The sequence below is a fragment of the Paenibacillus sp. FSL R10-2782 genome, assembly GCF_038592985.1.
GTDB lineage: Bacteria > Bacillota > Bacilli > Paenibacillales > Paenibacillaceae > Paenibacillus > Paenibacillus terrae_C.
Genome location: NZ_CP151951.1, coordinates 1,671,637 through 1,729,307 on the forward strand (window position 1 = coordinate 1,671,637; position 57,671 = coordinate 1,729,307).

Here is a 57,671-nt window from a genome sequence, read left to right on the forward strand (position 1 = left end):
ACCGGGGCGACCATGACCTATGAGGATTGGCTTCCGATTGCGAAAGTTGTAGAAAAGCATGATTTGATCGTCATTTCTGATGAAATTTATGCAGAATTGAACTATGGTGAGAAGCATGTCAGCTTCGCGGCTATGCCAGGCATGATGGATCGTACCATTCTCGTCAGCGGTTTCTCCAAAGCCTTCGCCATGACCGGCTGGCGTATTGGATATACATGCGGGCACCCTGATTTAATTGCCGCTATGCTTAAAATCCACCAGTATACCGTAATGTGTGCGCCTTCGATGGGTCAGGTTGCGGCTCTTGAGGGTCTACGCAATGGTTTGGGCGAGAAGGATCGCATGGTGGAGGCTTACAATCAGCGTCGCCGTCTGATGGTCGAGGGGTTCCGGGAAATTGGTCTGGAATGTCACGAACCGAGAGGGGCTTTTTATGTTTTTCCAAGTATTCAGAGCACAGGGCTGAGCTCGGATGAGTTTGCGCAGCGCCTTTTGGCAGAGGCCAAGGTTGCGGCTGTGCCGGGGAACGTATTCGGTTTGGGAGGCGAAGGCTACCTTCGTTGCTCATATGCGACCTCTGTGTCTCAACTGACGGAAGCATTGGATCGGATCGGTCAATTTGTAGAAAAAGTAAAAAAAGAAGGTTGAAATTTTTTTATGGGTAATTCATAGAAAAAAGTATTTTATTTCTAAATTTATATGCTATAATATAAAATTGAAAGCAGGAAGTTCAATTTTTCAATTGCAGGAGGAGTGCTCATGTCATATGTTGGATATCATTCATCGGGTTCAATAGGATACGACATTTCCCTGGAAAATGAAATTTTGTTCCTGCGCAATGAGATGATGCGGACGTTTCAGGAAGAGAAGTCCTTCACCTCTGATCTTGTCATTGAGATCAGTTGCAAGCTCGATTTGAAAATTAACGAATACATGAAGCTGTACGGTACAGAATGCAAGGTGTAACCGTGTGAAGCCAAGCCGTACGTATAGAGAAGGCCGCAGGGCCTTCTTTTTTTGCGTTCACAACTTATGATATATTAGTGGCATGGAAGAGGGGGCGTACATATGAGAGCAGGGCTGAAAAGGCTTTCGCCATGGATCATCGGAGTGCTGGCACTCGTGCTGTTGGCGGGATGCGGGGGAAAGGACAAGGACAGTTTCTCCATTTTTATCATGGATAAGCAAGGGGATGCTTCAATTATTCGTGATGAGCTGGCGCAAAAGCTTAAGGATAAACTGGGCGAAAAGGCTCCAACCATCGAGATTGCAGTTAGCCCATTGTATAACCAGCAGAAACTGGTCGTTGAATATGCGGCTGGGGAAAACGATCTGTTTATTTTGCCGGAAGAGGATATGAAGGTGTATGGACAGAATGGTTCAAATTTGCCTTTAGACGATGCTTTTGACAAGAAAACGTATGCTCGGGGTGTGTTCGAGGGCGGCGTATTTAAGGAAAAGGAGCAGGGGGAAAAAGGAACCGATATAATCAAGGAAACTCATTTGTTCGGGATTCCGGTGGAGCAGATGAAGATGTTCAAGGATTTAAAATATAACTCTACAACATTATTTGCTACCGTGCCACCGCGTACGAGTAATAAGGAAGAAGCCATCAAGGTGTTAAAAGCATTGACGGAATGATAGAGGGGATGAGATACCATGGGAATTTATACAAGAACAGGTGATGAGGGACAAACCTCGGTGATCGGTGGTCGGGTGTCCAAGGATGATGACCGTGTGGAGGCATATGGTACGATTGACGAACTGAACAGCTTTGTAGGACAAGCAATCAGCTTTGCCGAAGGAGAAAAGTTTGCGGATATTCGGGATCAATTGGAGGAAGTACAGCAGGAACTGTTTGATTGCGGTTCGGATTTGGCATTTGTCAAAATCAACGAAAGTAAATACAAGGTGAAGGATGAGCTGGCAGAGCGGCTTGAAGGCTGGATTGACGCATGTCAGGAGGAAAATCCGAAGGTGGAGCGTTTTATTATTCCGGGGGGCAGCACGTTGTCCTCAGCGCTTCATGTTTGCCGTACGGTTTGCCGCCGAGCGGAACGTCGTGCTGTCACACTGGGGAAGCATACCGAAATCAATCCTGCGGTACGTCGGTATTTGAATCGTCTGTCCGATTATTTCTTCGTCGTGGCCCGCACCGCGAATGTACGTCAAGGGGTGCCGGATGTCGAATATGTGCGCAGCAAAAAAGTGTTTCGCAAATAAGGAGGCAACCGGGAATTTGTGATGAGTTTGTACTATGAACCTATCGTGTATACGATCCCTCCTGAGGAGGAGGGAATGCTGTTGAAGACCATTTTGCAAAAACGTATGAATGTTTCACGCAAGCTGATATCCAAACTTAAGCTGACGGAACAAGGTATTATGCTGAACGGAACACGAGTGTATATCAGTGTAAAGGTACAGTCCGGGGATCGGGTGGAAATTCGTATGGAGCGCGAGCGTTCCGATGATATTTTGCCTGAACCGATTCCTTTTGACATTTTGTTTGAGGATGAGCATTTATTGGTTGTCAACAAGGCGGCGGGTATGATTGTCCATCCGACTCACGGCCATTACACGGGAACACTGGCTAATGGGGTTGTGCATTATTGGGAGGCCAAAGGTGAGCTGTTCCGGTTTCGCCCCGTTCATCGTCTGGATCAGGAGACGACTGGCGTTCTTGTGGTGGCTAAAAATCCATATGTACACCAGCATATTTCCGAGCAAATGATTATGGGAACGGTGGATAAGCGTTACACTGCCCTAGTGCACGGTTGCCCTGATCCACAGGAAGGCAGGGTGGATGGGCCGATTGACCGTAATCCGGATGATCCACATTTGCGCATGGTGACCCCTGATGGTTATCCGGCCCTTACACTGTATAAGCTGGAGGAAGCCTGGAATGAGGGGAGCCGCATCGGGATCAAGCTGGAATCCGGGCGTACGCACCAAATCCGGGTACACATGACTTCTATCGGATGTCCGTTGATTGGAGATAAAATGTACCGAAATACGCCTGCTGACGCTGCGCAACGTGAGCGTTATGATCAACTGGATGCCCAGATGCCCCGACAGGCATTGCATGCCTCAGAGCTGTCCTTGGTGCATCCTGTGACCGGAGAGCAGTTGACGTTTTGTGCTCCTTGGCCCGACGATATGGCCCAGTTACAGGAGCTGTTAAGAAATCAAAATGGAGGGTTAACATAACGATGAGCCAGTTGAAAGTATACCAGTACTCCAAATGCAGCACTTGCCGCAATGCAGTGAAATGGCTGCAAAGCAAGGGACATGAAACGGAATTGATTCCTATTTTTGAGCAAGCCCCCGGACCGGAGGAATTGACTGATTTAATCAGCAAAAGTGGACTGGAGCTGAAAAAGTTTTTCAATACGAGCGGTGAGGTATATAAGGAGCTAAAGCTGAAGGACAAGCTGGCAGACATGAGCCGTGAAGAGCAAATCTCGCTTTTATCCTCGAATGGGAGATTGATCAAGCGCCCGATTGTAACAGACGGGAACAAAGTAACGGTAGGCTTCAAAGAGGAAACATTTGATGAAGCATGGGGCGCTCAATAACGTCCAATTCGGCTCCGCGATATGTTATACTGTTGGGGTTAAATAATAATATCATGAATGGGAGCAATACAATCTGTGACACAACGTAAAGAACAATCCATAATGCTGGTTGACGGCATGGCTCTGTTATTCCGCGCTTATTATGCAACTGCTGCAAACGGTTATATAAGGCGTACAAAGGCCGGGGTGCCAACGAACGCAATATATGGTTTTATTCGATATTTTTGGGATGCGGTACAAACATATAATCCAACGCATGTCGTATGCTGCTGGGATATGGGAGGAACGACGTTCCGCGGGGAGCATTTTGCTGCGTACAAGGGAAATCGCGCTGACGCGCCGGATGATTTGATTCCTCAATTTACATTGATCCGTGAAGTGACGGACAGCCTTGGCATCCCTAACATTGGAGCGACAGGCTTTGAAGCGGATGATTGCATCGGTACGCTGGCACGCCACTATACGCAGAATGAGGACATGGATGTAATGATTCTCTCCGGAGATCATGATTTACTCCAATTGGTGGATGAGCGGACACGGGTTATTATTATGAAAAAAGGTCACGGCAATTATATGGTGTATACCCCGGAAACGCTGCTGTCCGAAAAAGGACTCAAACCCCGCCAAGTTGTGGACCTCAAGGGCCTGATGGGGGATGCAAGCGACAATTACCCGGGAGTACGGGGAATTGGTGAAAAGACGGCACTCAAGCTGGTACAGGAATATGACTCCATTGAAGGTATTCTGGAGAATCTGGATCAATTGACGCCAGCAGTGCGCAAAAAGATCGAGAGTGATCTGGATATGCTGCATTTGTCACGTAAGCTGGCAGAAATTCACTGTGGTGTACCTGTAGTATGCGCACTGGACAGCTGTCTGTTGACGCTGGATCATGTGCAAATTGTAGACAAGTTTGAGGAGCTTGAAATGAAAAGCTTGTGTACGTTAATGGGTGTGGCAACTGGATCATAACGAAGCCAGCTTGGCTTCACAAGTACAACTCGGAGCTGGCATTACACATATGAGGATGCTGGCGCTTAGTGCGTTAGTGTCCTTTTTTATGCACAGTTATGTTAAGGGAGATATATATTCTTGTGAAGGATTATATACAATTGCGATCAGGGGATTGACCTTGGACACATTTCAGGCGAATATAGGGTAGAGAGAACCGGATCATGACTGAGAGGGGACAACAGCAGCTATGACAGTATTGGGAGCAATTGAGGCAGGCGGTACCAAATTTGTATGTGGAATTGGCAACGAACAGGGAGAGGTGCTGGAACGCGCGAGCTTTCCTACAGTCACGCCAGCAGAAACGATGGCGAATGTCGTTGCATTTTTTGAAGGGAAGGGTATAGAAGCGCTGGGCGTAGGGTCGTTTGGGCCGATTGATCCTATCGAAGGCAGTAATACATATGGCTATATTACAACAACGCCAAAGCCGCATTGGGGCAATTATAACCTGATCGGCAAGCTGAAAGAGCATTTTGATGTACCTATGGGATTTGACACGGATGTGAACGGCGCAGCACTGGGTGAATCCATCTGGGGGGCGGCCAAGGGACTGGACAGCTGTCTCTATATTACGATAGGTACAGGCATTGGAGCGGGTGCTCTGGTCGGTGGGAAGCTGATTCATGGATTATCCCATCCTGAAATGGGCCACATCCTGGTGCGTCGTCATCCAGAAGATACTTATGAAGGGACATGTCCTTATCACGGAGATTGTGTGGAAGGATTGGCAGCAGGTCCTGCGCTTGAAAAAAGATGGAAGGTCAAAGGACATGAGCTTTCTGTGGATCATCCGGCTTGGGAGATGGAAGTTTATTATCTGGCACAGGCTTTGATGAGCTATGTATTGATTCTTTCACCGCAAAAAATTATTATGGGCGGCGGAGTGATGAAGCAGGAGCAACTGTTCCCACTCGTTCGCGCCGAGCTTCAAAAACTGTTGAACGGATACGTACAGCATCCGAGTCTGACTACAGAAATTGATCAATATATCGTGGCCCCAGGCTTGGGAGACAATGCCGGATTGTGCGGTGCTCTTGCCTTGGCAAAGGAAAAGTTGAACAAATGATAATTTTGGGTTGACGGCGATCCGAGGTACGGTTATCATATAGGCAACAGTATAGTACGGCTCAAAAAGGGAAGCACCTTTCTTGCGAATACGCGGGATAGGTGCTTTTTTTGCGTTTGGCGTTGTACCGGACTGTAACCCAATTATAAGCATGGAGGAAAAAAGCATGGAAATCGTATTTTTAAACCGCTTGTCCAAACGGAATGAACAGGGCCATGAGGTATTTGCCCAGGTATGGATTGGACAACATGATGGGGTATGGAGTGCAGGGTGGAGCACACAACACAGCTTGGATGAAAGTACAGATGATCTTTGGTATGAGGGCAGCTTATGGCAGGAGCTGCTGCATGTATACCGCCATGAGCTGGCGCTGAAGATGGCAGAGGGCTACAGGCCCTTAATCCATGGTGTTTTCCATGAACAGGAAGGGTCAGGGGCAGCAGGGCGTGGACAAACATTACAAAAGCTGTATTGCTATAGTGATTTGTTTCCACGTGATGATGTGTATGAGCAATTGACGATGTGGAGGCGGCAAAAGGCTGCTGCTGAGCGGAAGGCACCTTATTTTATTGCCACCAATCGTCTGCTTCGGTTGATTAGCGTCTATCTTCCCCATACCGAGGAGGAGTTGCTGGAGCTACCAGGGATGGGGCAAGGTAAAATATCTCAATATGGGCCAGAACTGCTGGCTATTACGACACAAAATGACCGGACTACGCCATTTCCGCTAAATTGGGTAACAGAGACGCTGGATGAGGAAGTTTTCTTATCATGGCTGTACAAGCAAAAAGAGACCCAGTATAAGCAGGAACTGAATAAATTCAGTCTGACAAAAACCATTATTGAAAGTATTTCAGATGGTCTTACATTGGAGCATATTGGACAGAAGGTGGGGTTACATCGTAGAGAAATGATTGAAGCAGTGGAGCATTTGGATAGAGATGGAATCGATATGGAAAAGCTGATCCGTCAGGAATTGGTAAACGTATCTGAGGAAGAGCAGACGGCAATCTGGTCTGCGTATGAAGAATTGGGGGATACGTTGCTCAAGCCCGTCATGCTGCGGGTATATGGTGAGGAACAGGCCACGGAAACGGGGCTGGATCAAGTTTATGAGCGGCTGCGTCTGATTCGTATCCGTTTTCGTCATCAGGTGGCATCAGATCGGCATGCGGGATAACCTAGTGCAGATATAAAAAACTGCACCAAAAAAGCAGCAGCTATATCCTGTGAGGATACGCTGCTGCTGATTCTTTTCAAACCCAATCCTTCTTGCGGAAAATACAGAACATGCTGACACCCAGCGCCACCATAATACCAATGACGACAAAATAACCATAACGTGTATGAAGCTCAGGCATATTATCAAAGTTCATACCATAAATTCCGGTAATAACAGTCAACGGCATAAACACGGTTGTAATCGCTGTAAACACGCGCATGATTTCATTCGCACGGTTAGCGATACTGGATTGATAAGCTTCTCGAAGGTTACCCATTAAATCGCGGTAAGTTTCGAAAGTCTCCGAAATTTTCACGGCATTTTCATAAATGTCGCTAAAATATTTTTGTAATTGATCGTCGATCAGCCGTAAATCCCGTTTGTTCAACGTATTGATGACTTCTTTTTGTGGACCAAGCACTTTTTTCAGCCACAGAATCTCACTGCGTAAGCCAATAATTTCATTCAAATGCGATTTTTTCGTATGCATCAGAATGTCTTCTTCCAGCTTTTCAATGCGAACCTCAATCCGGTCACCAACCAGAAAATAGTTGTCAACGATCAAGTCGATCAACAGATACATAAAACGGTCAGGCTGGCTGACCTCCTGCTCCCACAGCATAGGCTTGAGGGTGCGCAGCTCATTGATTTTCTGCTTCGTCACCGTAATGATAAAATGGCGGCCCAGGAAAATGTTCAAAGCACGTAAAAATATTTCTTCATCATCAAAACGAATACTGTTTACAACGATAAAATAATGGCTCTCGTAAATTTCAATCTTCGGACGCTGCTCTTCTTCACTCAAACAGTCCTCTACCGCGAGATCATGCATGGAGAACAAAGGCTGGAGCACTGCCAGATCATCAACATCGGCATCAATCCAATAAAAGCCTTCTGCTGGCGGAGTAAGCGCCATTTCAATTTCTTCGACAGGGGTAAAAACCCCGTTGTTTACCAAACGGATTTTCATATATGTCACTCCTTATGCTCCGTCGTAACGGAAAATACATGTACCTAAAAGCATAAGGAATGGACTCAGTTAGCTGGAGCGGGTAAGCGGCATCCCCATCAAAAGCCAGAGGCTTTTGGAGCATGCAGAGCCTGGCGTCCCGTCTTTCGGCAAGCTGAAGTCATTCCTATGCTGTTGTTCAGGGATCGCCGCCTATTCGGACTCGGGTCGCCTTCCATTCCGGATTCACCTCACACATGTTCTTTTTTAGGTTGCCACAGTATCACAGAAAGCACTCTAAATCTGCACCACTGCTTTATATTTTCGCCTATAGCACTTGTATAGTATAACGCTCGGCCTACAGCCTTTCAAGCGCAAAATCATGGGCTAAATCAATAGGAGTGACAAGAGCTTCGGCGATGGGATAATGTATGATTTAACATATGGAAAAGTAAACCGAAATGTGAATGCAGGGGTGAAAAATTACAAGTCCCATCTTGACGAAGCCCATCGGATGCATTAAAGTGAACAACAAGAACTTTTTATGAACCCAAATTGAATATAGCGAAATCTTATCAAGAGCAGGTGGAGGGACTAGCCCGATGATACCCGGCAACCGGCGATTTTAATCGCACGGTGCTAATTCTTGCAGGACGCGCGCTTTTTACAAAGAGCGATGCCCTGACAGATGAGAGAGGCGCATATGGATACAAATATGACCTTTCTCGTAACCGAGGAAGGTCTTTTTATTATATGCCCGGCATCTCAACATGACGATTTTCGCAAAAACTTCACCGAACAAGGAGTGAGTTTACATGCCGATTAAAATTCCGGATACACTACCTGCCAAGGAAGTGCTGGAGGGCGAAAATATTTTCGTAATGGATGAAAGCCTGGCCTATCATCAGGATATTCGTCCGTTGCGCATCGCCATTTTGAATTTGATGCCTACCAAAGAGACAACGGAAACCCAACTGCTGCGCCTGGTCGGCAATACCCCGCTTCAAGTGGACGTTACGCTGGTGCACATGAAGTCGCATGTATCTAAAAATACATCGCAGGAATATTTGAACATGTTTTATAAAACCTTTGATGAGATCAGAAACAGCCGTTTTGACGGTATGGTTATTACGGGAGCACCCGTTGAACAGCTTGAGTTTGAAGATGTGAACTACTGGGAGGAAATCCGGCAAATTTTTGAATGGACGAAAACGAATGTAACTTCCACCATGCATATCTGTTGGGCCTCACAGGCGGGTCTGTACCATCATTTCGGCGTTCCTAAATACGGACTTGATTACAAATGTTTTGGCGTGTTTTCACATAGCGTTATTAAACCTAAAGTGAAGCTGCTACGCGGTTTTGATGAATTGTTTTATGCACCTCATTCCCGGCATACAGAGGTTCGGCGCGAAGATATCGAGCATATCCATGAACTGGAGCTTTTATCCGAATCTGAGGAAGCCGGAGTGTATCTGGTTGCTACGCGTGATGGCAAACAAATCTTTGTAACCGGACATTCCGAATACGATCCACTTTCCCTGAAATGGGAATATGATCGTGATGTCGCCAAAGGGATGGATATTGAAGTACCGAAAAATTATTTTCCCAACAATGACCCTGAGCGTACACCGCCCTCAACCTGGCGTGCGCATGCCAATTTATTATTTTCAAATTGGCTCAACTACTATGTATACCAAGAAACCCCTTTTGATATCGGGCCCCAGATTTAAAATGGGGCTTAACGTTTATCTCTACGCAGTACCACCTTGCAGCAGCGCAGCAGTATAGATATGATAATCCAATTTTGCAGCATATGTTATAGCACCTATTGTGGAAATGAACAGGAGGATTCATATGAGTGAGAAACAGTGGAAAATTGAAAGCAGATTGGCACAAATTGGTTCAATTGAAGAGCCGGTAACCGGAGCGGTGAATTTTCCGATTTATCAATCTACGGCGTTTCGCCATCCCCGTTTGGGTCAAAGCACAGGATTTGATTACATTCGGACGATCAATCCGACACGCAAGGTGCTGGAGGAGGCGTCCGCTACACTGGAATCCGGTGATGCAGGCTTTGCATGCAGTTCAGGTATGGCGGCGCTGCAAACGGTATTTGCCCTGTTTGGACAAGGAGATCATCTAATTGTATCGCTGGATCTGTATGGAGGCACGTATCGTTTGCTGGAACGTATTTTATCCAGATTCGGCGTGACAGCGAGCTATGTGGATACGAACGATCTTGAAGCCATCGAGCAGTCATGTCGACCAAATACCAAAGCGGTATTCATTGAAACGCCTACGAATCCATTAATGATGATTACGGATATTCGGGCTGTAGCCGAATGGGCGTCACAACGTCAGTTGCTTACCATTGTAGATAATACCCTGTTAACGCCGTATTTCCAGCGTCCTTTGGAGCTGGGTGCCGATATTGTGGTACATAGCGCAACCAAGTATCTGGGCGGACACAATGATGTGCTGGCAGGCTTGATCGTATCTAAGGGTAAGGAGCTATCAGCCGAGATTTCCTTCCTTCATAATTCCATTGGTGCTGTACTTTCTCCGAGTGATAGCTACCAGTTGATGAAGGGCATGAAAACATTGGCGCTGCGTATGGATCGGCATGAGCATAATGCGACGGTGCTGGCCAATTATCTGCTGACGCATCCGGCGGTGACTGAGGTGTTTTATCCGGGGCTTGAGGGTCATCCTGGTCGTGAAATTCAAAATAAACAATCCAGCGGCAACACAGGTATTTTTTCTTTTAAAGTAAAAGATGCCCGTTATGTGGAGCCATTGCTTCGAAACATTAAGCTTATTGCTTTTGCAGAAAGTCTGGGCGGTGTGGAATCGTTAATGACTTATCCTGCTGTGCAGACACATGCCGATATACCGGCTGAGATTCGGGATGCAGTGGGAGTAGATGATCGGTTGCTGCGCTTCTCCGTCGGCATTGAACATACGGATGATTTAATTGAAGATTTGCGTTCAGCGTTGGAGGCGGCACGTCAGGAAATCGAAGGAGGACAACAGCAATGATTGAGGACGTGCGGAAAATCGGGCAAGAGTCGGAAAAAGAACGGAGATTCGCTACCAAGCTGCTGCATTTTGGCTCTGAAATCGATAGTGTTACAGGTGCGTCGAGCGTACCGATTTATCAGGCGTCCACCTTTCACCATCACGATATTTTCAATCCTCCGCTGCATGACTACAGCCGTTCCGGCAACCCGACACGGCAAGCTTTGGAGGACTACATCGCCTTACTGGAAGGCGGGGCCAGAGGGTTTGCCTTTGCATCGGGCATGGCGGCCATCTCCAGTACGTTTATGCTGTTGTCCGCAGGGGACCATGTCATTGTTTCGGAGGATGTATATGGTGGGACCTACCGCCTGCTGACTTCGATTTTAAAACGGATGAACATTGAAACCACCTTCGTCGATATGACAGACATCAACCTTGTGAAAGAAGCATTGCAGGAAAATACGAAGGCAGTGTACATGGAGACGCCCTCCAATCCAACCCTCAAAATCACCGATGTGGCAGGGGTAACAGCTTGGGCACAGGATAAAGGACTGCTGACACTGCTGGATAACACCTTTATGACGCCATATTATCAACGTCCAATTGAGCAGGGTGTCGACATTGTGTTGCACAGCGCAACCAAATTTCTCGGCGGCCACAGTGATGTATTGGCAGGTCTTGCGGTAGCACGTACGGAGTCGTTGGGCAGACAAATCAAGCAGCTTCAAAATGGACTTGGAACCGTATTAGCCCCACAGGAGTCGTGGTTGCTTATGCGCGGGATGAAGACACTGGAAGCGCGTATGGCTCACAGTGAAAAGAGTGCAGCGAAGCTGGCCAATTGGCTGAACGAGCGAAGTGACATTGAGGCGGTATACTATCCGGGTCTGGAAAATCATCCGGGGCGTGCTGTACATGAGAGCCAATCCAGTGGATATGGTGCGGTGATCTCGTTTGATGTAGGTTCCGGTGAGCGTGCAAAAGAGGTACTCAATCGCATACAAATTCCGATTGTGGCGGTAAGTCTAGGAGCTGTGGAAAGTATCTTGTCGTATCCGGCGATGATGTCACATGCGGCAATGCCACACAGTGTACGTCTGGAGCGTGGAATCACGGACGGTCTGCTACGTTTCTCCGTAGGTCTGGAGGATATTGACGATCTGATCAATGATCTGAATGAGGCTCTTCGCTAAAACAAAAACACGGCATAATAAACATAAAACCTAAAAAAGCAGCAAGCTTCTGTGTAGTGGGAAGCTTGCTGCTTTGTGTAAGCGCGATATGGGGGAGGACAATATGAATGGTGTTGCACAACCCCATTTTCCCTTTCCATGGGACAATCTACCGTAGAATTATAGCTTGTTCGTCGCATCATTCCCTGGGTAGAAAGCAGAAAGAAACGGGAATAAGTATGGTTCCTTACCTAAAGTTATGTTAGTATTATCATTAGGTTTTACTATGCTATACAGCACAGACAAATACAAAGCCAGTCATGAACACATATAATACGACAGGGTTCGAACGCAGGTTTGTGAAATCATTCTCGTTCATAAGTCCTGTCTTTCATTTCGTCCCCCTGTGAAAGCGAAGGAGGATACACCATGAGTGTAATCGATCATATTTTAGATAAAGCCTTGCGCAGCGAACGCCTGAATTTAGAGGACACCGTTGCTTTGTTCGAGTCAGACGAGGTAGAAAAAATCGGTCATGCGGCGAATAAAGTGATGAACCGTATGCATCCTGATCCGATTAAAACTTTCGTCATCGGACGAAATATTAACTATACGAACGTCTGTGACGTATACTGCCGCTTTTGCGCCTTTTACCGTAGACCGGGCTCGGATGAAGGCTATGTCCTCCCCGATGAAGTGATTTTCCAGAAAATCAAGGAAACGCAGGATGTAGGCGGCACCGAGATTCTGATGCAAGGCGGAGTGAATCCTAACCTGCCGTTCAGTTACTATACCGATTTGCTCAAAGCGATCAAGGAGCGTTTTCCCGATATTACGATGCACTCCTTCTCGCCGGCTGAAATTCATAAGATGAAGGAAAAATCCGGCTTGTCCATGGAAGATACGATTCGAGCCATTCATGAAGCTGGATTGGATTCTCTGCCGGGGGGAGGCGGAGAAATTTTGGATGACCGCACACGCCGCAAAATCAGCCGTCTCAAAGGTTCTTGGCGTGATTGGATGGACGTGATGCAGACAGCCCACAAGGTGGGTATGAACACGACAGCTACGATGGTAATCGGCTTTGGCGAGTTGATGGAGGAGCGTGCGCTGCATTTACTGCGTGTTCGTGATGCCCAGGACGAATGCATTGCAAACAAATATGAATCCGAAGGCTTTCTGGCCTTTATTCCATGGACCTTCCAACCGGATAACACAAACCTGAAAAAGGAACGCCAGACGCCAGAGGAATATTTGAAGACTGTTGCAATCAGCCGACTTGTACTGGATAACATCAAGCATATTCAGTCTTCGTGGGTAACGATGGGACCGGAAATCGGTAAAAAATCATTGTACTACGGTTGCGACGACTTCGGTAGTACCATGATTGAGGAAAACGTCGTTTCCGCCGCAGGCGCAACGTACAAAGTTAACATCGAATCCATTTTACAGCTGATCCGCGAGACGGGTCATGTTCCGGCACAACGCAATACTCGCTATGATATTATTCGTACCTTTGACGGTGCCAGCAGTATTGAACATGACTTTATTATGCAAAATTAAGACAAACACGCCATAACTAAATTAACACATAATGGAGCATGTAACCTGTTATTTTCCGGTAGTAACATAAAGCTTGTCTATCATTAATCCAAATGGAAGGATTAATGATAGACAAGCTTTTTTGACGTTGGTTTCCATCATGTTTTGGCTGCTTAAAGTTTGAAGACACGCTCTAGTTGTCCTCTTTTTTCTAAATACTATCGTATTGAAAGGCAGCTATCGTCATGATAGTATATTAATTAATGGAGTGTTATAATCATACATTAATAAGTAATTTAAGCGATCTATATTTTGAATTCAAATACATATGAAGGTGAATCTTATGCTCAAAGTTAACCGAAACGACCAACGTCCCCTATGGCAGCAACTTCTAGACCAAGCGATTCATAATATTAGAACAGGAAAATGGCCACCAGGGGAATTGCTACTCCCATCTCGTGAGCTCGCTTTATTAGTGGGTGTCTCGCGCTCAACCATACAGATTGTTTATGAGGAATTATTCAGCCGTGGATACACCGTGACATCTCGGCGCGGTGGAACAAGGGTAAGTGAGTGGAGCTATATAACAGGCTCTTTTGAAGATGTTATGCCTCAAGGGCCAGTCACCCCTGAATTACCTGTATTAAACGCTGCAGTCAATCATCTACACGGCTGGCTTAGAGGCAAAGAAGAGCAAAATGTGGAGATTGATTTCTGTCCCCACGAACCTTATTTGGACCAACATTTTCAAAGAAAATGGAGACAATCATTTTTACAAGCCTCCGCAGAAATGGACTTGGCGAATTGGGCTTATGGTAACGCCTACGGTTTTGTATCACTGCGCGAACAGATACAACGGTATTTGTCACTTGAACGAGGAATCCATGTGCATATCGATCAAATTATGTTAACCTCAGGAGCGCAGCATAGCCTTGATTTGATCGCTCAAGCGCTATTAACTGAAGGAGACACGGTTTCTGTTGAAGATCCTGGTTTTCCTGCAGCTTGGATGACCATGAAATATAGGAGTATGAATGTTGTGCCCGTTCCTGTTGACGAGTACGGATTACAGGTAGATCACATTCATCCACAATCCAAGCTAACTTTTGTCACGCCTTCGCATCAGTGTGCAGTTGGAGTCATAATGTCGGAACCCCGGAGGCAACAATTGTTACGTAAGGCTACACAACATCAATTTTGGATTGTTGAGGACGATTATGATAGTGAATTTCGATATCGTGGGGACCCACTTCCTACGTTATTCAGCCATCAACCCCAAAACACGTTATATATGATGAGCTTTTCCAAAATGGTTGCTCCTGGAATCCGAATATCTGCGATTGTTGGGCCAAAAGGGGCAATCCAACAGCTTGCTCATGTCCATGCACTCACTTATCGTCATCTTCCAATTATGGAACAATTGACGCTTGCTCATTTTATTGAACACGGGCATTTCATGCGCCATATGAGAAGAGTCAGAAATGTATATCGGCGCAGACATGCAGCCATGACAAAGGCCCTAGCTGCTACTGGTCTAGACAAGCGTTTTAAACTCAGTGGGGTAGAAACAGGATTGCACATGCTTCTCGAAGCTGAGGAATCGTTTGACGAAGAAGCTGTGACTAACCAAGCGCTCAAAGAAGGAATACGTGTTTATCCCCTAAGCAATTATTGTCTAAATAGCGACCGAAAAGGATGGGTACTTGGTTTTGCTAAAGTAGATGAGGAGGCAATTGAGGTCGGTATTTATCGCCTTGCGGAGATGCTTTTATAAGACACCGTCTACGCCGAGAAGCATCATCAAAGCTTCATGAGATGGCGTAGCTACCACTTCTGCAGCAAAGGTGAATACTCGTTGCTTACCGCCAAGCAGCTTCTCATCCGTTTTACAACTTTATCCTTTGACAGCACATATACTTTGCGGGTGTGACCGTTAATCAGCCGAAGGTGGCATATACCACCTCCACAATATATCTGCCATACCTTTGTGACCTTATCTGTCTCTGCACTGATTTTCAGCCTTCTATTGTTTCTGCTCAGCTTGTTGAATTACATTCGTACTATATTGCTTTTTTCGAAATTGTCCATGTATCAAAAGATGTGCCGCCAAACCTGTAATAAGTCCCCAAAATGCACCTCCAACTCCAAGTAATGTAACATTTGCGGCTGTTGCCAAAAAAGTAATTAATGCTGTCTCACGTCCCTTGGGATCTGTTAATGCGTTGGCAAGGCTACCGCCAATTGTACCCAGGAGTGCCAATCCTGCTAAGGTGGCGATAAAGGTAGCAGGAAGAATCAGAAACAGAGCAGACAGCGTCACACCAAAAATGCCGACAACAATGTAAAAAATGCCACAGGCAATACCTGCAATGTAACGTTTTGTTGAATCCTCGTGCGCGTCTTTCCCTGTACAAATCGCCGCTGTAATTGCTGCTACATTAAAGGCGTGTGAGCCAAAAGGCGCTGTTAAGAGCGAGCCCAAACCCGTTACAGTCAAAATCGGATTCGCGCTCGTTTTAAATCCGTCATTTCGCAACACTAGCATTCCAGGCATATATTGTCCCGTCAAGGTAATAATAAACAACGGTAATGCAACACCCAATAAAGCATGAAACGAAAACTCCGGAACGACAAATACTGGCGATGCAATTGCCAATTTGATATTACTGAAATCTACTTTCCCCACACTAATCAAATAAATAAGTCCGATTGCCAAAATACCCACGATAGCGTAACGGGATGTAAACCTTCTTAATACTACATACGCAGAAAACAGGACAACTACAAGCAGAGGGTCAACTTTCGCGCCACCAAAGGCTGAAATGCCAAACTGCAGTAAAATACCTGCCAGCAGCCCTGAAGCAATGCCTGGAGGGATTAGCCGGACGAAACGTTCGAACATCCCCGATAACCCCAAAATAATAAATCCTAAAGCAGAGATAATATAGGCGCCAATCACTTCTGGATAGGGGGTTACAGCTAACGCCGAAACAAGAAAAGCTACGCCTGGTGTTGACCAAGCGGTAATAATCGGTTCACGGTATCGGTAACTTAGCCATATACCAGTTACACCCACACCAATAGAAATCGACCAAATCCATGAAGCGGTCATTTCAGAGCTTAGACCTGCTACTTTTGCTGCCTGAAATACGAGAATAAATGTACCCCCATAATTGACAATGACAGATATTAAAGCAGCTATAGTGGGTGAAATTAAATCGCGGCCGCGCAGTGAAGTTGATGTTGTGTTCATAAGCTCTCTCCTGCCTCTCTCCTAATCGTTCTGACGCGCGTTTTCGTTCCAGTAATACTCATATTTTACAACGTCTTTTACTTTATTCGTTTGCAGATGTCCGATAAAATGCCATTCCACCTGGTTGTACTGCTGCATAAGTGGTAATTTCCCCAAAAGCTCTTGAGCGTTGTTTTCACCAAATAAAGTTTCGCCCGCTTGAATGGCAATTTTTAATTTTTCAAGGGGTACGGTTTTTGTCGCTAATAACAATTTCACATCTTCTTTCTTGCGCCCTGAAGCCTGGCAAGCCAATTCCATCCGTTATCGTACGGATTCAAGATTTTCTTCGACTAAATGGCCCATGTTCGTTCTACCCTCTTTCTGCTTCTCACCCATGTATTTTGTTCAAGTATTTTAGCTTTTCCCATTTCTGATGCCTTCTTATCAAAATTTTTGGTTCTAACATCAGTAAAGAGCCACAGTCCTTATGATTAGGACCACGGCTTTTGGTCATTACTCAACCTGGCTGGTTTAACTTTCATCCCAAACCCTGTTTTATAGATGTAAGTAACCTCTATATTGTTTCAGGAATGGAGATCACGAAGAAAGACACATGCAAATTGGCAAAAATAAATGTTTTCGTTAGAGACCGCTATTAGACTGTTTTTGCTGGTCTATACATTTTTTCTTCTTCGATTGGATTTTCTTTCGCCGTTATATGATAGGGGTCAATGCGGTATACCTGAACTGGACCTCCGAATACAGCGGACCTGTATTTGTCAACGTGCTGTTTGGCCAATGGGCGGTTATAATAATCAGGCACATATTTTTGAATCATTTCCTGCAACATATGTGTAACCTCGTCCAGATCGACAATAGGCTCAGCCTTGCCGAAAATCATAACACTCATATATGCGGTGTCTGTCTTGGCTGGTACTGGATCAGTAATAGTTCCATATTCTTCGCAAACTGTAAAACAAACCTCTGGATTTGTACTCATCACCTGATTGCGTCTCCCGCCTGTAGCCCCATGAAAATAAAGCTTTCCGTTTGACCAAACGTAATTGAGCGGAATAACGTATGGCAACTTACCATCAACCATACCCAGATGTCCAATCCTCGCTTTATTCAAGAAAGAATCAATTTTGTCACTGTCCAATACTTCTCTTATCTTGTAACGAACCTTATCCATTTTCAACCGCTCCTCTAATGTTGGATTGTTTTCGTTAGTATATCAGTCGTTGGATTGAGTGAGTACATCCATAATCTAATAATTAAACAATCCATATTTTTTACTAAGCAGATTCCTTTCCAAAGCTGCATGAGGGGGCTTCGGCATTGCTCAAGTTATGAAGACGTTTAACCAGCGGCGACTTGAAACGGGACTTTCATTTGATCAGATGGGATAAATGCATGGGAGTACCCGCTCATTATGCGCATGATCCACCGCTACTAAGATGTATCTTGAAACAAGCACTAATAATTCACGTTTCTGTAACAGGCGCAACGCAATACCCGCTATGATATTATTCGTACCTTTGACGGTGCCAGCAGCATCGAACATGACTTTATTATGCAAAATTAGAAATACATCCTTTAATATATCTTAATCACAAAAAACGCTTATCTATCATTAATCCGTGTAGAGGGATTAGTGTAGATAAGCGTTTTTTAATGTGTTTATTATTATGGATTATTCTTTTTCCTCAAATCGCATTAATATAGAAAGGAGGTGATGCCTGTGGAGGTTAAAGATACGCTGATGTTGAAGATTCAATTTGCAACGTTGGTGATCTTGATTATTTCCTTCAACAAAAAGAAGTAGACCGCCCTCTGGAACAGGTTAGCGGTCTATTTCAGCGCCTTTGTTAACACAGCCACCGCCCTTATAAGCGGCTGTTGCTAAAGAGTAAGGATGCTACAACATCCTTACTCTTTTTAGTGTATACATCTTAGCTATATTTTATCATATTGCCGACTAGCATGGCAATGGAATAAAAGCGTATTACGGTAAATATACTTGGCCTGCTACACTTCCCATCGCTTCACATACATAATCTCAGCCTGCGGGTCTGTCATTTGGATGACTGCCTTAAATCGTTGCAAATCTAATAGGTGAACGCTGTAGACGATGACCTGTTCATCTTTTTCCTCTGTCAGTCCACCTCTATTTTTGCCCTCTATCTGTGCAGGATTTCCCACAGGCATATTGTGTATACGAAGCCTGCGATATAAGGCTTCTTCGATGGTTTGCTGATCCTTGCTGACGACACATACCATGAGGGTCAGACCATTAAACATCAGTCGGGCCGTTTCATAGGCAGCAAGGCAGGAAAGGGCTGAATACAGAGCTGGCTCCCAGCCTAGCATGAAGCCAGCCGTAATTAGCAGCAAACCATTACAAAGCATCACAATTTGTATCAACGGAATCTTCCGATGCGTTAATAACAGACTGGATGGACGGCCTTCGTCAGATTCATTTAGCCCCAGAGAATCGAGCAAACCTCCGTGACGGGCCGCCAGCCCTGCGCCAAGTCCGATGCAGACCCCGCCGCCCAGAGCGCATACTACCGGATGGCCACTCACTGCCGGGAATGGAGACAGAATAATGGCTGAGCCTGAAAAGGCAAACAAACCTGGAAGCGCCCGAAGCAGCATGGGCTTGTGGGTCGACAGAGAATACAGCAGCATCAGCGGCAAGTTCAACATGAACAGCAGTAATCCAAAATGTTCTTGTGTGTAAAGCGACACGAGTCTGGAGATGCCTGTGACGCCACCAGCGATCATATCATGCGGATGCAAAAACAATTCCAGACCGACGGATGCCGTAATTCCGCCAATCACCGTATAAAAGACAGGCAACCTGCTCGAATCTCCCGAAGCGGGCTTCACAAGCCGTCTCATAGAGCTTCGGCATGTTTTACAGCGTGCGGCATAGCCTTCCCTCCTATTGGATTGTCGTATCCAGCTTTTACATTTCAGTTACACCGAGTTCCTCTCTTCCTTTCGAAGGCGGGGGTCCTTGAATTTGAAAACTTTATTCATCATATTAAAAATAGGTTTTGACTGCTTTGCCAGTAACGGAGCCATAATCGCCAATATAAGTACATAGATAGCTGCAAAGGGCTGAACAATATCCAGCAAACCGCCCTCTTTGCCCAAATTAGCCATAATGATCGAGAACTCACCGCGGGCCACAATCGTCAAACCGATATTTGCCGACGCCTTGGGTGACAGAGAGACAGTGCGTCCAGCCAGCATCCCGGCCCAAATGTTACCGATTAACGTAAGAATGACTGCTGCCAGCGCAAGCCAGATCGCGTTTCCTCCCAGAGACAGTGGGTCAATAGATAGTCCGAAGCTGAAGAAGAACAAGGCGCCAAAGAAATCGCGGAAAGGAACAATTAAATGCTCGATCCGTTTGGCATGTTCTGTTTCGGCCAGCACGAGTCCGATTAGTAAGGCTCCGATGGCTTCCGCCACATGAATCGTTTCCGAAAAACCTGCCACAAGAAACAGGGAGCCAAAAATAACAAGTCCGAATACCTCATTGGAACGAATACGAAGAATTCGATTTAACAGAGGGACGGCCTTCCGACCGATAATAATAACTGCGAGCATAAAGCCAAGCGCGATTAGCGCCGATAACAGCACACCCCCGAGCGAGGATGAATCGCTGAGAACCAATCCGGAGAGGATGGAAATGTAGACGGCGAGGAAGACATCCTCAAACATAATAATGCCTAAAATCATTTCAGTTTCAGCATTAGCGGTTCGCTTCAGATCGACCAACACCTTGGCAGCAATGGCGCTGGAGGAAATCGTCGTGATCCCGGCAATGACGAGTGTCTCTGCAATGGGAAAACCAGTTAGAAAGCCGAGCGCCAGTCCTAATGTAAAGTTAATGCCGATATATATGGTGCCGCCCACCGCGATGGAACGGCCTGATTTAATCAAACGGCCTACCGAGAACTCCAGTCCCAGGTAGAAGAGAAGAAATAGCACCCCGATTCTTCCCATAAAATCAATAAAAGTCGCGCTTTCGATAAATCGGAAATCAAAATGCCACAGCTCCATCGCATGCGGTCCGACGGCCATTCCAATCAGGATATAAAAAGGGATGACCGATAAGCGCAGTTTGGTGGAGATAAGTCCGGCTGCGGCGATCAGAGCAATAGCCAATCCAACCTCAAATACCAGATGATCCATCCAATCACCCGCTTCCGTTCATAAGAATTTGTTTAAAGCGTTTTTGCTGATCACGTTCCCCGACCACGACCACAGTAGCACCTTCGCTAATAATCACTTCCGGGCCGGGATTTACATACTTGTTCCCTTTTTTCTCTACAATGGCAATAATCGTAGCTCCTGAATTTTGCCGTACATCCAGCTCACCGATGGACTTGCCAACACTAGCATAGTGAGGCTCCACTCTGTACCATTCAATAATAAAATCGTCGAACGTCATTTCTACGCTTTCAAGCTGCTTGGGCTTATACGTCATGCCACCGATAATGGAGGCTACCAAACGTGCTTCCTGATCACTCAGGGTCGTCATGGAAATACTTTGTTCCAAATCCTTATAATCAAAATGATACAGCTCACGTCTGCCGTCATCATGAATAATAATGACAATGCGATCGCCACTTTCCGTATCTATTCGATACTTAATCCCAATTCCCGGCAAAATAGACTCTCGAATATCCATTTGTAAAGCCTCCTGTATTGTGCATTTGTTTAAAATTGGTATGGGAAATAAATCACATACATTAGGTGTGACATGGAACTTTTTTTCACATCATAAAATTACATTAATTGGCATGAAACAGACAGAGAACAGACTTGTTTATTGAAATATTAGGAAAATTTTACAAAAAACACGCAAATATGATGTGCATGTAAAAGGGGTTAAGCCACATAACTGGAGGTGAATTTAATGGGGAACAAGTACAGTTGCTTTTTCAGCTTGTAGATGACAGGAATAAAAGGCAAGCGCAGTTTTGGAATACTCAATAGTAGCACCAACGCCACCAAAATGACAAAGGGAAGTGATTTGGCCGCAGCAATCACCAGATGAAGGACCGGAGAGGATTTGCGGATGGCTGGTTTGGAGTGATGCTCCAGCCCATGGGAGTCCGTTTCCAACGAAGAAGCTTCAACAATCGGCATGAGAGAAGATCCCGCAGTAAACTGGAGGGATTGAGTAGTATCTTCCGCGTGAAACGTCACAGGAAGGGACAAAATCTGAACGAGGCTCAATATGACAATCATGAGTGTACGCAGCATGTTCAGCATCGTTGACATCTAATCCCCTCCCTCTTGTGAAAAATTCATATTAATATAACCTTAACATACCCAACCCTAAATATTCAAACGTATTGAGTTTGTAGCCATTCTTTATAACACCATAACCTTCTCTTTGAAACCTGATTTTTCTCATTTTACACTGTATCCTGTTTCCAGTCGTTCACTTCGTATAACCCTTTAGAGCCCGCCATATACTGTAATCAGTGATCGAAAGGAGTGAGCCAATGGAACTGTTTACAGTGTGGACCCATACAGACGGAAATCAGGAAAGCGACCGTTTTTATCAGGTGGTCAAGAGTAGAAACAAAGGACTACATATGTCACGGCGCGGATTTCGATTCACTTTCAGACAACTGGAAAACAAAGTGGCCTGGACCTGCAAGGGTACAGAGAGCAATCCGGCGTTTGAAAGCTTTCTCCCCTGTGTATACAGCATCATGGCTTCCGCAATAGCGGATTATATTATCGAAGTGAAGGAATGGGGGATGCTCAATCTGATCCTCGCTAAAGCCTGTTCGCTACTGGAGGAAGAGGATACGGAACAGATTCGCAGCATGGTGCGCTCTTTGTTAAAGGATGATGGGCGAAGAGGGCGTATGAAGCGTCACGGCAAACTGGTGGCCTTACTGGAAAAGGATTTTATGGAGCTGCGCGTGGTTAATCTGGAAGGGCTTATTCAATTCAGGTTGAACGCATACAAAAAAGAGCTTGAGGAAATCGTCGACTATGCCATGGAAGAATTTTGGGCAGATCGGCAGTATGAAGAATTTATGGGATTGCTCAAATATTTTGTGTTTTTCCAGGAAAGTAAAGTTCCACTGGTGCATGTGCTTCATCAGGGTGGGCATGATTTTACCATCCTTGATAGCTCCATGGTGCCGATACCGACACCTGAAGGAGATGACATTATTGTGGAGATGCCAGGAGTTGAACTTGAAATGGAAGTCGAGGACAGAATTGTCAGCACACTCATTTCGATTTCTCCTGCTTCCATTATATTACACACAGACGACGAGCACACCCCTATTGTACGGACGCTCCTGCATATTTTTGAAGATAAAATGAAGCTCAGCAGACTCTATCCCGGACAGGATGTTCAAAAATAATCAAATGCTCGTATAAACCAACGGATTTCTGGAAAGCCTTTGCCTCAAGGGGAGGTTTTTTATGAGATCCATGTTGGTTTGGAAACGGATTTTGGGAACCTTGTTAACCGCCACTTGTCTGGTATTGCCCGGCAATGAGGTTTACGGTCACAAAGAGCCGGTCCAGCATAAAAAAGGGCAGTCAACGCCTGTTTTGGCTCCGCGGGAGGAGCAGGTAATTACGACTATGACGGTCACGGCAACAGGATATACAGCAGGCTATGAATCCACTGGCAAACGGCCAAGTCATCCCGGTTACGGTATCACGTATTCCGGTGTTAAAGTGCGTCGTGACAAAAACACACTGTCCACGATTGCGGCTGATCCCAAAACATTTCCTTTGGGTAGCATTTTGTACATTCCGGGTTACGGCTACGGCATTGTAGCAGATACGGGATCAGCGATCAAAGGCAATAAAATCGACCTGTATTTCAAAACTACCCGGCAGGTATATTCCGAGTGGGGCAAGAAAGAAGTGGATGTGCAAATTATTAGAAAAGGAAACGGAAAATGTACGGAGAAGATGCTGAATTCGCTCCAAAAGGTGATCGAGACGCACAAATCCATTCCGGCCTCTACGCTGGATGATTCCATATAATTCGTGTATATAGTTCTTCCCGGCTTCACATACTATGTTGCGGGATAAAGCTTATCCCGAAAAACATATTGGGAGGCTGAGAATTATGAAAAATCAAGGAAACAAAGCAAACACAGGAAGCCAGTACAAAGCGGAATTTGCCCAAGATAACTCGGTAGGAGTCGTTTCTCAAAAGGTGAAAAAGTCCCAGCAAAATAAAATTCAGGACAACTTCCAGACACCAAATGAGAAGTATGGTGAAGAATTCGCAGCAGATCAAGTCGGCACAAGCTCTGTAGCACAAAAGGTACAAAACTCCAGTCTCAGCAAAGTTCAAAACAATGCTCAAACACCAAATGAAAAATTCGATGAAAACTTTAACACGAAATAAAAAAGCATATACAATTGATAATGCTCCGGATTCATATCCGGGGCATTTCGTGTTTGAACAAGGGGTGGTCACTTATGGGGTTTGAGGTTTTATCTCCTTTTTAATTGTTTTTAAGGTGGAATTAAGGTTTAAAGTGCAAAATAAAGTCAGCTAAACAACACCACCTTGAAGCATAGGGTTTGGGAGGAGATATACAATGGACGAATTTAAAAATAATAATTCTGGACGCCGGGATGAAAACGATCAGGTTGAATCCGATAAAACAACTCGGCAGAATGATTCAAATGGTTCTTCATATTACTATTCGTACGGTCCCTTTTCTTCAGTTCAATCAGATGGACAACGCAAGGATGGGAAGCTTGTAGAGAAGGACGTTGAGATTACGCCACCGCAGTCAGTAAGGCCACTTCCTTCCTCATACCATCGTGCAGGGGCGGAGCAACAACAAGACGGCTCGGGCCGGAACGGCGGTAACTGGCAATTTAAACAAAATAAACCCAAGTCTCAGGTAAAGACGATCTTCCTATCCTTTTTGGCCGGGATGCTGGTTATTACGGTTCTGATGTACACGGCCGACCGCACGAATATGTTCACTCCTGAGACGGCGTTGACTTCGGCGGCAGCTGAAAGCGGAGCAACGACCAATTCGGAAACGACGAGTCAGTCACCTAACGCAGTTCCGGCTGTGATGCCTTCCGGCACTGCAGACGTTCAATCCGTTGTGGCCAAAGCGGGTCCGGCAGTCGTTAAGATTGAAACACTGGCTAAGCAATCTAGTGGCAGTGGCAGACAAAGCAGTCCTTATTATAATGACCCGCTGTATCAATACTTTTTCGGTAATCAGTATGGAGACAGTGGTAATAGCGGAAACAACGGCAGCAGCAATGAAAATGAAGGCAGCAACAGCGGACAACTGACTCCGCTTGGTATTGGTTCCGGCTTTATTTTCGATAAAACGGGCTACATCCTGACGAACAATCACGTTGTTGAAGGTGCGAATGTGGTTCAGGTCACGGTAGAGGGAACTAATAAGCCATATGAAGCCAAAGTGCTGGGTAAAAATGCAGACCTGGATTTGGCTGTGCTGAAAATTGAAGGCAAGGATAACTTCCCGACGGTAACGTTAGGCAACTCCGAAAATGCTAAAGTCGGTGAGTGGATGGTAGCCATCGGTAACCCTGAAGGCTTCGAGCATTCGGTAACAGCGGGGGTGCTGAGTGCGAAGGAACGTACGATTACCATTAACAGTGAGTCTACGGGAAAACCTACTCAATATAAACATTTAATCCAGACCGATGCGTCCATTAACCCGGGGAACTCTGGTGGCCCTCTGTTGAACCTGCAAGGACAGGTTATCGGCATGAACGTAGCTGTCAGTGCTGACGCACAGGGAATCGGGTTTGCGATTCCGTCCAATACGATTTTGGAAGTCGTCGACAAGCTGAAAAATAATCAGCCTATTCCGAAAGAACCCGTTCCTTTCATTGGCGCAAGTCTGTTGAATCTGAGTCCCGAAGTAGCCAAGGAATTAGGGACAACCCTGACTGAAGGCTCGGTGGTGCGGGATATTATCTACAAATCACCAGCTTATCAGGCGGATCTACGTCCTTATGATGTGATTATCGGAGCTAATGGTACTCCTTACAGCACATCACAGGAGCTGATCGATTTCATTCAAAAGCAAAAAGTGGGTACAGCACTGACGCTTAACATTGAACGGGCAGGACAGAAAAAGGATGTTCAGTTAAAAGTGGGTAACAAGAACGACTTTAGCTCGACTCTCCAACAGTAATCCAATCATCCTTTAAAAGTGAAAAATGTGAAAAGAAACGGAAGGAAGCTACCTTCCGTTTCTTGCTGTATGTGGAGGCAAGATGCTACACGCGTCTACTCCTGCTACAATAGAGTGAAAAGAAGATAATAAAGGAGCTCGATGGTGTATGCGTTCTACCATTCTGATTATTGATGACGATGAAAAAATTGTGTCCATGCTGCGCAGAGGGCTGGCCTTCGAGGGCTACGAAGTACTGACGGCTGCCAACGGCGCAGAGGGATTGAATAAAATGCTTACAGCTGAGCCTGATGTTGTCGTGCTGGATGTGATGATGCCGCAACTGGATGGCTTCGAGGTATGCCGTCGCATGCGGGAGGGAGGAAGTACGGTGCCCGTTTTGATGCTTACAGCCAAGGACGAGGTGGAGAACCGGGTTAAGGGATTGGATCTGGGTGCAGACGATTATCTCGTCAAGCCATTTGCTCTGGAGGAGCTACTGGCTCGTGTGCGGGCGCTTCTACGCCGTAAAACCGATCAGCAGGATCATAATGGACATCGACTGACCTTCGAGGATTTGCAGCTGGATAACGAATCACGTGAAGTGGTTCGCGGCGGCAAGCGGCTGGAGCTAACGGCAAAAGAATTTGAACTGCTCCACTTGTTTATGCAAAACCCGAAGCGCGTTCTGTCTCGTGATCTGATTATGGACAAAATTTGGGGCTATGACTACAGCGGGGAGTCAAACGTGCTGGAAGTGTATATTGCCATGCTCCGACAAAAAACGGAGCAGGATGGCGGCAAACGGCTCATTCGTACGATTCGGGGAGCGGGTTATATTTTAAGAGGTGATGTGTAATTATGTCTATTCGTTGGCGACTGACAGCTTGGTATTCCAGCATCTTGGCTATAGTACTTGTTATGTTTGGACTGGCTATTTACGGACTGGTATATTATTACACATATAATGAAGTGAAAAGTCAGCTTATGAACCAGACGCCACGTATTAACAAGCAGTTACTGCTTACCGTCAAAGGAGGACTGTTTGAGGTCCCCAATCTGGATTTGGGCTTGGTGCAGGGTCGTGGAATTGATGAATCACAGCTATATGTACAAATTTATAATTATACATCCGGCGTCACCAAGACGACGCAAAATATGAAAAATCTCGATATTACCTTTCCGGTTCCATCCACAGCGGCTGGAGCGGTTCAAAATGAGGGAATTCGACGTGTAAGTGTGGATGGGGATTCTTTTATGATTTATCAGCAACCGATCAAATCCGAGGAACTGGGATTAGTGGTTGGACTGTTACAGGTGGGGCAATTTACAGGCTCTCAGGATCGGCTTATGAACAGGCTGCAAAGTGTGCTTGTATACGGTTCGTTATTTGCTTTACTCGCCGCTGCGACCTCAGGCCTCTTTTTAGCCCGCAAGTCCATGAAGCCGCTGGTCAAGGTGATCGAAGGGGCTAATCAGATTCAGTCCAGTAATGATTTGAGTGTCCGCATTGAGTATGATGGACCGCCAGATGAAATTGGGCAACTAATCGCGACGGTTAACAAGATGCTGGGGCGTACGGAGGTTTTTTATAAGGAGTTGGAGGATGCTTATGGAGCCCAGCGCCGTTTTGTAGCCGATGCTTCCCATGAACTGCGTACGCCGCTTACGACAATTCGAGGCAACGTTGATTTTTTGCTCAAAATGTGGACTACCGAGCCGGGAGACCGTCCCAATATGGATGAAGCGATGATTCGTGAACTCTCCATGGAGGCCCTGAGTGATATGGCGGATGAAGGAAAACGGATGAGCCGTCTGGTTGGCGATATGCTATCGCTCGCCCGAGCAGATACAGGGAAAACATTCGAGAAGGCCCCGGTGGCGCTGGAGCCACTCGTAAGTGAGGTTGCCCGGCGTGCTCAATTTTTGGAGCGGACGTCCGAATGGAATGTAGGTGACTTTTCGATACTGAATGGCATTTATATGGATGGCAGCAAGGATTATCTGCAGCAAATGCTGTTTATTTTCATAGATAATGCGTTCAAATACACACCTGAAGGTACGGTCCGATTTGATGCTATCGTTTATCAGGGACAGGTAGGTCTGCGGATTAGTGATACAGGCATCGGGATGGACAAGAGTGAGGTTCCCTTTATTTTTGACCGCTTTTATCGGGCGGATGAGTCGCGCGGGGTGACGGAGGGAATTGGATTGGGTTTGTCCATTGCCAAGTGGATTATAGATGAACATCATGGATCCGTGGAAGTGGTTACACGCCAAGGGGAAGGGACGACATTTATCATCTGGCTTCCGGTCAGCTTTTCCGCGCCTTTGGAATAGGCTATAATAGGAAGGCAACTACATCATAGAATTGGCCGGTAAAGGCTTGGATGCCACAGCTACTCAGTTTTTGGAGCTGTATACTGTGTCGAAGAAAGCGGGTGCTATTTTTGGAAGTGCTCAGAATTTCGCCCCGGGGTTACTGCTACGGCGTAGTCGATGCCATGGTATTGGCTCGTCAGGCGGCCAGAAACTTGGATTTACCTCGGCCTATTTATATACTAGGCATGATTGTGCATAACAGTCATGTCACAAATTCCTTCGAGGATGAGGGAATTATTACACTCGACGGCCCTAACCGTATGGAGATTTTAAGCCAGGTGGAGAGTGGTACCGTTATTTTCACCGCTCATGGTGTATCCCCTGAGGTTCGCAAGCTGGCTCGCGATAAGGGGCTGACTACCGTTGATGCAACTTGCCCGGACGTGACGAAGACTCATGATCTGATTCGGGAGAAGTCTGCCGAAGGCTATCAAATTATTTATATCGGCAAAAAGAATCATCCCGAGCCGGAGGGGGCCATCGGCATTGCTCCCGACCATGTTCATCTGATTGAGAAGGAAGAGGAGATCGATGGCCTCATGTTGTCTGCGGACAAAATTCTAATCACGAATCAGACGACCATGAGTCAGTGGGACATCAAGCACATTATGAAAAAGCTGCTGGATAAGTTCCCAGGTGCCGAGATACACAATGAAATCTGTCTGGCCACTCAAGTGCGTCAGGAAGCGGTAGCGGAGCAGGCCGGACAGGCGGATCTGGTGATTGTCGTTGGTGATCCGCGCAGTAACAATTCAAACCGATTGGCTCAGGTGTCTGAGGAAATTGCGGGTACAACAGCTTACCGTATTTCGGATGTAACAGAGCTGAAGCGGGATTGGCTGGAGGGCGTTCACAAGGTAGCAGTCACTTCTGGAGCTTCTACGCCTACGTTGATTACGAAAGAGGTTATTTTGTACCTGGAACAATATGATCCGGCTAACCCGGATACATGGGAGATTCAGCGGACGATTGATATGAAGAAGCTGCTGCCCCCTGTGCGTGAAAAGTCAAAAACGACTAAATAATTTGTAACAGATCATGGCTGCTATTCGGGAAAGGGATCCCGGATGGCAGCTTTTTTGAATTGGACGGAAGCCTACCCGGACCAAATCGGCATCACGAGGATCGAAATTGCAGGCTAATATTCAGGCTAATTAAGTCTTGACGAGTACAGGCAAAACAGGTATATTTACTTTAACGAATAAAAGCTTAAAAGCGAACAAGCGTTTAAGTGTCATAATGTATGTAAGTGATTCATAAAATATGTTTTATGAGAGAGGAAGAAAAATATGATCGTTATCGCTGGTGTCCAAACACCTGAAGAACATATCCAGGCCATAGTTGCAGTTATTGAAAAAGAAGGTTTGCAGGCTCACGTTTCCCATGGATCGGATCGTACGATTATCGGGCTGATCGGCAGTGTAGAGCCTAAGCTGGCTGAACACCTGCGCCAAATGAAGGGCGTAGAGAATGTAGTAAAAATATCGAAGTCCTACAAATTGGCGAGCCGTGATTTTCATCCCGAAAATACCGTCATCTCTATCAAAGGTGTGAATATCGGCGGAGGCGAGCTTGTGATTATGGGTGGACCATGCGCCGTTGAGTCTGCTGCGCAGATTGACGAAATTGCTGCATTGGTTAAAGCTGCGGGTGCACAGGTTCTCCGTGGAGGCGCTTTTAAGCCGCGTACGGGTCCCTACAGCTTCCAAGGAACAGGTGTAGAAGGTTTGATCATGATGGCCGAGGCGGGCAAGAAGCATGACCTGCTGACCATCACAGAGGTTATGACACCCGAATACGTGGATATCTGTGCGGAGTATGCGGATATTTTGCAAGTAGGTACACGTAACATGCAAAACTTTGATCTGTTGCGCAAGCTGGGATCCTGTGGCAAACCAGTGCTGCTCAAACGTGGTTTCAGTTCAACTTACGATGAGTTCCTGAATGCTGCCGAGTATATTTTGGCGGGCGGTAATCCGAATGTTATGCTGTGTGAGCGCGGAATCCGAACATTTGAAACCTACACGAGAAATACGCTGGACCTGTCAGCTATTCCTGTTCTGCAACAACTGAGCCATTTGCCGGTTATTTCCGACCCGAGCCATGGCACAGGGCGTCGTGAGCTGGTTGTTCCTATGACGAAGGCTTCGGTGGCTGCCGGAGCAGACGGATTGATTATTGAAATGCACACAGACCCCGACAATTCGATGACGGGTGATGGTGTACAATCCCTGTTCCCGGATCAATTTTCAGATTTGCTGAAAGATTTGGAATTGCTGGCCCCAGCTGTAGGAAAAACATTCCATACCCCCAGTACCATTTCTTAAAACCAATACTTAACATTAATGCATAAAAGTTGTGCCGCAACGCAGTCAATTGATTAAAATCGCCCCAAAAAGCCCGATGTTTCGGGCTTTTTGTGCTATTCAAATGTTATCAAGAGCGTAAGCATATCTAACATTAGTTTAAAAAATACCTTACATAGCTATTGACCCGTGTCATGTTTGAGATTTATAATGACGACAGAAAAAAACATTCGATCATGAACATTTCAGGGTTGTATAAGACTTAATGTTCGGAAAATTGGGAGGAAGAAGACATGTCCGTTGAAAATGTATTAAAAACAATTCAGGAAAATAATATTGAGTGGGTAGATTTTCGCTTTGTAGATTTGTCCGGCCGTGCTCACCATATTTCGTTGCCAGCTTCCGAAGTAGATGAGGAAACATTTGTTAACGGTGTTGCTTTCGACGGTTCTTCCATTCCTGGCTATCGTGGCATCGAGGAATCCGACATGGTTATGCTGCCCGATGCGGAAGCGGTTTTTATCGACCCTTTCACTCAGCATCCTACACTGAATATTCTGTGTGACATTGCTACGCCAGACGGCGAAAAATACGACCGCGATCCTCGTGGCATTGCAAGAAAAGCAGAAGAATTCCTGAAAACTGCTGGTGTAGGTACGAAAGTTAACTTTGCACCTGAATCCGAATTTTTCATTTTTGACGAAGTGCGCTACGGAAGCAGTATGAACAGCTCCTCCTTCTTCGTAGATTCCGAAGAAGCAGCTTGGAACACGAATCGCAAGGAAGAGGGCGGCAATCTGGGCTTTAAAGTGGGAGTGAAGGGCGGATATGTGCCTGTAGCGCCAGTAGACACCCAGCAAGACATCCGTAGTGAAATGTGCCGTTTGCTTGAAGAAGCAGGTCTGAGAATTGAGCGCCATCACCATGAGGTTGCTACGGCAGGCCAGGCGGAAATTAACTTCCGTTTTGATACACTCAAGAAAACAGCTGATAATCTGCTTGTTTATAAATACATTGTACACAACACAGCTCGTCAATACGGTAAAGTGGCAACATTTATGCCGAAACCACTCTTTGGAGATAACGGAAGCGGTATGCACGTTCACCAATCCATTTTCGATGGAGACACTCCTTTGTTCTACGAAAAAGGTGCTTACGCTAACTTGAGCGAACTGGCCCTTCATTACATTGGCGGTATCCTGTACCATGCACCAGCGCTGATCGCTTTGACGAACCCAAGTACGAACTCGTTCAAGCGTCTCGTTCCAGGCTATGAAGCTCCAGTTAACCTGGTATTCTCCAAAGGTAACCGTTCCGCAGCTGTCCGTATTCCAGTAGCGGCTGTTACGCCTAAAGGCTGTCGGATCGAGTTCCGTACACCGGACTCCACAGCTAACCCTTACCTCGCCTTCTCCGCAATGCTGATGGCGGGTCTGGATGGCATCAAGCGCAAACTGAACCCGATCGAATTGGGATATGGTCCACTTGATACAAACATCTATGAGCTGTCCGATGCTGAAATAGGTAAAATCCGCAGTGTTCCTGCTTCGCTGGATGAGGCTCTGGACGCTCTGGAAGCCGACTACGAGTTCTTGACAGAAGGCGACGTATTTACGAAGGACTTTATTGATAACTATGTGGAGCTCAAACGTTCTGAAGCTAAATCGGTTAACATCCGTGTTCATCCGCACGAATACAGCCTGTATTTCGACTGCTAATAGCAGTTAATAAATGAGCAGCGCTAATCAAACAATTAGCATAGTTGCCTTGAATGACAACATGAGCTACAAAACAAGCAGCATAGCTGCCTTGAACATTAACCATTAGCCTCTGGTAATGGTTAATGTTCAAGATAGGTCTCCGGTCTTAAAGCCGGGGACCTTTTAACATTAAATTAAATACCACAAAGTTAAGATGTTAAATATACTTACATTCACATCTTTGTCACATCATAAATGAAATCGAAAACATTTTTTAACAAGTCTTGAACGCTCTTATGAATACTGCTATCATAGCGATAATATCCACACCAGAGTAGAGAAGGGATGGGAATTTGTTGAGTAAGAGAGCCTATAATTTTAATGCAGGACCAGCGGCATTGCCGCTCAAAGTGCTGGAACGTGTACAAGCTGAGTTCGTAGATTTTCAGGGAACAGGTATGTCCATTATGGAAATGTCTCACCGTGGAGCTGTGTATGAATCTGTTCATAATGAAGCGCAGGAACGTCTGTTATCTCTGCTAGGCAATCCAGAAGGCTACAAGGTGTTATTTCTTCAAGGTGGCGCTAGTACGCAATTTGCTATGCTGCCCTTAAATTTCTTGGGTGAAGGACAGACAGGAAGCTATATCATGACAGGTAGCTGGTCGGACAAGGCTTATAAAGAAGCCAAGCTTGTGGGCAAGGCTCATATTGCTGCGTCTTCCGCTGATGAGAAGTATATGCGTCTTCCGAATGTGGATTCTTTGGACTTGCCTGACAATACTGCTTATGTGCATATTACGTCCAACGAGACGATTGAAGGTACACAGTTCAAGCAATTCCCGGATACCGGTTCTGTGCCGTTGATTGTGGATATGTCCAGTGATATTTTTTGCAAGCCGTTTGATGCTACTCAATTCGGACTGATCTATGCTGGAGCACAAAAAAATCTGGGACCTTCCGGCGTAACGGTCGTGATCGCCCGTGAAGAACTGTTAACATCTTCACCGGACAACGTTCCTACGATGCTGCGTTATAGCACTTATGAGAAAAATAACTCTCTCTACAACACACCTCCATCCTTTGCTATATACATGGTGAATGAGGTACTGAAATGGATCCAGGAAGAAGGTGGCCTGGAAGGCATTGAACGCGTCAACCAGCAGAAAGCTGCTTTGCTCTACGACCGTATTGACAGCAGTGAAGGCTTCTACCGTGGTTGTGTGGACGTCGCTGACCGTTCCATTATGAATGTGACCTTCCGTCTCGCAAATGAGGACTTGGAAAAGCAATTTATTAAGGAATCCGAGCAGGCTGGTTTCGTCGGTCTGAAGGGACATCGCAGTGTAGGAGGGCTTCGCGCTTCGATCTACAATGCTGTTCCGCTGGAGAACTGTCAAGCGTTGGCCGAGTTTATGGATAGCTTTAAGCAGCGTCATAGCTGATTGTAACGGACATATATTTCGATACACGAATGTTGGAAATCGAAATGACCAAAGTAAAGCCTTCCCTGAATGTGTATAGGGGAAGGCTTTTAGTGGTGTAGAGCGATTATTTTTTGGTTGATGTTCAAATCTCACCGATTTTGTTAAAATAATAGAATGAATCCATTTCATAAATGATTAAGCCAACGAAATGTATACTACATATAGACTAACTAAACCATTTTGATCTATATGCACTCTTTATTAAAGCTACTGAGGGTATTATGAAATTGATTCGAATGTGTACATTTTTTTAGTTCAAAAAATGAAGGGAACGAAACATGATGCCATTACATATTGTGCTTGTTGAGCCGGAGATCCCGGCTAACACAGGGAATATTGCTAGAACGTGTGCTGCTACCGGAACACATCTGCATTTGGTGAAGCCGCTGGGCTTTCGTACCGACGATGCTACGTTAAAACGTGCTGGACTTGATTACTGGTATGCGGTCCACATTGAATACCATGAATCTTTTAATGAGGTGCAGGAGAAGTATCAAAAAGGCCGCTTTTTTTATGCCACGACGAAGGCAAATCAGCATTATAGTGATATTGCATTTCAGGATGGAGACTTTCTGGTATTTGGCAAAGAAACGAAGGGACTGCCTCCCGAGCTTCTGGCTGCCAACCCGGATACATGCATCAAGATGCCTATGTCAGATAAAGTAAGATCGCTAAATTTGTCGAATTCCGCTGCAATTATCGTATATGAAGCGTTGCGGCAAATGGATTTTCCAGGTTTATCGTGAATTTATCAAGTGAGTGAGTATAAGTGCGAATAAAGAACCAGGACCTTAGTTGCTAATCAAGCCTCGCGTATCTGTTGTTCAGACAAACCCGTTGTAGGGCTTGAAAATAAGGTTATATTCAGTAATTTGTAAAATCCACAGATAAAGCTAATGATAATGGACATTCCGGTCGATAAAAATATTATAGACATTCTGTACCATACTTTGATATGGTTCAAGATTTTATGAAAAAATGTAATAAAATTTCCTGTGGTCAGCAGGATTCGACAAAAAGACAGCGAATACTACATAAAGAATAGTGTCTTTGTACCTAGTTTTTCGCAGGGAAGAAAAATGCAAGTCATAATGAATAAGAGAGGTGTACGATCACGATGAAACCTGCCGGTGTGGTGCGTAAAGTTGATCAGCTGGGGAGAATAGTCTTGCCCAAATCACTGCGCAAAAGATATCAAATGAATGAGGGAGATCCTGTCGAAATTTTGGTACAGGGTGACCATATTATTTTGGAGCGTTATCGTCCGAAATGTGTATTTTGCGGATCAGTTGAGCAAGTGAACAATTTTAAAGACCGTTATATTTGTGCTCAATGCTTGACTGAAATGACACAGTACTCCTAAAATGGGGCAAAAGCATCACGACATTCGTTCGTGATGCTTTTTTTTCATATAGAGTATAAGTGAGCAAGCGTAGTTTGCATGCTTATAAACGATAAGCTCCTATTTATAGAACAAAAAATGAGTAGGGACTGGACGCAGGTTGCCATCCGACGGCTTGTTCACGACCCGACCGTTCAGGATGAGTGAGGAGGAGCCGCCCCCGTCCAGATTATAAGCATTCTGAACGCCGAGATTGTACATTTTTCCTTGTAGTTCTTCCAGTGTTGCACCTGAACCTCCACTTTCATTGTAGCCATCTACGACAATAATGAGCAGTTGATCATCTTTATAGTTGCCGATGGCTGTGCGTGGCGCTCGTTTGGGCGATGCCTTCCATTTATCCGGAATAGGCATCTTTTGGCCGCTTTGCAGCAGTACGGGAACGAAGGTAGCTCCAAAGGCAGGCTTTAGGCTGTCCAGAGCGCTTTGACTGTAAAACTTGCCGCCGATGAGCTTGCCGGTGTTGCTCAATCCGACGAAGGACAAATCCTTAAAGCTGGACTGAAAGCCAGTCAGGTAATGACCGTTCATGACAGTAGTGCTTAATGGATAGCGTTTGCCGTCTCCATCCGCAAAGCCGCCTGCATTAATGCCAGCGACGGCTCCATGTCTCAAGACAGCACGCATGGTCGTTTCGGAGCCGCCCAGTTTGTCGCTCCCCAGAGACATTTTCATAGCGGTAGGAGCCTTAAGTTTGACCTTCATGGCATAGCCATGATAAACCCCCGGGTTCACCTTAAATAATTCAATAGTAATCCGGTTGCTGTCTACCCGCTCATAGGGAACCCCGAGCTTAGCGGTGATGCGTCGATCATAGATTTTTTCGGGACGTTTGGATTGGGTGGAGGATGTTTGGACAAGCTGGTTCATCGTTTGGGTCGTTTGCTTGTACAGTTCTGATGTCCGGCGAATAGTAGACAAGGTGTACGTTGCCGTTTGTTTGGCTTCATCGAGCTGCTTGCCTACTGATTGCGTTTGTAGAACGACCTTCGCTTTTTGTAGACTCGGGACAGTAGGATCCGAAAAACTAAATGTGGGATGAATTAACAAAACGCACCCCAACAAACCGATAAAAGGAGCAAGGGCCAACATGAAGAAACGATTTACCTGTTTTGTATCCATATTCATTTCAGCAGGTCCATTTTTTTCTGAAGTGTATTGAGCTGCTGCTTAACTTCGTTCAGTTGGGTGTAGAGCTTATTGCTGTTGTCGGTTTTATTGTTTGCATTATCCTTGGTAAAGGTCAGCAGTTCATTGAAGGACTGCACTTTGCCCTCTAATCCGTTAACTTCCTTGGTAAGCGCAGTCAACTGTTTTTCATAGTCGGTTTTAAGCGCTTGAATCTGCTGGTTCGTATGGGTTTGCATTTCGTTCAGCATTTCCTGCTTCAAATGATTGCTGTACAGATAGGTTGCGAGAGCACCTAGTATAATAAGCAGGAACCAAAATAGAAGAAAAGCCTTAACGGGCATCCCCTTTCTTGAAGTGCCCCTCCGGGATTCGGTAGGAGGGTGTTCGGGTGAAGCTTGCATGCGATTTTCAACTCCTATGTAAAATCAAATTTCCAGTCTTTATTTTGCAATTCCAATTCTATCATGGGCCTATTTATTTCGCAAAAGCGAAATAGATGCATAAAATTATTTGGAAAAAGAGATTGCATCGTAAGGAAGTCCTAGGATACAATTTCCTTAAACGATTTTCGCTTCTTATACGTTCATATTTGCGCAATTTCTACATATGCAACCCCAAATTATAGATTCAACTTCGTTAACTATGTATTTTAAGTATTTTTTTGTGAAATCAGGAGGTTTAGACATGAGAAAAGTATGGCAGGTGGTCATCATAGACATCCATCCTACAAGTATGCTTGGAACAAAGCTTATTTTGGAAGACCAGCAGGATTTGCTTGTCAGAGGGATGTCCTCCTCCGGGACGGAAGGTCTGGAATTGGCTTGCTCCATTCGGCCGGAAATCATTTTAATGGATTACAGGTTGCCTGAGGGAACGGCGGAACCGTTCCTAACACAAATACGGGCCTTGTCTCCAGACAGCCATATTGTTATTATGACGGATGAGGATAATATTACGCTGTTCCAACAGCTGATTTCGCTGGGAGCGAATGGAATGCTATCCAAACAGGCGTCACCAAGCCAGTTGATCCATCTGATCAACGGTTTGCGCGAAGGATTTGCTTCGTTACCGATGGATTGGATTCGTTGTGGAAATTGGCCTTTTATGCCCCTCATGGCTTCTGAGCCTTTTGACCAATTGACACAGACTGAAGTTTTTATTATGGAACGTATTGTGCAAGGAATTACATATGACAAAATTGCTATCGAGATCGAAGTCAGTCGGCGCTCCATTGATAATTATTTACGTAAAATTTATGCGAAATTGGGCGTGTCCAGCCGGGCGCAGGCGATTGAACGTTATGCCTTGTACGCGCGTCAAGCGAAGCAACTGTATGCCTGACGCGCAACCCGGAGGTCGTGAGCCAATTTTTCAGGAGAAGGAGGATGTTCATGCAATATTCCTTTGCTTCACGAACTGCTGCAATGTTGGCTTCTCCAGTGCGTCATATCCGGGAAAATGCGAGAAGACACTCCTTTATATCTTTGGCTGAAGAATTGCCTGCACAAGAGCTGTTTCCGGTGAAGCTGCTGGAAGAAGCGGCTCATGATGTATTTGGTTCTGGCCCTGACGCCCTCCAGTATGGTGAACCGGAGGGCTATTTTCCTTTGCGGGCGTGGCTTGCAGGAGAGTGGGAACAGCGCAAAGGAGTTAGAGTGCCACCAGGTCAAATTCTCCTGACAACAGGTAGTCAGCAGGCCATTGACCTGATTGTAAGGCTGATGGTGGATGAACGCGACCCAGTGTTAGTCGAAAATCCGACGTCGCCCGGGTGTCTGCAAGTGCTCTCAATGCAAGGAGCGCAGATCGTTCCCGTTGAATCTGATGGAGAAGGTGTGCGTCTGGATCAGCTTGAAGGCTTAATCATTCGCCATCATCCCAAGCTTTTTTTTGCCACACCCACGTTTACGAACCCGACCGGTTCCTTATGGAGCGCGGCAAGACGTCAGGAAATTTTGGAGCTGTGCAGGCGCCATCAGGTGCTGATCGTGGAGGACGACTCTTACGGGGAGCTACATTTTAAACAAAAAAATGAATCCGGCGACAAGAGCCCGCATGGGCAAAGCCGGAAATTTGCAGAAGCCTATCCTTCGCTATTCGCGCTGGATCATGCGGGACAGGGAGGTCAGGTGCTATATATCGGTTCATTCAACAAAACGGTTGCGCCCGCATTGAGAACTGGATGGGCGGCAGGCCCCGCCCCGTTGATCGAAGGTATGTACGCTTTGAAGCAGTTGGCCGATATGCAGTCCAGTACGATGAACCAGCGGCTCCTGTTCCAGTTGCTGACCAGCTCGCGTTTTCAATGGCACGAGCATTTAGCCATGCTGAACAAAGAGTACTCGACACGTCTGCAATTAATTCTGGAGCTGCTCAAGCGTCCATTTTGGAGAGATGTGATGTACCATATTCCGTCTGGCGGCATGTATGTGTGGGTTCGGTTGCCCGATGGGCTGGATAGCGCATTGCTGCTAAAGGCGGCCTTACCCAAGGGTGTAGCCTTTATGCCGGGAGAGTTATGTGCGGTTGGCAGCGAAGGCGCGTCCCATATCCGCCTGAACTTCAGCCATCCGGGCCGCGAGCAGTTACTTATGGGCATGAATTTGATCGGTGAGACGATCAGTGAATTTACTGCACGAAGCTAGCTGGGGCCGAATGATCTGCTTGCTGTAGTCGGGCTTCCGGCACTCGTAGTGCGAACAGTAAGAGGTAGGTTTTCAGTGAATGTCTGCATCGGAGTTCCAGAAGCAAGCGGCGGGATTTTCAGCGATCCTCCGCATTCGTAGTGGCAGAGTACGCGGCTGACGCTTCCGCGATTCGCCGTTGTCCGCCGCCGTCATCTAGCTCTACAGCCTTGCCAGCGCCCGTTTCGGCGCCTTGCTCTTGCAGTACCGCCGCATACTCGCTCAGGGCAACCTCGCCAAACGGGGTCAGCCTGTAGCGGCCACGGGCTACGCGCTCAAACCAGCCGTAGTAGTTGCGCTGGAGCACGGCTGCGGCCCCGCTGACGGCTGCTGTACGGGCGAGCTGCGCCGGTGCGGCTTCCCCCAGATTCTGCAAGGCCGCGGCTACGCGCAGCGCCTTTTCCCGGTAGGCCGTGACCAGCTTGTGCCGGGTACTGCCGCCGGTGTTGTGGTCGCCGCTGCGCGCGTGAAATTCTCGCAGCAGCTTTTCCTTGCGCGAGCCGGTGCGGGGTGTCGCTGTTTTGCGGTTACCACCGCTCGTGCCCGCAGGCTTGCAAAGCACCTCAACGAGCGGCGGCTTGGTCTTGTAATGGGTGACGGTGAGCAAGCCGAGTCCCAACTGGCGACACAGTCCGACCAGCTCGCTCCAGCGCTGATTGACAGCCCCTTTTTTCGCACGGTTTCGTTCCACCGCCACATATACATTGCTGCTTAGCTTCAGGCGCTGCATGCCTTGCAGCACAAGCGCCAGATTGAACGTCTTTTTAATCTCCACAATCAGTGGCTCCTGCTGTTCCGGCTTTATACCTACCAAATCGCAGTTACGCACTTCTCCCTTGATTTCATATCCCAAGCTCTCAAAAAAGGCTTTGACCGGAGCGTACAGCTCTGTCTCATGCCGAACCGCCATGCTTCTCTCGCTCCTTTATCCCATTATTCCGAGCTTTTATTGTACCATAATGTGTCAGTTCCGCGTCGTTGTTGTTTATTTTAGCACAGTGTATCTCTCTGTTTTTCGAAAAAGCAGAGGAACCTGTCACAAAAAAAGGTCAATTCTGAACTCAATCTGCATAGGTATGTATTACACTTTTTTTAAGAGGATTGCATCATATCCTGAAAGGCGTGACGAGTGAAGCCATTAACCATCCAGAGTGGAGGATAGTCATTACGCAGTCATGGGAGGAACCGAGCATGAATATTTTTGAACGCGTTGCGGAGTACCGGGCGGAAAACAACCGTCTGGCCTGGAGCGGCACTTTTAGAGAGTATATCGAGATACTCAAGAAAGACCCGACGCCGGCGATGACCGCTCATGCACGGGTTTACAAGATGATTGAATCTTTTGGTGTAGAAGAGATTGGGGGACATAAGCGATATAAATTTTTCGAGCAGGAGATTTTTGGGCTGGACCGGGCGCTGGAAAAGCTGGTGGAGGAATACTTCCATTCCTCAGCTCGGCGACTGGATGTGCGCAAACGTATTCTTCTCTTGATGGGACCCGTCAGTGGGGGGAAATCGACACTGGTCACCTTGCTAAAACGTGGTCTGGAGAAATTTTCGAGAACGGATCAGGGGGCGGTGTACGCCATTGAAGGCTGCCCCATGCACGAAGATCCGCTTCATCTCATCCCTCATGAACTGCGTCCGGATTTTGAAAAGGAGCTTGGCGTCCGAATTGAAGGCAATCTGTGCCCATCCTGCCAGATGAGATTGCGTACAGAATTTGAAGGAGATATTGAAAAGGTCCGCGTGGAGCGGGTGTTTATATCGGAAGAAAATCGGATTGGCATCGGCACGTTCAGTCCTTCGGATCCGAAATCACAGGATATTGCTGATTTGACGGGCAGTATCGACTTTTCTACAATTACGGAGTATGGCTCGGAATCCGATCCGCGTGCGTATCGTTTTGACGGAGAATTGAACAAAGCCAATCGTGGACTGATGGAGTTTCAGGAGATGCTGAAATGCGATGAGAAGTTTTTGTGGAATTTGCTGTCTCTGACCCAGGAGGGTAATTTTAAAGCGGGGCGTTTTGCGTTAATCAGTGCAGATGAGCTGATCGTTGCCCATACCAATGAATCGGAGTATAGAAGCTTTATCTCGAACAAAAAGAATGAGGCTCTGCAATCGCGGATGATCGTGATGCCGATTCCTTACAATCTTAAAGTTTCGGAAGAAGAAAAAATTTACGCCAAGCTCATTGAACAAAGCGACATGAAGCATATTCACATCGCCCCTCATGCGCTGCGGACGGCTGCTATTTTCTCTGTACTTACCCGCTTGAAGGAGACGAAGAAGCAGGGCATGGATCTGGTCAAAAAGATGCGTATGTATGATGGAGAAGAGGTGGAAGGCTACAAGGCGGCCGATCTGAAGGAAATGCAAAATGAGTTTCTGGAGGAAGGCATGTCCGGGGTAGATCCAAGGTACGTCATCAACCGCATTTCCAGTGCGCTCATTAAACAAAATGTAGAATCCATCAATGCACTGGACATTTTACGAGCCATCAAGGATGGTCTGGATCAGCATGCTTCCATTACGAAGGAGGAAAGGGAGCGCTATCTGAATTTCATTTCCGTGGCCCGTAAGGAGTATGACGAACTGGCGAAAAAAGAAGTCCAGAAGGCCTTTGTGTATTCGTTCGAGGAATCAGCGAAGACACTGTTCGACAACTATCTGGATAACATCGAAGCCTTCTGCAATTGGGTGAAAATCCGCGACCCGCTTACGGATGAAGAACTCGACCCGGATGAGCGGCTGATGCGTTCGATCGAAGAGCAGATTGGGGTATCAGAAAATGCGAAAAAGGCGTTCCGCGAAGAAATTCTCATCCGGATTTCCGCTTACTCACGCAAGGGACGCAAGTTCGAATATCATCATCATGATCGGCTGAGAGAAGCGATTGAGAAAAAGCTGTTCGCTGATTTGAAGGATATTGTGAAAATTACGACCTCGACCAAAACACCTGATGCTAATCAGCTCAAACGCATGAATGAGGTGATTAAGCGATTGATTGAGGAACACGGTTATACAGGTGCCAGTGCCAACGACCTGCTCAGGTATGTAGGAAGTCTGTTGAATCGATAAAAATCGGTAAGCTTAAGGTAAGCAAAAGCAATAGGCTGGAGTAATGAGTTGTGATGGACGGCGTCGTAGCTGAACAGAGATATTTATCGGCTGCGTAGCCTATGAGGAATCCGGTAGCAAGCACTGGGAGCTTCAAGTGCTTGTTACCGGATTCTTTTTTATCATGAAGGAGTTATCTCAGGTGCTTGTCCATCATGGATATGTGAAAAGTCACAGTGAATCCACTAAATTATAACACTTTCCAAAAATGCGCCGATAAATATGGTAATGTTAAATGGATGTAAACTAATTATTTGGAGGAACCATATGATTGATGTAGCTGAAAGTAGATTAAAACAGATTCAATATATTGGAATCACAGATGATGATTTGGCCTTATTGCATCTCCATCAGGATTTGTTCCAATCTATTGTGGATGAGGTGGTGGATCGATTTTATGATCATGTGGAGAAGGTCCCGCACCTCATGTCGATTATCTCCAAATGGTCCAATATTGAACGTTTAAAGAAAACACAACGAGAATACTGGCTTTCTCTGGCAGATGGGAAAATAGATGAACCATTTATAGAGCACCGTCTTTTTGTAGGTCAGGTGCATTCCCGCATTGGTCTGTCCTCGGATTATTATTTGGGCACATACATAACTTACTTGGACATTGCAGTAGATATTTTGAAGCATTCGGGGATCGACGATTGGTATCCGATTGTTCACGCTCTTTCCAAAATGTTCAATCTGGACTCCCAGCTTGTGCTGGAAGCTTATCAGAAGAAGGAAAAGGAGCAAATTAACGAGCTGGCCGCTGAGCAGACACAAGTATTAACCGTTGTTTCCCGAATTGCTCAAAATTTGACTGGTATGATTGCTGAATTGCGTGAAAATACAGATAATATAGCAGATAGTGCCCGTACAACAGCCTCTTCGCAGGAACATACGGAAGAATTGGTACAGCAGTTGGGCGATGAGATCAAGCATATTGAGCAGATGAGCGGCACGATTCGCGAGCTGTCGGATCAGACACACTTGCTGGGGCTGAATGCGGCGATTGAAGCAGCACATGCGCAGGAAGCAGGGCGAGGGTTTCAAATTGTGGCACAGGAAGTACGCAAGCTGGCATCCAATTCCAAGCAGGCGCAGGAGCAAATTCAGGGCAAGGTACTGGATATAGCCCGTATGTTGAACAGTGTGCAATCCGAAACGGCTGCCACAACAGCCAGCGCCCGACAACAGGCCTCCAGTTCTGAGGAATTGGCTTCCTTCACAAAGCTGATCGAAAATATGGTGAAGGAATTGGAAACGCTTCAACATCCCGGCGAAAGGATGTAGTTGTGAGAGGATAGAATGAGTTGTATCCCTGGGAGAGCTTTTTGAGGAAAATAACGCTCTCCCTCCATGGCGGTCCAAGCAACGCAACCGAGGAAGAGCGTAATATTTAAAAGGCAGTGTTTTTTTTCCAATCAGTATGAGCCGCAAATACCCTTTTCCATAACTCGTCCCGTTCCTGGTGACTATAGTTAACAAGCGGCTCACCAAACACATCTGCCAACACTTCCAGCCACTGCGATTTATGATCCAGCTCTATTTTTTTCAATCCGTTCAGCCCGTGGTTTTTCCAAATGCAGCCTCTTAGTTCATTCGTTTCTAATGCTTGTCTTTGCCGAATCAGAAACAGGTTGAACCATGGAGAATCCGCTGAGCGGCTATAGAAATGATGCTTTGGCATAAACTCTTCCAGATCCCGAACAACCGCAGGGTCATAATCAACGCCAACAAATGAAGCCAGCGAATCATGCTCTAGCCGCCAGCCAATTGCAACAACCCCGGACTCCGTAACCTTATATTGAAGAGGGGCTTGTTCATAAGTGCCCATACGGAGTGGAACAGGCTCATATGGCATATCGCCTAAACCAACATCAACAATCCATACTTCATCTTCGTGCTGCTCATTTAGCAAGTTAACGGTTAACCCAAGGTGAAATGAATTGATGCGTGGCTCTGCCCCTAAAGGTTGAACCCCGGCACGATGCAGGCAGACTTTGTAGCCTAGCGAATGTAGTAGTGCACTGAAGGCACCATTCAGATGAAAACAATAACCGCTTCTCCCCTGTAAAATAAGTTGAACGGATTCTTGGAAACCAATGGCCGCCGGCTTTCCTGCAAAAATGTCCACCGTTTGCCACGAGAGATGTTTCACATGGGCCTTATGCAGCTCAAATAAATAGGATTGGGTAGGAGGCAGAATGTCTTCAATTCCGATCCTGTTTAGATAAGCCTTTATCTCTTCTTTTGTCATGATGTACATGTGCAGTCACCTCTATTGTTAGTTTCCCCAATTCTCTTTTCGGAACTAATGATCCTTGAGTCTTATCCTCATTGTAGAAGGGGGGCGTACTGATAACAATGCTATAAATTTTTGATTGTACCGGTACAATCAGTAAGTGGATTCGGTTCAGTGGCATGTAGATTTCCCATAAATCGTTGTCAGAACATAAAAAAACAGACCGTTTCGTCAGGTCTGTTTTCTTGTTTAGTTACAAGCCGACAGATTATATCAGCGCTCTAAGCTCACGTCGGTATTTGTTTAGCTGTGCGAATGATGGAATAACACGTTTGGCAGAACGGATGCCGCCTATTCTGATGTTGCGGACCACATGATAGGGAGAGATCAAAAGCGTGTGAAGCAAATGTAAATCATGGGTGCTCAACGGACGATATCGTTGATAGTAGTCGACCGCGCGCAGCATATTGGTCCCGTTCCAAAGAGAATTTCGATGTAGAAGATGGGATAAGTCTTTCATTCTTACGTGCAGGGAGCAATTTTCAAAATCGATTAAATGGATCTTGAGCCGTCTATCTTTAATCAGATTGGGGTAATTGTAATCGCCATGTATACATGCGCCTGCTTTTTGCTCCGAGACGATTGCTTCTCGAACCTTGGGCTGCTGTAAATGATTCGACACTTCTTCACAGAGAGCCACAAGATGTGCTGTGCCTTTGTAGGGACTGAGGCGTTTTTTGTATCCAGCTATTTCATCACCCAAGCCCTCGTAACGTATTCTGGCTGTGGGAGCTTCGGCGACAGGAAAGCCTACGGCGCTGGAGTGAAATTTGGCTAAGGTGGAAATTCCCTTTTTGAAATCTATTTTTTTGATGAAATTTGGTCTTCGTCCATCCACCCAATTGGTTAACGTATACGAAATGCCTGCATGGGTCATATAAGCGGTTTTCTGCACTGTCGGATAGACCTTTTGGCTACGGGTAAACCCGCGCTCATCCAGGAAGGACAACACACGTGTAATAAAACGAATTTCATCCTCCGGGAAGTTGTAGGGCTTTAAACAATAGGTCATGTTGGCGGTCTCAATCTTGTATATGTCCTTCACTTGACGAGTATGTTGAATTTTGATTCCGTACATCTGCTCAACGTTCGATAAAATCGACATTTTGATCCTCACTTTCTGTTATGCATGGGCCCATTCCTGCAAAATACGAATGATTTGCAAACGAAGGGGCCACGATTGATCCCAATTGTCCAAGATCTCGCGGTCTCTTGATCGAGTCGGGTGTAGGGAGGCGTGCCATGCTTCACGTGGCAGCTTATATAAGGCTGTAACCATTTTTCGTTCAGTTCGGTTTAGTGGTTTGCGTTTTTGGTATCCCTTCAACAAGGATTGCACAAATTCAGGATTGAATTGGGTCGTATTCATAAGGGCCTTCGCCAGATCTGCATAGACTGAGCCGACCTTAACCCGATCCCAATCAATGATTTTAAGTTGATCATCATCTGAAATCATGACATTGGGGATCGTGATGTCGCTGTGTATCAAAGAGGGGAAACGGTTTTCCTTCTGAAGCAGCTTAACAATGGATGTGTCCTGCAAATCCTTCCATGCCTGTCTAGCTAAACGTTTGCAGTTTTTTCCATGAGTGCTGTACCAGTTGCGGTATTCTTTGTCATGACGACTGATTTGTGTTATTTTTCGTTGAAAAAGACGGTCCTGTTTTTTCCATATTCGCAATTGTTGTAACGTAGGGGATTTCCCCCTTCCAATCTGATGCAAGCCAGTGGACGTGGCGTGAAGCGTGGCAAGTGCCCACCCAAGCTTTTCGAAATCTTCAGCATTTTCCAATCCCCGCCCCTTGATCCACTGACTCATATAAAATGGCGTTCCTTGAAATAAAGTCCATAGCTTCCCGGAATGTATTGGGAGCCACGCGGGCATGTAGCTGTACTTTCTCTTTTTCAAAAGCCTGATCATGCTTGCTGCCTGCTCCATCTGCTGGATTGTATTGGAGTGGATCATCTTAGTACGGTTAAAGGGCTTTAATGCATAAGTTCCCTTTTTCGTTTTTACCTGGATTACTGCATTTTTTCGGTACATGGATGAGACCAAGCTTGATTTTAACGGGATCAGGCCAAAACGACTGGTGATTTTGCGAATCTGTGCTTTGGTATAGGATTTCGCCATAAGTACCTCGCTTGATTTGTGATTAAATAAAAAGGTAATCCTCTGTTAGTTATCAGTCTATTCATGATGGGGTAATAGGTGCTGTTTTAAAGGGCTATACACGTTCCTTCTAGATTTATGTTATATTTCTTTACATTAAAAAAACGTCTTTTCCTGAAAAGAGCGGTTTATTTTGCGTTCCATTCGGTAAAAGGTTTAGTTTTGTTTATTTTTTTGGTACACTATCCTGAAAATTAAGTTGAGACGAAGGTACTAAGCAGAGAGTGCGTCAACGCTGGGCAGACTTATGATCGGTCTTGTGGCAGGGAGGAAAAGACATGGATAAAAAAATATTAATAGCGGACGATGAGCCCGGCATTCGCAATGCCTTGGCCTATGCGTTGCAAAGAGAAGGTTTTTTAGTAGAAACCGCTGTTGACGGGGAGGACGCATTGGAAAAAGTCCGTTTGTTTCACCCGGATGTGCTGGTGCTCGATGTGATGATGCCCAAGCTGGGCGGATATGAGGTGTGCCGTCGTTTGGAAAGTCGGAAGGGCATCGGTATTCTGCTGCTGACTGCCAAAAACGATATCGTGGACAAGGTGCTCGGGCTGGAACTGGGAGCGGATGATTTTATGAGCAAGCCCTTTGATCTGCGAGAGCTGCTCGCCCGCATCAAGGCGCTGGTACGGAGACTGGAACGGGAAGGAGCACCTGCGCAAGAGGGATCAGAAACGATACTTGGCCCGTTGCGAGTGCGTCCGTCCTGCAGGACGGCTGAACTGGAGGGAACAGTGCTGGAGCTGACACCCAAGGAGTTTGATGTGCTGGCACTTCTGGTGTCACACGCCGGGCGGGTGTACACACGGGACGAGCTGCTGGAGCAGGTATGGGGTTTCGATTATGCAGGTGGAACACGGACGGTGGACATTCACATCCAGCGCCTGCGCAAGAAGCTTGAGCCTTATCAGTCGTTATTGCAGACGGTATATGGAATTGGCTATAAGGCGGAAAAGATGCTGTGAACGAACGGCGGTTGCTTGGCGCTTGGCCCATCCACTCACCATGTCGATTCTTGATCCAGGCGGACACGAGGTTCATCGTTAACGAGAAAGTCGTACCAGCGGTTGCGAAAACGAACCTGAGGCCCGTCTGCGGGTACGTGCTCCTCCATACGGAGCGCCTCAGGGATAGGACGCGGATGCTGGCTTTCCACCACGGCTCGATCCTCTTCCAGCACCCTGCTGCTATATCTGGAAAAAATCCGGCTCATACCCGGTACAAATTTGGCAAAATTACGTCCAGCCAGCCCGTAGATGGCGGTCACCTCCTGCTCAATTGAAACAGGTACCCTGAAATTGGAAAGAGGCTATATGAAATTAATCAATAGAAAAAGGAGTACCTCCCCAAATCTCGAAAGTGTTAAGCACCACACAAAACACAGAGATGAGAGGATAGACTTGCTATGTCATATATTCGACACGAGAGGCAATATTTATATGAAAAGGGATAAAAGCACAACAACCCGATTACGCCTTCAAATATGCAACTCTGGATGCTGGGTATGATTATGAGCCGATCTACGAGCAAATTCGCCAAGCAAAGCTCATGCGATCATCGCTTACAATCGACGACGTGAATCCGAATTAATGGGATTTGACGAGCATTTTTATTGTCCAACTAAGTGTAGCCGACCAATATGTGGTCCCAATAGAGTGGGTCAAGTGGGTTCCAAAGGAGTGGGCATTTTGGATTCTAATTAAGAAGTGTAAAAAGACGCATTCCGTTTTTTCGGATACGCCTTTACTTTCGCTATATACTGGTCGTTTGTTTCTATACAACTATACAAACTTGCGATGATGCTTCTTGCCATCGTATGAGAATAAGGCCAGCTTGCCTTCAATCATCGTTTCCAAATGAACGGTCCGCCCCCATAACTGATACACATACGGAAGCGTACGCTCCATATATTTTAAATCCAGCTCAATCCCTTCAAACTGATGCTTGAGCTTCAACTCGCCAGTGTGCAGATAATCTCCATCCTCAACGACGATATAAGGGGAGCCGCCATTCACACGCGAGAATACGAGCTGGTCCCGTATGTTCTCCCACGATTTATCTGTGATTTTCCAATCCGGCCCTCGTTTCTCAAACACGTATAGATCCAAATCCTCTGTCAGTTTCTTGGTCATGTAATTGCGTATAAAAGAGGTGTCTGAGTCAAATTCCCGTACCTCGAACATTTTAGCGCGTCCTTCGCCTGGTTTGCGTCCTTGTCGATCCTGCTCTTCACGGGTTGGGTTATCCCATCGCTTTTCAATATCCTCAAATATTTTAAGCCCCAAATAATACGGATTCAGGCTTTGCTTGGAAGGCTGTACGACAGAAGCGTTCAGCAGTGCAAATTCAACGGTTTCATCCCCGGTCAAATCCAATTCCCTGACAATCCGCTGATGCCAATAGGAGGCCCAGCCTTCATTCATAATTTTGGTCTCCATCTGGGGCCAGAAATACAGCATTTCGTCCCGCAGCATCGTCATGATATCCCGCTGCCAGTCCTCTAGAACTTCCGAAAATTCCTGAATAAACCAGACGACATCCTTCTCCGGTTCAGGCGGGAACTGTCGTATCTGTATGCCTTCGCTTTCCGTCGAATCCGGCTGTAGCTTCACCGTGTCCAGTGACCACAGATCATCGTAAGGACCGTCTGGGCGCTGCCGTTTTCCCGGTTCCTTTTGTTCACGGACTTTAAGCTCCATATATCGCTGTTTATCCAGATGTTGTGGTTTGATCAACTGCGGATCAATATGCTCCTGTATAGCCAGTACCGAATCAATGAAGGATTCGACGGCCTTCGAACCGTATTCCATTTCATAACCGCTGATCCGGTCTGCCGTAGCGGACATACTCTCCACCATATTGCGGTTGGAGGCCGAAAAGCGGGCATTGTGCTTGAAAAAATCACAGTGCGCCAGCACATGGGCGACAATCAGTTTATTCTGAACCAAAGAATTTCCCTCCAGCAGGAAGGCGTAGCAGGGATTGGAGTTGATAACCAGCTCATAGATTTTGCTCAGGCCAAAATCATACTGCATCTTCATTTTATGAAATGTTTTTCCAAAGCTCCAGTGGCTAAACCGAGTGGGCATCCCGTAGGCTCCAAACGTGTAGACAATATCGGCCGGGCAAATTTCATACCGCATCGGATAGTAGTCCAGCCCGAATCCGCTGGCAACTTCCATAATTTCAGCAATGGCGTATTCCAGCTCCCGATGGTCACTGCTCATCCAGCGCTCCCCCCTTCCCGTTTGCGAAAAAAGGTGCGTAAGGCTTCGTATACCTCGCCCTTTTCCTTGATGACGTAATACATGAATTGATCCATCTTGATGTTCTTATAGGCCGACATCAGTGTGCTGCTGCGGTTATATTGATTCACTTCTCCATAGCCGAACATGTTGCTGCGCTTCATAAGCTCCTCGATTAACTTCACGCACCGCTCGTTGTCCGAGGTCAGATTGTCGCCGTCAGAGAAATGGAAGGGATAAATATTATAGCTGGAAGGAGGATAGCGCTTGTCGATAATCTCCAATGCCTTGAGATAGGCCGAAGAGCAGATCGTGCCGCCACTTTCTCCACGAGTGAAAAATTCCTCCTCTGTAACCTCTTTGGCTTCGGTATGATGCGCCAGAAAGACAATCTCCACCTTTTCATATTGACGGCGCAAAAAGCGGGTCATCCAGAAAAAGAAGCTGCGGGCGCAATATTTTTCAAAAGATCCCATCGAGCCGGAAGTATCCATCATCGCAATGATCACAGCGTTGGATTGAGGGATGGTTTTTTCCTCCCATGTTTTATAACGGAGATCGTCAGGACTGATATGATGAATGCCCGGCTTCCCCTGACGAGCGTTGCGACGCAGATTTTCGAGAATGGTTCGCTTCTTGTCAATGTTGGCCTGCATGCCTTTTTTGCGTATATCATTGAATACGATAGACTCAACCTCAATCTGTTCCTTGTCTTTCTGCTGCAAATGCGGTAATTCCATATCCTCGAACAGCATATCTTCCAGTTCTTCCATGCTGACTTCCGTCTCCATGATATCGTGTCCAGGCTGGTCTCCGGCCTTCTCGCCTTTACCGGGCTTCTGGGAAGCAGGATCGCGTCCGATGACATCGCCCACCTGACTGTCGCCATCCCCTTGCCCTACATGCTTTTGCTTCTGATAATTATAAATGAAGCGATATTCGTCCAGACTGCGAATCGGCACTTTAATAATCTGCTTACCGTCTGACATGATAATATTTTCTTCCGTAATCAGATCAGGCAGATTTTGCTTAATCACATCTTTGACCTTCTGCTGATGACGCTGCTGGTCTTGGTACCCTTTGCGATGCAGCGACCAATCTTCGCGGGATACGACGAATGAATATGGCTGACGTGGTTCCGGCATTGTTAGGCACCCCCCAAGTGGATACACGGCACAGTTTGGCCTTGTTGGTTATTAAGTATATTCACGGGGATGTACGATATGTGATGGAACTCGATTTAAATTCTGCCCGTTTGCTTTTATAATGAAAGTAAAAAATGTAAAAAAAGAATGGAGAACCTTGAGTTATGGAAGAAATTGCAGTACTTATAGTAGACGATGAACAGGGGCTGCGGGATATGCTGACAATGGTGTTAAAAAAAGAAGGATTCCTTCATGTTAAGCATGCAGCAACGGGTCAGGAAGCGCTGCAAGTCGTGATGGAATCTCAGATTGATGTGATTGTGCTTGATGTTATGCTCCCTGATAGCGATGGGTTTGAGGTGTGTCGTCATTTGCGTCTATATACGGAAGCTCCTATTCTTTTTTTGACGGCAAGAGATACAGACCTGGACAAATTAATGGGATTTGGTATCGGGGGGGACGATTATATTACCAAACCGTTTAACCCTCTGGAAGTCGTTGCGCGTATGAAAGCTCGAATGAGATATCGGAAAGTTCCGACTGTGGCCATGAAACCGTCCTTACGCACTTTAGATTTTGGATATTTTCGTCTGGAGTTGGATTCCGGTGTGTTGTATGTGGAGGACAAGCAGGTCGATTGTCCGGCACGTGAATGGCTACTGCTGGTATTTTTATGTAAGCACCCAAACCGTATTTTCAGTGTACGGCAGCTATACGAGGCGATATGGAGCGAGGCCTTCTTGGGTGATGAGAAGACTGTAGTGATTCATATCTCCCGTTTACGAAAAAAAATAGAGCCTGAACCTAAGCAACCGCAATTTTTAATTAATGTAAGAGGACTTGGTTATAAAATGATGTCAGTCAAGAGGGAGGAGCAAGAATGAACCCTCTGGTTAAAATGTCCTTTCGTTTTATGAAAGTAACGTTATGCTTTGTACTGGCCTATGTTCTTTGTTTTGTTATCTGCACGATCATATATATTTTTATAAAAAGTACATTTGCTGCATCTCATGGTGCATCTCAAAATATAAATATTAATCTATTTTGGACTGGACTTGGTATCGTGCAAAGTACTGTATTCATAGCTGCCTATGGATGGTATATTGGTAAGCCACTAATTTACATGATGAAATGGATTGGAAATATATCAACGGGGGAATTCCAAGCGCCTCTAAGTGAGTTGGAACTGCGAGAGCGTAAAAAAAATCGGGAAAATAGTTATAAGCTCCCGTATCAATTGTATAGAGAGCTTTTTGAACAAATGAACATATTATCTGCTCAATTGCGCCGTAATGAGGAGGAGAGAGTGGAAATAGAAAAGCGAAAACAGCAGTGGGTAGCAGGCGTAAGCCATGATCTGAAAACACCGTTAACCTATATCGAAGGATATGCAGCCATGCTAACTGCCCAAGAGTATGATTGGTCTGATGAAGAGAGAAGAAGCTTTAGCATATGCATCAGTGAAAAAGTGACGGAGATGAAGCAGTTGATTCAGGATCTAAATGCTTCTATGCAGTTCAAGGAGAGCTCTCTGCCGATTCAATTGAAGGAGGAAGACATTGTAGAGTTTCTGCGCAATGCAGTCATAGATATCGCTAACCATCCTTCAGCCGAGCAATACGAATTTTCTTTTACGTCAATGGAAGCAACATGTATTATGCTCTTCGATAGCAAATTATTAGGTAGAGCGCTACAAAATTTTTTAATTAATGCGATCATCCATAACCCACCAGGTACACATGTTTCAATGGAAGTGAACAAAGCGAACGATAAGCTTCATATTTTTATCGAAGATGACGGCATAGGAATAATTCCAAATGAGTTCATGCGGGCGTCTCACTCTAAAGGTCATGGAATACCTATTGCCAAAAGCTTTATTGAAGCGCATAACGGAACGCTTCATATCCTTCCAGGAAGTAAAACGGGTACAAGGATGGAGATTTCATTGCCGCTAAACATCTAACTTTTCAACATCTGATCTCACATTTTGAAGCTTGCTTGTTTTTTGCCTGCTGTTTATGAACTGTTTACTTGATGTTAACTTTACTTCAGTAAACTATATGTAACTAAAACTTCAGCATTAAAAGTCGAGAGGAGATAGGAAATGTCTGAATATGTAATACATACACAGCAGCTAACTAGGCGTTTTGGAAAACGGGAATTTGTAAAACGATTAAATCTCCAGGTACCCGGAGAGCAAATTTATGGATTTTTAGGACCTAATGGGGCAGGTAAAACAACCACGATTCGTATGCTGCTCGGGCTGATTAAATCCACAGCTGGAGAAATTGAGATTTTCGGGAAAAAGCTAAAGGATCAGCGTATGGAAATTTTGAAGGATGTTGGTTCCTTAGTTGAATCACCTGCCTATTATGCTCATTTATCCGCATATAGAAATTTGGAAATCGTTACAACGATGCGTGGACTGCCGACACGAAGAATTCATGAAGTGCTGGATTTGGTGAGATTAAGCAAGGATGCGTATCGTCCGGTAAAAGGATATTCCTTGGGGATGCGACAAAGACTGGGGATTGCCATGGCACTTATTTCTAATCCCAAATTGTTGATTCTTGATGAACCGACGAATGGTTTGGACCCGTCAGGTATCCAGGAAATTCGGGAGTTAATTATGAACTTGCCTGGCGCTTACGGAATGACGGTACTGGTTTCGAGCCATTTATTAAGTGAGATTGAGCAGATTGCAACCTATGTAGGAATTATTAATCAGGGTGAAATGATTTTCCAGGGAACGATGAAGGAACTCACAGCCAAAAGTAAGCCTCAATTATTCATCGAAACCCAAGATCCTGTTCTGGCTGCAGGAGCACTGATTCAGCATGGATGGACGGCTGGAGCTGAATCCATGGAGCCCAAAGAAGTCGTAACTCCTATTGTGGATCGGCAACAATCTTCGGAGATGATTAAGGTGCTTGTGGAACACAATCATCCCATTTATCGGGTAACAGAAAAGAAAAAAACATTGGAGGAGATTTTCCTTGAACTGACTGGTAAGGAGCGAAGCTTATGATACTCCGGGTAGTGAAGGCAGAGGGGTTCAAGCTAAAGAAAATATGCTGGTGGCTTCCTCTTGTACAAGGCTGTGTACTCACAGGTATGACTGCCGTGGAATGGTATCTTTACTTTCGGCAAGGGCCAGGAGGAGTCTATGCTGGTTTTGCTGTTATGTTTATGTTTCTCTCGTTTGTGATGCTGCTTGGCGGTACACTTTTAGCGAGCATTATGGCGGGTACAGAGCATGATACTCATACATGGAAACAGCTTATGGCCATGCCTGTTCCCAGAAGCTACATCTATTTATCCAAAATAGTATGGATCGTGATTCTACAGTTTGGTACCGCCTTGATCACTATAGCAGGGATGAGTCTTATCTGGATGCTGTATACAAACGAGCCAATTCCTTGGCGGATTATGCTGTTGCAGCCGATTAATGCAAGCTTGGCTACTCTACCAGTACTCGCAATTCAACTTTGGCTTTCTACGCTTTTCACTAATCAAGCATTCCCATTAGCGTTTGGTATATTTGGTTCTATTGCAAGCTTGTTTTTGGCACGCACAAGTATTCTATGGATTAAAATATTGCCTTGGTCATACCCTGCACTATCAAGCCCTCTGATTAAGGAACACATGATTTGGGTGATCGTTGCTTTAAGTGCAGGGATCATCTTTACGGGACTTGGTACATTACAGTTTACCAAGCATGAATTCAAATAGAGAGGAGAAGCTACATGGGCTCTATTTTACGCGTGGAAACGATAAAGCTTCAATGGATCATGGTATGGATTCTCATTATATTGGATGCGGTCATAAATTCTTTAATGGGAGTCTTGGAACTGAACGATTTGAAGCAGTTTTTTTCGCCTAGCTGGTTAACTTTATACACCTATTCAGCGCAATTTCACTCTATGTTTTTTTATCCGCTCTATTGTGGAATTATCGCTTCTCTTTTGTGTGCATACGAACATCGAGATGGGGGATGGAAGATTTTATTGAGCAGTCCGTATCCTCGTCAACAAATCTATTATGCAAAATATATATTGCTCATTCTCATACTGGGGCTTGATCAGCTTATATTCATAGTAGGCTATTTTGTAAGTGGAAATATAGCAGGTGCTCCAGGAGAAATCCCTTGGTCTGTCGTCCTTTCTACCGGTTTGGGAGGGTGGCTCGGGATTTTCCCTCTAGCAGCACTACAGCTTATGCTCTCGATAAAAATCCGGAATTTTGGAGCTTCTCTGGGAATGTCCATTTGCTGTGTGGTTCCTAATATTGTCATAACAGGCTTTCATTCTACTATAGGTGCGTGGTTTCCTTTTACGATTCCTTATTATATCATGATGCCTCAAACAGCGACTTATGCACCCAGAGTTGAGCCTTATAGCCTTGGATTGATTGTGATTTTTACGTTTCTAGCTTATCTGTATGGTGGAAGAAAGATGTTTGTGAATAGGGACTGGTTGTAGTTAGGATAGCATTAGGATGTAATCCCAAGCTAGCTCCTTGTTCTCAGAAACCCCTAATAAAGTAGCAGCAATTCCAGCAACGCCTTCAAGCATGCCCGCTTTTGACAGCCAGATCTGAGAGCCGTCCGCCTTTGGCTCGGGATCAAGAAATCCAAGTGGGCTATCCGCTTGAAAGCGATCAAGTAGACGGCTCGATAATTGTTGGACAAGTGGGATAAGCGCAGGCTCCTTACTGTGACACCACATTCGCCAAGATATCATGAGTAGACCGGCAAGACCGTGACAGAGTGCAGAGGAGTCCATTTCCCGTTCAGCCATCTCATAGGAGATTGCACTGATACAAGCTTTTACAGCCCATTTTTGTAGATCATCATTATGGAGAGCCTTTCCGGCAAGAAATAGGGAACAGGCGATGCCGGGTGTACCGTAACACCATGCTTCTCTTGCTCGTTGGAAATCAAACTCTAGTGACCCTGTTTCAGCTTCAAATGGAACAATATGAGGCCAGTAGAAGCCGTATGTATCCTCATGTTTATACTTAAGCAACCATTCCGTAATGGTTTCAATCGCTTGATATTGACCTGTTACTTCAATTCCAGCACTGTATGCAACGGATAATAAAGCCAACGGACCAGGAATACCATGTGCCATTCCACAATTGAAATTACCCAGAGGATAGTTACGTTTATCCCGGCCTAAAAATTGAAACTTTTGCGGAGAGTACCACCCTGGGACATAACGACTGTGAATATGTATGGGATGTGTAAGATGAGTGAGAAATTGAAGAATAGGCTCAACAAGAGGAGTACAGATGGGGTCGGTTGAACTCTTCAAAATATATCTTCCAATCCCTGAAGCTCCCGAAATGGTGTCAAAGGCTTGCATAGGCATCCCTTCGTGTAGACCTAATTGTTCTGTATTCGACTGAAGCCATTGTTTCGTTAGAGGAATCATCCATTGATGGATCTGATGTAAGAAATTGCTGTAGTATTCGCCATGATTGGAAGCCTCACTCACGGAAGAAGCAATACCTGCCCATCCACTGTAAAGCGAGACATCGTTAAGACCATTTTTAGCAAGTGAAGCTTGGATTTGAGCCATGTTCAAGTGTATAGCCCCATTCCAATCATACGAAGAGTCTGTAGCACGCCATTGGGATAGTAAATGAATATTACCAGGATAACCATGGGAAAGTGAAGTTCCTCCCCAAGGGTGGTACTTTGTTTCCGGCGAAACATTGTGTTCTGCATGGACTGCCGTATAGACGGATTCGGGATCGCATAGACGGAAGGCAATCTTTTTACTGATATCTCTTGCACGAGCTTGATCGGATTGTTGCATAACAAAACTATCCATTGTCATATGAATGTCCCCTTTATTTTTTTCTCATTATATTGTCGCTAAAAGCTGCTGAGTTGTCCTTAAAAATACTAAAAAGTAACGAAGGTTTATCTTAAATGTACTCGTTGAAATTAAGACAAATGTAAGAATTTTATAAAGTCTAGTTAAGATTATATAACTTATAATGAAATTGTAAAAAATAAAAGGAGGTAACAAAATGAAAAATCAATTTGATCTGGACTTGCAAGTAGCTAAAAATGAGGTTGCTCCTAAAGAGGTCCAACCAGCCAGTGGTCTCATCTGTACTCCTTCATGTGCAACAGGTACTTTGAATTGTCAAGTTAGTCTTACCTTCTGCAAAACGTGTTGATAACGAGAAAATATGGAAAAAAGGCACGGTTTCTATTACCGTGTCTTTTCCCATATGAATATGGGGAGGATTTATGGTCAAAGATTTGCAGGGGAGATCAGTTGAAATCAGTAAGTATATAGCACAAAAACTAACAGACCTATCATATACAGAAAAGATAGTTATTCATAAAAACAATCTCTCACCTTCACGTGGAGTGGCCCCTTGGAATCCGGGCTCGCTTGCCGATGGAGTTCCAGGTGTATTAGTGTTGTTGGCCGAATGGGGTTATCTGGAGCCAGATCAATATTGGGCAGAGCATGTGCATGCTCAATTGCTGTACTTACACTCTAACTCTTTATTATTGCTGCCTCATACTTCTCTTTATTACGGAACAACAGGAGTGGCTTATGGCATACTGTTAGCTTCCAATAAC

Annotated in this window: 55 protein-coding genes, 1 pseudogene and 1 riboswitch (2 of these 57 only partly in view); of the genes and pseudogenes, 38 read left to right on the top strand and 18 right to left on the bottom strand. The window is 45.7% G+C overall.

Translation table 11 applies throughout. From position 1 onward, the window contains the following. The 9 genes from NST83_RS07750 to NST83_RS07790 all read left to right on the top strand — a co-directional run. On the top strand, positions 1–648 hold the 3' portion of the coding sequence (locus NST83_RS07750; RefSeq protein WP_137062281.1) for an aminotransferase class I/II-fold pyridoxal phosphate-dependent enzyme. Its footprint begins 564 nt before the window's first position; 648 of the gene's 1,212 nt are visible here — the last part of the coding sequence; its start codon lies off the left edge, out of view; its stop codon occupies positions 646–648. Between the two features lie 111 nt (positions 649–759). Continuing rightward, a complete protein-coding gene (locus NST83_RS07755) occupies positions 760–966 on the top strand; it encodes an aspartyl-phosphate phosphatase Spo0E family protein (protein WP_342417204.1) in 207 nt (68 codons plus the stop codon). 102 nt (positions 967–1,068) lie between these two features. Next, positions 1,069–1,641, top strand: a complete 573-nt coding sequence (locus tag NST83_RS07760; protein WP_342417205.1) for a hypothetical protein — start codon at positions 1,069–1,071, stop codon at positions 1,639–1,641. Positions 1,642–1,659: 18 nt separating this feature from the next. Continuing rightward, complete coding sequence (locus NST83_RS07765; protein WP_137062201.1) at positions 1,660–2,223, top strand: cob(I)yrinic acid a,c-diamide adenosyltransferase; 564 nt, start codon at positions 1,660–1,662, stop codon at positions 2,221–2,223. Between the two features lie 21 nt (positions 2,224–2,244). Continuing rightward, positions 2,245–3,207, top strand: a complete 963-nt coding sequence (locus NST83_RS07770) for an RluA family pseudouridine synthase (RefSeq protein WP_342417902.1) — start codon at positions 2,245–2,247, stop codon at positions 3,205–3,207. A gap of 2 nt (positions 3,208–3,209) precedes the next feature. Next, on the top strand, positions 3,210–3,575 hold the full coding sequence (locus NST83_RS07775; RefSeq protein ID WP_342417206.1) for an arsenate reductase family protein: 366 nt from the start codon (positions 3,210–3,212) through the stop codon (positions 3,573–3,575). Between the two features lie 75 nt (positions 3,576–3,650). Continuing rightward, positions 3,651–4,547 carry a 5'-3' exonuclease H3TH domain-containing protein gene (locus NST83_RS07780; protein ID WP_137062204.1) on the top strand — a complete coding sequence of 299 codons (897 nt, stop codon included), beginning with the start codon at positions 3,651–3,653 and terminating at the stop codon, positions 4,545–4,547. Positions 4,548–4,776: 229 nt separating this feature from the next. Continuing rightward, positions 4,777–5,655 carry an ROK family protein gene (locus tag NST83_RS07785; RefSeq protein WP_342417207.1) on the top strand — a complete coding sequence of 293 codons (879 nt, stop codon included), beginning with the start codon at positions 4,777–4,779 and terminating at the stop codon, positions 5,653–5,655. 166 nt (positions 5,656–5,821) lie between these two features. Further along, positions 5,822–6,835, top strand: coding sequence for an HRDC domain-containing protein (locus tag NST83_RS07790; RefSeq protein ID WP_342417208.1), 1,014 nt, complete (start codon positions 5,822–5,824; stop codon positions 6,833–6,835). A gap of 76 nt (positions 6,836–6,911) precedes the next feature. On the opposite strand, the gene corA is transcribed toward NST83_RS07790, so the two are convergent. Continuing rightward, the gene (gene corA / locus NST83_RS07795; RefSeq protein ID WP_014280596.1) at positions 6,912–7,847 is read right to left on the bottom strand and encodes a magnesium/cobalt transporter CorA; all 936 of its coding nucleotides are present in this window, start codon (positions 7,845–7,847) and stop codon (positions 6,912–6,914) included. 548 nt (positions 7,848–8,395) lie between these two features. Next, a riboswitch (SAM riboswitch) is annotated at positions 8,396–8,521 on the top strand. A gap of 120 nt (positions 8,522–8,641) precedes the next feature. Here corA and metA point away from each other — a divergent pair. From metA to NST83_RS07820, 5 genes are all read left to right on the top strand, one after another. After that, positions 8,642–9,559, top strand: coding sequence for a homoserine O-succinyltransferase (gene metA / locus NST83_RS07800; RefSeq protein WP_137062207.1), 918 nt, complete (start codon positions 8,642–8,644; stop codon positions 9,557–9,559). A gap of 124 nt (positions 9,560–9,683) precedes the next feature. Then, positions 9,684–10,868 carry a PLP-dependent transferase gene (locus NST83_RS07805; protein WP_342417209.1) on the top strand — a complete coding sequence of 395 codons (1,185 nt, stop codon included), beginning with the start codon at positions 9,684–9,686 and terminating at the stop codon, positions 10,866–10,868. Continuing rightward, on the top strand, positions 10,865–12,043 hold the full coding sequence (locus NST83_RS07810) for an aminotransferase class I/II-fold pyridoxal phosphate-dependent enzyme (protein ID WP_342417210.1): 1,179 nt from the start codon (positions 10,865–10,867) through the stop codon (positions 12,041–12,043). The genes NST83_RS07805 and NST83_RS07810 overlap by 4 nt, the downstream gene beginning before the upstream one ends. A gap of 408 nt (positions 12,044–12,451) precedes the next feature. Next, entirely contained in the window at positions 12,452–13,585 is a 1,134-nt protein-coding gene (gene mqnC, locus NST83_RS07815) for a cyclic dehypoxanthinyl futalosine synthase (protein ID WP_342417211.1), read from the top strand. Between the two features lie 322 nt (positions 13,586–13,907). Then, positions 13,908–15,338 (top strand): PLP-dependent aminotransferase family protein, encoded by a 1,431-nt coding sequence (locus tag NST83_RS07820; RefSeq protein ID WP_342417212.1) that lies wholly within the window; start codon positions 13,908–13,910, stop codon positions 15,336–15,338. A 249-nt stretch (positions 15,339–15,587) separates the two neighbouring features. Here the strand turns inward: NST83_RS07820 and NST83_RS07825 are convergent, their stop codons facing one another. The 7 genes and pseudogenes from NST83_RS07825 to NST83_RS07855 form a co-directional block, all read right to left on the bottom strand. After that, positions 15,588–16,817 carry a benzoate/H(+) symporter BenE family transporter gene (locus NST83_RS07825; RefSeq protein ID WP_342417213.1) on the bottom strand — a complete coding sequence of 410 codons (1,230 nt, stop codon included), beginning with the start codon at positions 16,815–16,817 and terminating at the stop codon, positions 15,588–15,590. 60 nt (positions 16,818–16,877) lie between these two features. Next, positions 16,878–17,117: pseudogene (locus NST83_RS07830) on the bottom strand (YggS family pyridoxal phosphate-dependent enzyme); the annotation flags it as partial. Positions 17,118–17,454: 337 nt separating this feature from the next. Then, on the bottom strand, positions 17,455–17,991 hold the full coding sequence (locus NST83_RS07835; RefSeq protein ID WP_137062211.1) for a pyridoxamine 5'-phosphate oxidase family protein: 537 nt from the start codon (positions 17,989–17,991) through the stop codon (positions 17,455–17,457). An 836-nt stretch (positions 17,992–18,827) separates the two neighbouring features. Further along, a complete protein-coding gene (locus tag NST83_RS07840) occupies positions 18,828–19,691 on the bottom strand; it encodes a YitT family protein (protein WP_342417214.1) in 864 nt (287 codons plus the stop codon). Between the two features lie 90 nt (positions 19,692–19,781). After that, positions 19,782–21,008 (bottom strand): cation:proton antiporter, encoded by a 1,227-nt coding sequence (locus tag NST83_RS07845; protein WP_342417215.1) that lies wholly within the window; start codon positions 21,006–21,008, stop codon positions 19,782–19,784. Between the two features lie 4 nt (positions 21,009–21,012). Next, positions 21,013–21,507, bottom strand: coding sequence for a cation:proton antiporter regulatory subunit (locus NST83_RS07850; protein ID WP_342417216.1), 495 nt, complete (start codon positions 21,505–21,507; stop codon positions 21,013–21,015). Between the two features lie 200 nt (positions 21,508–21,707). Next, positions 21,708–22,103, bottom strand: a complete 396-nt coding sequence (locus tag NST83_RS07855; protein ID WP_137062214.1) for a hypothetical protein — start codon at positions 22,101–22,103, stop codon at positions 21,708–21,710. Positions 22,104–22,330: 227 nt separating this feature from the next. Here NST83_RS07855 and NST83_RS07860 point away from each other — a divergent pair, with 227 nt between their 5' ends. From NST83_RS07860 to NST83_RS07915, 12 genes are all read left to right on the top strand, one after another. After that, complete coding sequence (locus tag NST83_RS07860; protein ID WP_342417217.1) at positions 22,331–23,212, top strand: putative sporulation protein YtxC; 882 nt, start codon at positions 22,331–22,333, stop codon at positions 23,210–23,212. A 61-nt stretch (positions 23,213–23,273) separates the two neighbouring features. After that, the gene (locus NST83_RS07865; RefSeq protein WP_137062216.1) at positions 23,274–23,849 is read left to right on the top strand and encodes a 3D domain-containing protein; all 576 of its coding nucleotides are present in this window, start codon (positions 23,274–23,276) and stop codon (positions 23,847–23,849) included. A gap of 85 nt (positions 23,850–23,934) precedes the next feature. Then, positions 23,935–24,219 carry a hypothetical protein gene (locus tag NST83_RS07870; RefSeq protein WP_137062217.1) on the top strand — a complete coding sequence of 95 codons (285 nt, stop codon included), beginning with the start codon at positions 23,935–23,937 and terminating at the stop codon, positions 24,217–24,219. A 196-nt stretch (positions 24,220–24,415) separates the two neighbouring features. Then, positions 24,416–26,011: a trypsin-like peptidase domain-containing protein gene (locus NST83_RS07875; RefSeq protein ID WP_342417218.1), complete on the top strand. Its 1,596-nt coding sequence runs from the start codon at positions 24,416–24,418 to the stop codon at positions 26,009–26,011. Positions 26,012–26,159: 148 nt separating this feature from the next. After that, positions 26,160–26,849: a response regulator transcription factor gene (locus NST83_RS07880; RefSeq protein ID WP_342417219.1), complete on the top strand. Its 690-nt coding sequence runs from the start codon at positions 26,160–26,162 to the stop codon at positions 26,847–26,849. Between the two features lie 2 nt (positions 26,850–26,851). Continuing rightward, the gene (locus NST83_RS07885; RefSeq protein ID WP_342417220.1) at positions 26,852–28,330 is read left to right on the top strand and encodes a HAMP domain-containing sensor histidine kinase; all 1,479 of its coding nucleotides are present in this window, start codon (positions 26,852–26,854) and stop codon (positions 28,328–28,330) included. Positions 28,331–28,440: 110 nt separating this feature from the next. Next, a complete protein-coding gene (locus tag NST83_RS07890; RefSeq protein WP_137062220.1) occupies positions 28,441–29,397 on the top strand; it encodes a 4-hydroxy-3-methylbut-2-enyl diphosphate reductase in 957 nt (318 codons plus the stop codon). Positions 29,398–29,661: 264 nt separating this feature from the next. Beyond that, complete coding sequence (aroF, locus tag NST83_RS07895) at positions 29,662–30,699, top strand: 3-deoxy-7-phosphoheptulonate synthase (RefSeq protein ID WP_137062221.1); 1,038 nt, start codon at positions 29,662–29,664, stop codon at positions 30,697–30,699. A gap of 272 nt (positions 30,700–30,971) precedes the next feature. Then, on the top strand, positions 30,972–32,396 hold the full coding sequence (gene glnA / locus NST83_RS07900; protein ID WP_044647439.1) for a type I glutamate--ammonia ligase: 1,425 nt from the start codon (positions 30,972–30,974) through the stop codon (positions 32,394–32,396). A 335-nt stretch (positions 32,397–32,731) separates the two neighbouring features. Beyond that, positions 32,732–33,823, top strand: a complete 1,092-nt coding sequence (serC, locus tag NST83_RS07905; protein WP_342417221.1) for a 3-phosphoserine/phosphohydroxythreonine transaminase — start codon at positions 32,732–32,734, stop codon at positions 33,821–33,823. Between the two features lie 323 nt (positions 33,824–34,146). Beyond that, entirely contained in the window at positions 34,147–34,611 is a 465-nt protein-coding gene (trmL, locus tag NST83_RS07910; RefSeq protein ID WP_137062285.1) for a tRNA (uridine(34)/cytosine(34)/5-carboxymethylaminomethyluridine(34)-2'-O)-methyltransferase TrmL, read from the top strand. A gap of 371 nt (positions 34,612–34,982) precedes the next feature. Continuing rightward, positions 34,983–35,228, top strand: coding sequence for an AbrB/MazE/SpoVT family DNA-binding domain-containing protein (locus NST83_RS07915; RefSeq protein ID WP_014280616.1), 246 nt, complete (start codon positions 34,983–34,985; stop codon positions 35,226–35,228). A gap of 99 nt (positions 35,229–35,327) precedes the next feature. Here NST83_RS07915 and NST83_RS07920 read toward each other — a convergent pair whose 3' ends face one another. Both NST83_RS07920 and NST83_RS07925 read right to left on the bottom strand, forming a co-directional pair. Further along, positions 35,328–36,395 carry a phosphodiester glycosidase family protein gene (locus NST83_RS07920; RefSeq protein ID WP_342417222.1) on the bottom strand — a complete coding sequence of 356 codons (1,068 nt, stop codon included), beginning with the start codon at positions 36,393–36,395 and terminating at the stop codon, positions 35,328–35,330. Next, positions 36,392–36,799: a hypothetical protein gene (locus tag NST83_RS07925; protein ID WP_342417223.1), complete on the bottom strand. Its 408-nt coding sequence runs from the start codon at positions 36,797–36,799 to the stop codon at positions 36,392–36,394. Before NST83_RS07925 ends, NST83_RS07920 begins: the two co-directional genes overlap by 4 nt. Before the next feature lie 283 nt (positions 36,800–37,082). Here NST83_RS07925 and NST83_RS07930 point away from each other — a divergent pair, with 283 nt between their 5' ends. Beyond that, the gene (locus tag NST83_RS07930) at positions 37,083–37,739 is read left to right on the top strand and encodes a response regulator transcription factor (RefSeq protein ID WP_137062225.1); all 657 of its coding nucleotides are present in this window, start codon (positions 37,083–37,085) and stop codon (positions 37,737–37,739) included. Positions 37,740–37,789: 50 nt separating this feature from the next. Then, positions 37,790–39,043 (top strand): PLP-dependent aminotransferase family protein, encoded by a 1,254-nt coding sequence (locus NST83_RS07935; protein ID WP_342417224.1) that lies wholly within the window; start codon positions 37,790–37,792, stop codon positions 39,041–39,043. A 118-nt stretch (positions 39,044–39,161) separates the two neighbouring features. Here NST83_RS07935 and NST83_RS07940 read toward each other — a convergent pair whose 3' ends face one another. Then, positions 39,162–39,992 carry a DUF2161 family putative PD-(D/E)XK-type phosphodiesterase gene (locus tag NST83_RS07940; protein ID WP_342417225.1) on the bottom strand — a complete coding sequence of 277 codons (831 nt, stop codon included), beginning with the start codon at positions 39,990–39,992 and terminating at the stop codon, positions 39,162–39,164. A 281-nt stretch (positions 39,993–40,273) separates the two neighbouring features. On the opposite strand from NST83_RS07940, the gene NST83_RS07945 reads away from it, so the two are divergent. Both NST83_RS07945 and NST83_RS07950 read left to right on the top strand, forming a co-directional pair. Beyond that, a complete protein-coding gene (locus NST83_RS07945) occupies positions 40,274–42,169 on the top strand; it encodes a PrkA family serine protein kinase (protein WP_342417226.1) in 1,896 nt (631 codons plus the stop codon). A 306-nt stretch (positions 42,170–42,475) separates the two neighbouring features. After that, positions 42,476–43,492 carry a globin-coupled sensor protein gene (locus NST83_RS07950; RefSeq protein ID WP_342417227.1) on the top strand — a complete coding sequence of 339 codons (1,017 nt, stop codon included), beginning with the start codon at positions 42,476–42,478 and terminating at the stop codon, positions 43,490–43,492. A gap of 106 nt (positions 43,493–43,598) precedes the next feature. Here NST83_RS07950 and NST83_RS07955 read toward each other — a convergent pair whose 3' ends face one another. From NST83_RS07955 to NST83_RS07965, 3 genes are all read right to left on the bottom strand, one after another. Next, positions 43,599–44,468 carry an arylamine N-acetyltransferase gene (locus NST83_RS07955; protein WP_342417228.1) on the bottom strand — a complete coding sequence of 290 codons (870 nt, stop codon included), beginning with the start codon at positions 44,466–44,468 and terminating at the stop codon, positions 43,599–43,601. Positions 44,469–44,712: 244 nt separating this feature from the next. Then, positions 44,713–45,609 (bottom strand): phosphotransferase, encoded by an 897-nt coding sequence (locus NST83_RS07960; protein ID WP_342417229.1) that lies wholly within the window; start codon positions 45,607–45,609, stop codon positions 44,713–44,715. Between the two features lie 18 nt (positions 45,610–45,627). Then, positions 45,628–46,635: an aminoglycoside phosphotransferase family protein gene (locus tag NST83_RS07965; RefSeq protein ID WP_342417230.1), complete on the bottom strand. Its 1,008-nt coding sequence runs from the start codon at positions 46,633–46,635 to the stop codon at positions 45,628–45,630. A 317-nt stretch (positions 46,636–46,952) separates the two neighbouring features. On the opposite strand from NST83_RS07965, the gene NST83_RS07970 reads away from it, so the two are divergent. Further along, positions 46,953–47,639 (top strand): response regulator transcription factor, encoded by a 687-nt coding sequence (locus tag NST83_RS07970; protein ID WP_342417231.1) that lies wholly within the window; start codon positions 46,953–46,955, stop codon positions 47,637–47,639. A gap of 35 nt (positions 47,640–47,674) precedes the next feature. Here NST83_RS07970 and NST83_RS07975 read toward each other — a convergent pair whose 3' ends face one another. The 3 genes from NST83_RS07975 to yhbH all read right to left on the bottom strand — a co-directional run bounded on the left by NST83_RS07975 (position 47,675) and on the right by yhbH (position 51,064). Continuing rightward, complete coding sequence (locus tag NST83_RS07975; protein ID WP_342417232.1) at positions 47,675–47,941, bottom strand: hypothetical protein; 267 nt, start codon at positions 47,939–47,941, stop codon at positions 47,675–47,677. Positions 47,942–48,455: 514 nt separating this feature from the next. Continuing rightward, positions 48,456–49,901, bottom strand: coding sequence for a SpoVR family protein (locus NST83_RS07980; RefSeq protein ID WP_342417233.1), 1,446 nt, complete (start codon positions 49,899–49,901; stop codon positions 48,456–48,458). Further along, positions 49,898–51,064, bottom strand: coding sequence for a sporulation protein YhbH (gene yhbH, locus NST83_RS07985; protein WP_137062356.1), 1,167 nt, complete (start codon positions 51,062–51,064; stop codon positions 49,898–49,900). The genes NST83_RS07980 and yhbH overlap by 4 nt, the downstream gene beginning before the upstream one ends. 164 nt (positions 51,065–51,228) lie before the next feature. Between yhbH and NST83_RS07990 the strand changes: the two genes are divergently transcribed. From NST83_RS07990 to NST83_RS08010, 5 genes are all read left to right on the top strand, one after another. Continuing rightward, positions 51,229–51,948 (top strand): response regulator transcription factor, encoded by a 720-nt coding sequence (locus tag NST83_RS07990; protein ID WP_342417234.1) that lies wholly within the window; start codon positions 51,229–51,231, stop codon positions 51,946–51,948. Beyond that, entirely contained in the window at positions 51,945–53,027 is a 1,083-nt protein-coding gene (locus NST83_RS07995; RefSeq protein WP_342417235.1) for a HAMP domain-containing sensor histidine kinase, read from the top strand. Before NST83_RS07990 ends, NST83_RS07995 begins: the two co-directional genes overlap by 4 nt. Positions 53,028–53,168: 141 nt before the next feature. Further along, a complete protein-coding gene (locus NST83_RS08000) occupies positions 53,169–54,092 on the top strand; it encodes an ABC transporter ATP-binding protein (protein WP_137062359.1) in 924 nt (307 codons plus the stop codon). After that, a complete protein-coding gene (locus tag NST83_RS08005; RefSeq protein ID WP_342417236.1) occupies positions 54,089–54,796 on the top strand; it encodes an ABC transporter permease in 708 nt (235 codons plus the stop codon). Before NST83_RS08000 ends, NST83_RS08005 begins: the two co-directional genes overlap by 4 nt. A gap of 14 nt (positions 54,797–54,810) precedes the next feature. Then, positions 54,811–55,545 carry an ABC transporter permease gene (locus NST83_RS08010; protein ID WP_342417237.1) on the top strand — a complete coding sequence of 245 codons (735 nt, stop codon included), beginning with the start codon at positions 54,811–54,813 and terminating at the stop codon, positions 55,543–55,545. Here NST83_RS08010 and NST83_RS08015 read toward each other — a convergent pair whose 3' ends face one another. After that, positions 55,546–56,907, bottom strand: a complete 1,362-nt coding sequence (locus NST83_RS08015) for a lanthionine synthetase C family protein (RefSeq protein WP_342417238.1) — start codon at positions 56,905–56,907, stop codon at positions 55,546–55,548. Positions 56,908–57,103: 196 nt separating this feature from the next. Between NST83_RS08015 and NST83_RS08020 the strand changes: the two genes are divergently transcribed. Beyond that, on the top strand, positions 57,104–57,256 hold the full coding sequence (locus NST83_RS08020; protein ID WP_137062363.1) for an FDLD family class I lanthipeptide: 153 nt from the start codon (positions 57,104–57,106) through the stop codon (positions 57,254–57,256). Positions 57,257–57,329: 73 nt separating this feature from the next. After that, a protein-coding gene (locus tag NST83_RS08025; RefSeq protein WP_137062364.1) for a lanthionine synthetase C family protein crosses the window boundary here: on the top strand, positions 57,330–57,671 show its beginning. The gene runs 921 nt beyond the window's last position; the window shows 342 of its 1,263 coding nt (coding positions 1–342); its start codon is at positions 57,330–57,332; the stop codon falls past the right edge of the window.

What these genes read in the sequence shown, in the direction of transcription:
- NST83_RS07755 (WP_342417204.1), top strand. Translation starts at nt 760, where the DNA reads ATGTCATATGTTGGATATCATTCATCGGGTTCAATAGGATACGACATT.
- NST83_RS07760 (WP_342417205.1), top strand. Translation starts at nt 1,069, where the DNA reads ATGAGAGCAGGGCTGAAAAGGCTTTCGCCATGGATCATCGGAGTGCTG.
- NST83_RS07765 (WP_137062201.1), top strand. Translation starts at nt 1,660, where the DNA reads ATGGGAATTTATACAAGAACAGGTGATGAGGGACAAACCTCGGTGATC.
- NST83_RS07770 (WP_342417902.1), top strand. Translation starts at nt 2,245, where the DNA reads ATGAGTTTGTACTATGAACCTATCGTGTATACGATCCCTCCTGAGGAG.
- NST83_RS07775 (WP_342417206.1), top strand. Translation starts at nt 3,210, where the DNA reads ATGAGCCAGTTGAAAGTATACCAGTACTCCAAATGCAGCACTTGCCGC.
- NST83_RS07785 (WP_342417207.1), top strand. Translation starts at nt 4,777, where the DNA reads ATGACAGTATTGGGAGCAATTGAGGCAGGCGGTACCAAATTTGTATGT.
- NST83_RS07790 (WP_342417208.1), top strand. Translation starts at nt 5,822, where the DNA reads ATGGAAATCGTATTTTTAAACCGCTTGTCCAAACGGAATGAACAGGGC.
- corA (WP_014280596.1), bottom strand. Translation starts at nt 7,847, where the DNA reads ATGAAAATCCGTTTGGTAAACAACGGGGTTTTTACCCCTGTCGAAGAA.
- metA (WP_137062207.1), top strand. Translation starts at nt 8,642, where the DNA reads ATGCCGATTAAAATTCCGGATACACTACCTGCCAAGGAAGTGCTGGAG.
- NST83_RS07805 (WP_342417209.1), top strand. Translation starts at nt 9,684, where the DNA reads ATGAGTGAGAAACAGTGGAAAATTGAAAGCAGATTGGCACAAATTGGT.
- NST83_RS07810 (WP_342417210.1), top strand. Translation starts at nt 10,865, where the DNA reads ATGATTGAGGACGTGCGGAAAATCGGGCAAGAGTCGGAAAAAGAACGG.
- mqnC (WP_342417211.1), top strand. Translation starts at nt 12,452, where the DNA reads ATGAGTGTAATCGATCATATTTTAGATAAAGCCTTGCGCAGCGAACGC.
- NST83_RS07820 (WP_342417212.1), top strand. Translation starts at nt 13,908, where the DNA reads ATGCTCAAAGTTAACCGAAACGACCAACGTCCCCTATGGCAGCAACTT.
- NST83_RS07825 (WP_342417213.1), bottom strand. Translation starts at nt 16,817, where the DNA reads ATGAACACAACATCAACTTCACTGCGCGGCCGCGATTTAATTTCACCC.
- NST83_RS07835 (WP_137062211.1), bottom strand. Translation starts at nt 17,991, where the DNA reads ATGGATAAGGTTCGTTACAAGATAAGAGAAGTATTGGACAGTGACAAA.
- NST83_RS07845 (WP_342417215.1), bottom strand. Translation starts at nt 21,008, where the DNA reads ATGGATCATCTGGTATTTGAGGTTGGATTGGCTATTGCTCTGATCGCC.
- NST83_RS07850 (WP_342417216.1), bottom strand. Translation starts at nt 21,507, where the DNA reads ATGGATATTCGAGAGTCTATTTTGCCGGGAATTGGGATTAAGTATCGA.
- NST83_RS07855 (WP_137062214.1), bottom strand. Translation starts at nt 22,103, where the DNA reads ATGTCAACGATGCTGAACATGCTGCGTACACTCATGATTGTCATATTG.
- NST83_RS07860 (WP_342417217.1), top strand. Translation starts at nt 22,331, where the DNA reads ATGGAACTGTTTACAGTGTGGACCCATACAGACGGAAATCAGGAAAGC.
- NST83_RS07865 (WP_137062216.1), top strand. Translation starts at nt 23,274, where the DNA reads ATGAGATCCATGTTGGTTTGGAAACGGATTTTGGGAACCTTGTTAACC.
- NST83_RS07870 (WP_137062217.1), top strand. Translation starts at nt 23,935, where the DNA reads ATGAAAAATCAAGGAAACAAAGCAAACACAGGAAGCCAGTACAAAGCG.
- NST83_RS07875 (WP_342417218.1), top strand. Translation starts at nt 24,416, where the DNA reads ATGGACGAATTTAAAAATAATAATTCTGGACGCCGGGATGAAAACGAT.
- NST83_RS07880 (WP_342417219.1), top strand. Translation starts at nt 26,160, where the DNA reads ATGCGTTCTACCATTCTGATTATTGATGACGATGAAAAAATTGTGTCC.
- NST83_RS07885 (WP_342417220.1), top strand. Translation starts at nt 26,852, where the DNA reads ATGTCTATTCGTTGGCGACTGACAGCTTGGTATTCCAGCATCTTGGCT.
- aroF (WP_137062221.1), top strand. Translation starts at nt 29,662, where the DNA reads ATGATCGTTATCGCTGGTGTCCAAACACCTGAAGAACATATCCAGGCC.
- glnA (WP_044647439.1), top strand. Translation starts at nt 30,972, where the DNA reads ATGTCCGTTGAAAATGTATTAAAAACAATTCAGGAAAATAATATTGAG.
- trmL (WP_137062285.1), top strand. Translation starts at nt 34,147, where the DNA reads ATGCCATTACATATTGTGCTTGTTGAGCCGGAGATCCCGGCTAACACA.
- NST83_RS07915 (WP_014280616.1), top strand. Translation starts at nt 34,983, where the DNA reads ATGAAACCTGCCGGTGTGGTGCGTAAAGTTGATCAGCTGGGGAGAATA.
- NST83_RS07920 (WP_342417222.1), bottom strand. Translation starts at nt 36,395, where the DNA reads ATGAATATGGATACAAAACAGGTAAATCGTTTCTTCATGTTGGCCCTT.
- NST83_RS07925 (WP_342417223.1), bottom strand. Translation starts at nt 36,799, where the DNA reads ATGCAAGCTTCACCCGAACACCCTCCTACCGAATCCCGGAGGGGCACT.
- NST83_RS07930 (WP_137062225.1), top strand. Translation starts at nt 37,083, where the DNA reads ATGAGAAAAGTATGGCAGGTGGTCATCATAGACATCCATCCTACAAGT.
- NST83_RS07935 (WP_342417224.1), top strand. Translation starts at nt 37,790, where the DNA reads ATGCAATATTCCTTTGCTTCACGAACTGCTGCAATGTTGGCTTCTCCA.
- NST83_RS07940 (WP_342417225.1), bottom strand. Translation starts at nt 39,992, where the DNA reads ATGGCGGTTCGGCATGAGACAGAGCTGTACGCTCCGGTCAAAGCCTTT.
- NST83_RS07945 (WP_342417226.1), top strand. Translation starts at nt 40,274, where the DNA reads ATGAATATTTTTGAACGCGTTGCGGAGTACCGGGCGGAAAACAACCGT.
- NST83_RS07950 (WP_342417227.1), top strand. Translation starts at nt 42,476, where the DNA reads ATGATTGATGTAGCTGAAAGTAGATTAAAACAGATTCAATATATTGGA.
- NST83_RS07955 (WP_342417228.1), bottom strand. Translation starts at nt 44,468, where the DNA reads ATGTACATCATGACAAAAGAAGAGATAAAGGCTTATCTAAACAGGATC.
- NST83_RS07960 (WP_342417229.1), bottom strand. Translation starts at nt 45,609, where the DNA reads ATGTCGATTTTATCGAACGTTGAGCAGATGTACGGAATCAAAATTCAA.
- NST83_RS07965 (WP_342417230.1), bottom strand. Translation starts at nt 46,635, where the DNA reads ATGGCGAAATCCTATACCAAAGCACAGATTCGCAAAATCACCAGTCGT.
- NST83_RS07970 (WP_342417231.1), top strand. Translation starts at nt 46,953, where the DNA reads ATGGATAAAAAAATATTAATAGCGGACGATGAGCCCGGCATTCGCAAT.
- NST83_RS07980 (WP_342417233.1), bottom strand. Translation starts at nt 49,901, where the DNA reads ATGAGCAGTGACCATCGGGAGCTGGAATACGCCATTGCTGAAATTATG.
- yhbH (WP_137062356.1), bottom strand. Translation starts at nt 51,064, where the DNA reads ATGCCGGAACCACGTCAGCCATATTCATTCGTCGTATCCCGCGAAGAT.
- NST83_RS07990 (WP_342417234.1), top strand. Translation starts at nt 51,229, where the DNA reads ATGGAAGAAATTGCAGTACTTATAGTAGACGATGAACAGGGGCTGCGG.
- NST83_RS07995 (WP_342417235.1), top strand. Translation starts at nt 51,945, where the DNA reads ATGAACCCTCTGGTTAAAATGTCCTTTCGTTTTATGAAAGTAACGTTA.
- NST83_RS08000 (WP_137062359.1), top strand. Translation starts at nt 53,169, where the DNA reads ATGTCTGAATATGTAATACATACACAGCAGCTAACTAGGCGTTTTGGA.
- NST83_RS08005 (WP_342417236.1), top strand. Translation starts at nt 54,089, where the DNA reads ATGATACTCCGGGTAGTGAAGGCAGAGGGGTTCAAGCTAAAGAAAATA.
- NST83_RS08010 (WP_342417237.1), top strand. Translation starts at nt 54,811, where the DNA reads ATGGGCTCTATTTTACGCGTGGAAACGATAAAGCTTCAATGGATCATG.
- NST83_RS08015 (WP_342417238.1), bottom strand. Translation starts at nt 56,907, where the DNA reads ATGACAATGGATAGTTTTGTTATGCAACAATCCGATCAAGCTCGTGCA.
- NST83_RS08020 (WP_137062363.1), top strand. Translation starts at nt 57,104, where the DNA reads ATGAAAAATCAATTTGATCTGGACTTGCAAGTAGCTAAAAATGAGGTT.